General features: G+C 43.1%; 40 protein-coding genes and 1 pseudogene (1 of these 41 cut by a window edge). 39 read left to right on the top strand and 2 right to left on the bottom strand.

Annotated features, from left to right (window positions below; all coding sequences use genetic code 11):
* The 12 genes from KE626_RS14495 to KE626_RS14550 all read left to right on the top strand — a co-directional run.
* Positions 1-434: the 3' portion of an NUDIX hydrolase gene (locus KE626_RS14495; RefSeq protein ID WP_211973630.1), read on the top strand. It extends 286 nt beyond the left edge of the window; 434 of the gene's 720 nt are visible here — the last part of the coding sequence; its start codon lies beyond the left edge, outside the window; it ends in the stop codon at positions 432-434.
* 712 nt (positions 435-1,146) lie between these two features.
* A complete protein-coding gene (locus KE626_RS14500) occupies positions 1,147-4,548 on the top strand; it encodes a methylmalonyl-CoA mutase family protein (protein WP_211973631.1) in 3,402 nt (1,133 codons plus the stop codon).
* Positions 4,549-4,902: 354 nt separating this feature from the next.
* On the top strand, positions 4,903-7,332 hold the full coding sequence (locus KE626_RS14505) for a bifunctional YncE family protein/alkaline phosphatase family protein (RefSeq protein ID WP_211973632.1): 2,430 nt from the start codon (positions 4,903-4,905) through the stop codon (positions 7,330-7,332).
* Positions 7,333-7,396: 64 nt separating this feature from the next.
* The gene (locus KE626_RS14510; RefSeq protein WP_211973633.1) at positions 7,397-8,827 is read left to right on the top strand and encodes a glycoside hydrolase family 125 protein; all 1,431 of its coding nucleotides are present in this window, start codon (positions 7,397-7,399) and stop codon (positions 8,825-8,827) included.
* A gap of 51 nt (positions 8,828-8,878) precedes the next feature.
* On the top strand, positions 8,879-10,741 hold the full coding sequence (locus KE626_RS35060; protein WP_211973634.1) for a MutS-related protein: 1,863 nt from the start codon (positions 8,879-8,881) through the stop codon (positions 10,739-10,741).
* 115 nt (positions 10,742-10,856) lie between these two features.
* Entirely contained in the window at positions 10,857-12,704 is a 1,848-nt protein-coding gene (locus tag KE626_RS14520; protein WP_211973635.1) for a glycosyl hydrolase family 28-related protein, read from the top strand.
* 42 nt (positions 12,705-12,746) lie between these two features.
* A complete protein-coding gene (locus tag KE626_RS14525; RefSeq protein ID WP_211973636.1) occupies positions 12,747-13,829 on the top strand; it encodes a PA0069 family radical SAM protein in 1,083 nt (360 codons plus the stop codon).
* Positions 13,830-14,408: 579 nt separating this feature from the next.
* Complete coding sequence (locus KE626_RS14530) at positions 14,409-14,975, top strand: DinB family protein (RefSeq protein ID WP_211973637.1); 567 nt, start codon at positions 14,409-14,411, stop codon at positions 14,973-14,975.
* Between the two features lie 957 nt (positions 14,976-15,932).
* Complete coding sequence (locus tag KE626_RS14535; RefSeq protein ID WP_211973638.1) at positions 15,933-16,997, top strand: AAA family ATPase; 1,065 nt, start codon at positions 15,933-15,935, stop codon at positions 16,995-16,997.
* A gap of 124 nt (positions 16,998-17,121) precedes the next feature.
* Entirely contained in the window at positions 17,122-17,868 is a 747-nt protein-coding gene (locus KE626_RS14540) for a hypothetical protein (RefSeq protein ID WP_211973639.1), read from the top strand.
* Positions 17,869-17,874: 6 nt separating this feature from the next.
* Complete coding sequence (locus KE626_RS14545; RefSeq protein ID WP_211973640.1) at positions 17,875-19,287, top strand: RtcB family protein; 1,413 nt, start codon at positions 17,875-17,877, stop codon at positions 19,285-19,287.
* A 223-nt stretch (positions 19,288-19,510) separates the two neighbouring features.
* The gene (locus KE626_RS14550; RefSeq protein WP_346344419.1) at positions 19,511-20,728 is read left to right on the top strand and encodes a sterol desaturase family protein; all 1,218 of its coding nucleotides are present in this window, start codon (positions 19,511-19,513) and stop codon (positions 20,726-20,728) included.
* A gap of 66 nt (positions 20,729-20,794) precedes the next feature.
* Here KE626_RS14550 and KE626_RS14555 read toward each other — a convergent pair whose 3' ends face one another.
* A complete protein-coding gene (locus KE626_RS14555; protein WP_211973641.1) occupies positions 20,795-21,295 on the bottom strand; it encodes an RNA polymerase sigma factor in 501 nt (166 codons plus the stop codon).
* 638 nt (positions 21,296-21,933) lie between these two features.
* Between KE626_RS14555 and KE626_RS14560 the strand changes: the two genes are divergently transcribed.
* The 27 genes and pseudogenes from KE626_RS14560 (at position 21,934) to KE626_RS14690 (ending at position 55,919) form a co-directional block, all read left to right on the top strand.
* Positions 21,934-24,312: an SLBB domain-containing protein gene (locus KE626_RS14560; protein WP_211973642.1), complete on the top strand. Its 2,379-nt coding sequence runs from the start codon at positions 21,934-21,936 to the stop codon at positions 24,310-24,312.
* Positions 24,313-24,343: 31 nt separating this feature from the next.
* Positions 24,344-25,420 carry a lipopolysaccharide biosynthesis protein gene (locus KE626_RS14565; RefSeq protein WP_211973643.1) on the top strand — a complete coding sequence of 359 codons (1,077 nt, stop codon included), beginning with the start codon at positions 24,344-24,346 and terminating at the stop codon, positions 25,418-25,420.
* Positions 25,421-25,441: 21 nt separating this feature from the next.
* A complete protein-coding gene (locus KE626_RS14570; RefSeq protein WP_211973644.1) occupies positions 25,442-26,728 on the top strand; it encodes a nucleotide sugar dehydrogenase in 1,287 nt (428 codons plus the stop codon).
* 8 nt (positions 26,729-26,736) lie between these two features.
* Positions 26,737-27,864 (top strand): DegT/DnrJ/EryC1/StrS family aminotransferase, encoded by a 1,128-nt coding sequence (locus tag KE626_RS14575; RefSeq protein WP_211973645.1) that lies wholly within the window; start codon positions 26,737-26,739, stop codon positions 27,862-27,864.
* Positions 27,865-27,870: 6 nt separating this feature from the next.
* Entirely contained in the window at positions 27,871-28,440 is a 570-nt protein-coding gene (locus tag KE626_RS14580) for an acyltransferase (protein WP_211973646.1), read from the top strand.
* Positions 28,440-29,477: a Gfo/Idh/MocA family protein gene (locus tag KE626_RS14585; RefSeq protein WP_211973647.1), complete on the top strand. Its 1,038-nt coding sequence runs from the start codon at positions 28,440-28,442 to the stop codon at positions 29,475-29,477. Before KE626_RS14580 ends, KE626_RS14585 begins: the two co-directional genes overlap by 1 nt.
* Positions 29,478-29,486: 9 nt before the next feature.
* Positions 29,487-30,140 carry a methyltransferase domain-containing protein gene (locus KE626_RS14590; protein WP_211973648.1) on the top strand — a complete coding sequence of 218 codons (654 nt, stop codon included), beginning with the start codon at positions 29,487-29,489 and terminating at the stop codon, positions 30,138-30,140.
* Between the two features lie 11 nt (positions 30,141-30,151).
* Entirely contained in the window at positions 30,152-31,300 is a 1,149-nt protein-coding gene (wecB, locus tag KE626_RS14595; RefSeq protein WP_211973649.1) for a non-hydrolyzing UDP-N-acetylglucosamine 2-epimerase, read from the top strand.
* Positions 31,281-32,423, top strand: coding sequence for a glycosyltransferase family 4 protein (locus KE626_RS14600; RefSeq protein ID WP_211973650.1), 1,143 nt, complete (start codon positions 31,281-31,283; stop codon positions 32,421-32,423). The genes wecB and KE626_RS14600 overlap by 20 nt, the downstream gene beginning before the upstream one ends.
* Entirely contained in the window at positions 32,424-33,812 is a 1,389-nt protein-coding gene (locus KE626_RS14605) for a lipopolysaccharide biosynthesis protein (protein WP_211973651.1), read from the top strand.
* A gap of 282 nt (positions 33,813-34,094) precedes the next feature.
* A complete protein-coding gene (hisH, locus tag KE626_RS14610; protein WP_211973652.1) occupies positions 34,095-34,712 on the top strand; it encodes an imidazole glycerol phosphate synthase subunit HisH in 618 nt (205 codons plus the stop codon).
* Positions 34,713-34,730: 18 nt separating this feature from the next.
* Positions 34,731-35,495, top strand: coding sequence for an AglZ/HisF2 family acetamidino modification protein (locus KE626_RS14615; RefSeq protein ID WP_211973653.1), 765 nt, complete (start codon positions 34,731-34,733; stop codon positions 35,493-35,495).
* Positions 35,488-36,600, top strand: a complete 1,113-nt coding sequence (locus tag KE626_RS14620; protein WP_283093154.1) for an N-acetyl sugar amidotransferase — start codon at positions 35,488-35,490, stop codon at positions 36,598-36,600. Before KE626_RS14615 ends, KE626_RS14620 begins: the two co-directional genes overlap by 8 nt.
* Before the next feature lie 395 nt (positions 36,601-36,995).
* Positions 36,996-37,154, top strand: a pseudogene (locus KE626_RS35065) (DapH/DapD/GlmU-related protein); the annotation flags it as partial.
* A 15-nt stretch (positions 37,155-37,169) separates the two neighbouring features.
* Positions 37,170-38,369: a glycosyltransferase family 4 protein gene (locus tag KE626_RS14630; RefSeq protein WP_211973656.1), complete on the top strand. Its 1,200-nt coding sequence runs from the start codon at positions 37,170-37,172 to the stop codon at positions 38,367-38,369.
* A gap of 2 nt (positions 38,370-38,371) precedes the next feature.
* A complete protein-coding gene (locus KE626_RS14635) occupies positions 38,372-39,601 on the top strand; it encodes a hypothetical protein (RefSeq protein WP_211973657.1) in 1,230 nt (409 codons plus the stop codon).
* 7 nt (positions 39,602-39,608) lie between these two features.
* Positions 39,609-40,721 (top strand): glycosyltransferase family 4 protein, encoded by a 1,113-nt coding sequence (locus KE626_RS14640; RefSeq protein ID WP_211973658.1) that lies wholly within the window; start codon positions 39,609-39,611, stop codon positions 40,719-40,721.
* A 26-nt stretch (positions 40,722-40,747) separates the two neighbouring features.
* Complete coding sequence (locus KE626_RS14645; RefSeq protein WP_211973659.1) at positions 40,748-41,812, top strand: DUF1972 domain-containing protein; 1,065 nt, start codon at positions 40,748-40,750, stop codon at positions 41,810-41,812.
* Between the two features lie 38 nt (positions 41,813-41,850).
* The gene (gene gmd / locus KE626_RS14650; protein WP_211973660.1) at positions 41,851-42,963 is read left to right on the top strand and encodes a GDP-mannose 4,6-dehydratase; all 1,113 of its coding nucleotides are present in this window, start codon (positions 41,851-41,853) and stop codon (positions 42,961-42,963) included.
* Position 42,964: 1 nt separating this feature from the next.
* Entirely contained in the window at positions 42,965-43,894 is a 930-nt protein-coding gene (fcl, locus tag KE626_RS14655; RefSeq protein ID WP_211973661.1) for a GDP-L-fucose synthase, read from the top strand.
* A 91-nt stretch (positions 43,895-43,985) separates the two neighbouring features.
* Positions 43,986-45,566 (top strand): hypothetical protein, encoded by a 1,581-nt coding sequence (locus KE626_RS14660; RefSeq protein WP_211973662.1) that lies wholly within the window; start codon positions 43,986-43,988, stop codon positions 45,564-45,566.
* 215 nt (positions 45,567-45,781) lie between these two features.
* Positions 45,782-47,686 (top strand): ABC-F family ATP-binding cassette domain-containing protein, encoded by a 1,905-nt coding sequence (locus KE626_RS14665; protein ID WP_211973663.1) that lies wholly within the window; start codon positions 45,782-45,784, stop codon positions 47,684-47,686.
* A 214-nt stretch (positions 47,687-47,900) separates the two neighbouring features.
* Positions 47,901-48,461 (top strand): RNA polymerase sigma factor, encoded by a 561-nt coding sequence (locus tag KE626_RS14670; protein WP_211973664.1) that lies wholly within the window; start codon positions 47,901-47,903, stop codon positions 48,459-48,461.
* A gap of 61 nt (positions 48,462-48,522) precedes the next feature.
* Positions 48,523-49,719 (top strand): FecR family protein, encoded by a 1,197-nt coding sequence (locus KE626_RS14675; protein WP_211973665.1) that lies wholly within the window; start codon positions 48,523-48,525, stop codon positions 49,717-49,719.
* 326 nt (positions 49,720-50,045) lie between these two features.
* The gene (locus KE626_RS14680; RefSeq protein WP_211973666.1) at positions 50,046-53,303 is read left to right on the top strand and encodes a SusC/RagA family TonB-linked outer membrane protein; all 3,258 of its coding nucleotides are present in this window, start codon (positions 50,046-50,048) and stop codon (positions 53,301-53,303) included.
* Between the two features lie 24 nt (positions 53,304-53,327).
* Positions 53,328-54,767 (top strand): RagB/SusD family nutrient uptake outer membrane protein, encoded by a 1,440-nt coding sequence (locus KE626_RS14685; protein WP_211973667.1) that lies wholly within the window; start codon positions 53,328-53,330, stop codon positions 54,765-54,767.
* 33 nt (positions 54,768-54,800) lie between these two features.
* Positions 54,801-55,919 (top strand): TlpA disulfide reductase family protein, encoded by a 1,119-nt coding sequence (locus tag KE626_RS14690; protein WP_211973668.1) that lies wholly within the window; start codon positions 54,801-54,803, stop codon positions 55,917-55,919.
* Positions 55,920-55,993: 74 nt separating this feature from the next.
* Here KE626_RS14690 and KE626_RS14695 read toward each other — a convergent pair whose 3' ends face one another.
* Complete coding sequence (locus tag KE626_RS14695; protein WP_211973669.1) at positions 55,994-57,583, bottom strand: hypothetical protein; 1,590 nt, start codon at positions 57,581-57,583, stop codon at positions 55,994-55,996.
* Positions 57,584-57,671: the final 88 nt, after the last annotated feature.

Consider the following 57,671-nt stretch of genomic DNA (forward strand, 5'->3'; position numbering starts at 1 on the left):
AGCGGCATCCTGCCGGGCGGGTGATCACCGTGGCTTACTATTCGCTGGTAAATATTGAGCACGTAGAACTGAAAACACATAACAACGAACTGCATTGGCATAGCGTGAAAGACTTGCAGGAAATGGCTTTTGATCATAAGCTGATCCTCGACACCTGCCATGAGCGCCTTAAACAGCAAGTATTGGTACAACCGATAGGGTTCAACCTGCTGCCCCGAAAGTTCTCCCTGCGTGAACTGCAGAACCTTTACGAAGCCATTCTGGATATGGAACTGGACCGCCGTAACTTCAGGAAAAAGTTTTTATCCATGGATTTGCTGATGGATTTGAATGAAGAAGAGGAAGATGTACCCCACCGCCCTGCCAAGCTCTACAAATTCAATTTTGATAAATATGACCAGCGCAAGAAGCGATACCTGGGTATCGGCTTCTAGTTACTTTTCTGTGGTACTTTTTTAGCCCGCCAGGCCCTTTTTTGTATTATTTCCGTTAATTTTTATGAGGTCAAATCCTTTTCCAATAAGGATTTGGTAACGCGCGTACCTGCAAAAAATTTGCAGCATTAAATTTCTCCCGAAAGGGGAAAAAAAATTTGTTTTTAACAAAATTTTAAGTAAGATTGTGTAAGATATACACATCCTAGAAAGCAATTTTTTATTGAGCATAAAAACCAAAGTTTAAGTCTGATTCGCTGTTAAATTTTTCGCTGTATTTTATTGTATGTAGAAATTCCACAAAACAAGATTTGATAACTACAAAATCATTCATCATAAATTGATTTTATAGTTCCACGTTATGAAACATAAGACTGTCAAGCATTATTGCCTGGTGTCTCACTTTACACTTTCCCTTGTACAGGCATTGTACAGGGGAAAGTTGTTTTAGGGAAAAACTAACCTATTTCAGGATCAATTAAACAAATTGCAATAAGACACGCCAGCCGTTCAATCAATTCTAATTCTGGGTAAACCCCCGTCATACCGGCAGTTCAGCAGGTTTTTCCGTAACTTGCAAAAAAGAATTACGAATGGAGAATTACGAATTACGAGATTAGTGAGAAGATATTAGCCGATAATCTCTTCACCAATCTCGTAATTCATAATTCGTAATTCTCCATCCTAATTCTCTTCAAACAAAAATCAATCTATGTCTTATACACCACAACATAAGGTTCGCATTGTAACAGCGGCGGCTTTATTCGACGGTCATGATGCGGCCATCAATATTATGCGGCGCATTATGCAGGCAAAAGGCGCCGAGGTAATTCACCTCGGGCACAACCGTTCTGCAGCGGAAATTGTAGACTGTGCCATACAGGAAGATGCGCAGGGAATAGCTGTTACCTCCTACCAGGGTGGTCACGTAGAGTTTTTTAAGTACATGTATGACCTGCTGCAGGAAAAAGGCTGTGGTCATATCCGGATTTTTGGCGGCGGTGGAGGAACCATTTTACCGGTAGAGATAGCTGAACTGCATGCCTATGGCATTACTCGCCTTTATTCACCGGACGATGGCCGGCAGATGGGACTGGAAGGGATGATTGAAGACCTGATCAGCCAGTGCGATATTGCTGTAACGCCGCTGACTGCAGGTGGCAGCGCTGCGGATATTCCACAATTGCAAAAAGAGAAAAACCCGAAAGTGATAGCCAGGTCTATCAGTCTCGCGGAAAACGATATGCCCGTAGCACTGCTCGCCGGGCAGAAAACCAGAACAGCAGTAGCGGTAGACGAAGCGGCCGGCGCTCATATCGTGCATACCCCGGCAGAGCCGGAACGCTCTCCCGTACTCGGTATTACCGGTACCGGCGGTGCAGGAAAGAGCAGTGTAACAGACGAACTGGTACGCCGCTACCTGAATCATACCGGCGATAAAACCGTAGCCGTTATTTCGGTAGATCCGTCTAAAAAGAAAACGGGCGGCGCTTTGCTGGGCGACCGTATCCGCATGAATTCCATTCATCATCCAAGAGCCTATATGCGCTCCCTGGCCACCCGCGAAAGCGATAAAGCCATCAGTGAGCATATCCAGGAGGCCATCGATATCTGTAAACTGGCCGCCTTTGATTTTATTATACTGGAAACTTCCGGCATCGGTCAGAGCGATACCGCCATCACCGACTATTGTGATGTATCCCTTTATGTGATGACACCGGAGTATGGTGCCGCTTCCCAGCTGGAAAAAATTAACATGCTGGATTATGCAGATGTAATCGCCATCAACAAATTTGATAAAGCCGGCGCCCTCGATGCCTTACACGACGTACGCAAACAATATAAACGTAACCATACCCTCTGGAATGCTAAAGATGATGACCTGCCGGTAGTAGGCTCTATTGCCTCCCAGTTCAATGACCCGGGCATCAACCTGCTGTTTGAAAGGGTAATGGAGAAGGTAGCGGAAAAAACAGGCGCCAGCTTTGGCCCTATGGCACATGAAGCCGTGAAGTCCACCTCTACCAAATCGCAGATCATTCCACCCGCCCGCGTTCGTTATCTCGCAGAAATAACAGAAGCTATCGGAGACTACAGCAAATGGGTAGACGAGCAATGTAAGATCGCTACCCAGCTATACCAGGTGGAAGGCGTAACAGCGCTGCAACCTGGTATGGCTGCGGGTCTTGCTGATGTAAAAGCGCATCTTGCAAAATCATTGCATCCTGAATGTAAAAAGCTGGTAGACGAATGGCCCGCCCTGTTAAAAAAATATACAGCTGATTTTTACGAATTCCAGGTACGGGATAAAGTGATCAAATTGCCGCTCTATTCCGAAAGCCTTAGCCATAGCAGGATTCCGAAAGTGAGTCTGCCTAAGTACAAAGACTGGGGAGATATCCTCCGCTGGCAGCTGACCGAAAACCTGCCGGGTGAATTTCCTTACGCTGCTGGTGTATTCCCGCTCAAAAGAGAAGGAGAAGATCCTACCCGTATGTTTGCGGGGGAAGGCGGTCCGGAAAGAACCAATAAACGTTTTCACTACGTATCGCTGGATCAACCGGCAAAGCGCCTGTCTACCGCATTCGACAGTGTTACACTCTATGGAGAGGACCCGGCGGTAAGACCGGATATTTATGGTAAAGTCGGTAATTCCGGTGTGAGTATCGCCACCGTTGATGATGCCAAAAAGTTATACAGCGGTTTTGATCTTTGTGATCCGAAAACCTCTGTATCCATGACTATCAATGGTCCGGCGCCCATACTGCTGGCGTTTTTCATGAATGCTGCCATTGATCAGCAATGTGAAAAATACATCAGGGAAAAGGGGTTAACCGAAAAGGTAGCGGCGCTGATAAAAACAAAGTTCAAAGATCATCCGCTGCCGCATTACAGTGGCGATCTGCCAGCAGGCAATGATGGCCTGGGTTTGCAGCTGTTGGGTATTTCCGGCGAAGAAGTGCTGGACCCGGAGGTGTATAAAAAAATAAAGGCCCACGCATTAAGTACTGTTCGCGGCACCGTACAGGCAGATATCCTGAAAGAAGACCAGGCGCAGAATACCTGTATTTTCTCTACGGAATTTGCGCTGAAACTGATGGGAGACGTGCAGGAATATTTCATCACCGAAAAGGTCCGCAACTTCTATTCCGTCAGCATTTCCGGTTATCATATTGCAGAAGCCGGCGCCAACCCCATTACCCAGCTGGCGTTTACCCTCGCAAACGGTTTCACTTATGTGGAATACTACCTGAGCAGGGGGATGCATATCGATGATTTTGCTCCTAACCTGTCGTTCTTCTTCAGCAACGGTATGGACCCTGAATATGCGGTAATAGGCCGTGTGGCGCGCCGCATATGGGCGAAGGCCATTAAGTATAAATACAAGGGGAATGATCGGTCGCAGAAATTGAAATATCATATTCAAACGTCCGGCCGCAGTTTGCACGCACAAGAGATCGATTTTAACGATATCCGTACCACCCTGCAGGCCTTGTACGCTATTTATGATAACTGCAATTCCCTGCATACCAACGCTTACGATGAAGCCATTACCACCCCTACAGAAGAAAGCGTGAGACGGGCGATGGCGATTCAGCTGATCATTAACCGGGAACTGGGCACCGCTAAGAATGAAAACCCGGTACAGGGTTCCTTCTTCATCGAAGAACTGACAGACCTGGTAGAAGAGGCCGTACTCACAGAATTCAACCGAATTACAGAACGTGGCGGTGTTTTGGGCGCTATGGAACGGATGTATCAGCGTAATAAAATACAGGAAGAAAGCCTGTACTATGAGTCGCTGAAGCATACCGGCGAATTCCCCATCGTAGGCGTAAATACTTTCCTGAATAAAAATGGCTCGCCTACTATTATTCCGGCAGAAGTGATCCGTTCTACCACCGAGGAAAAAGAATTCCAGATACATACACTCGAAGCCTTCCGGGAAAGACACCAGCAGAAGAGCACTGCGGCGCTGAAGCAGTTGCAGCAGGTAGCAGTAAGCAATGGTAATTTGTTTGCAGAACTGATGGAAACCGTGAAGCATTGTTCCCTCGGACAAATCACGCATGCACTCTATGAAGTAGGAGGGCAGTACAGAAGAAATATGTAATGGAGAGCTGAAAGCAAAAAGCAGAAAGCTATTGAAGCAACTTTTGTCTTGCCCAGGATTAGACTGATTTTGATGATTGCAAGATTTTTTTCTTGTGATTATATTTTGATTTAAAAGATTAAGGGAGATAGAAGCGGATATCCGCTTTTATCTCCCTTAATCTTTTAAAATCAAAAACGAAAAAATCTTGCAATCATCAAAATCAGTCTAATCCTGGGCAAGACAAAAGTTGCTTCAATAGCTTTCTGCTTTTTGCTTTAAGCTCTCAGCATTATATTAGTATTACCTTTTCGCGTAGCATCGTCCCTAAAAGATGGCTACCCTATTTTTACAGCTTTACTGATCACAATTGCTATGAAGAAATTAATCCTGGGTTTGGTTGTGCTGGCCGTTTTACGGGTGAATGCACAACAGGCCGATACCATTGGCAAACGCTTGTTGCTACCTAATGGCTGGTCCTTAACACCCGTAGGGCATTCGCTGCCATTGGGCGATTTGCCACTGAATATGGTATTGTCCCCTTCCGGAAAATACCTCGCGGTCACCAACAATGGGCAAAGCCGCCAAACCATACAGCTGATCGATGCCCGGAAGGAACAGCTGCTGGATGAAGTAACCATTCCCAAATCATGGCTGGGCCTGGCTTTTAGTAAAGATGAAAAGAAACTGTATGCTTCCGGCGCCAATGATAACGTGATCTGGCAATATGCAGTTACTGGTAATAAACTGCAGGTAACAGACAGCATTCGCCTGGGCCTGGCCTGGCCCAAAGAAAAGATCTGTCCTACCGGTATGATCCTGGACGATTCACGGAACCGGCTATACGTAGTTACCAAAGAAGATAATAGTTTGTACATCATTGATCTGCAGCAGAATAAGGTAACCGGGCATATCCCGCTGACGGCAGAAGCGTATACGGTGGTGTTGTCTAAAGACCGCAGCAGTCTTTATATTTCCCTCTGGGGTGGCGATGCGGTGGCCGTATTTGATATTGTTTCGCAGAAAATAATTCACACGATAAAAACAGGTAGTCATCCTAACGAAATGATTTTATCTGCCAACGGCAAATACCTGTATGTAGCCAATGCCAACGATAACTCGGTATCTGTGATCCGCACGGCCGATCATAAAGTAACAGAATCGCTGCAAACAGCCTTGTATCCGGATGCACCGGCTGGCTCCACTACCAATGGGCTGGCGTTATCTGCCAACAATAGGCAGCTGTATATTGCGAATGCCGATAATAATTGTCTCGCTGTTTTTGATGTGAGTACTCCCGGTAAAAGCAGGTCTAAAGGTTTTATACCGGTAGGTTGGTATCCCACCTGCGTTAGGGTATTGGGTAAAAAGGTATTGGTAGCTAATGGTAAAGGATTTACTTCGATGGCCAACCCGGATGGTCCTAACCCGATCAGCAAAAAAGATGAGAGCGGATCGCATGAGGCCAATACACGAAAAGACAGGCCTGTGCAATATATCGCCGGTTTATTTAAGGGCAGTCTCTCTGTTTTTAATGAACCGGGTGATGCGTTATTGAGCCGTTGGTCGGCCCTGGTATATGAAAATACGCCGTATACCAAAGCGAAAGAGCACACTGCTGCGGGTGAGGCAGGCAATCCGATTCCTCGCAGCGCCGGAGAAAAATCGCCCATCAGGTATGTTTTTTATATCATAAAGGAAAATCGTACTTACGACCAGGTGCTGGGTGATATGCCAGCTGGTAATGGGGATAGCAGCCTGTGTATTTTCCCGGAAAGGATTACCCCCAATCAACATCGTTTATCGCGCGATTTTGTGTTGCTGGATAATTTTTATGTAGATGCAGAAGTCAGCGCTGATGGGCATAACTGGAGTATGGCCGCCTATGCTACCGATTATGTGGAGAAGACCTGGCCTACCAGTTACGGTGGCCGCGGGGGAACGTATGATTATGAGGGCAGCCGCAAAATTGCCTATCCTAAAAAAGGATTCATATGGGATTATTGCAGCCGTGCCGGTGTGAGCTACAGAACCTATGGCGAGTTTGCCGGTAAGGGAAAGGCTACGCTCAAATCGCTGGAGTCGCATTTCTGCACCAACTATCCATCTTTCGACCTTTCCATCCAGGATGTAGCAAGACAACAGATCTGGCAGCATGATTTTGATTCCTTGCTGGCTATCGACGCGGTGCCCCATTTCAACAGCATTCGGTTAGGGAATGATCATACCAGCGGAATGAGGAAAGGGGCTTACTCACCCTATGCGGCGGTGGCTGATAATGACCTGGCGGTAGGGCAGCTCGTGGATTACATTTCCCATAGTAAGATATGGAAAGAGAGCGCCATCTTTATACTGGAAGACGATGCCCAGAACGGACCTGATCATGTGGATGCGCATCGGTCTACCGCCTATGTGATCAGCCCTTATATAAAGAGAAAATCGGTGAATCATACCATGTATTCTACCGCAGGTATGCTAAGGACGATGGAGCTGATACTGGGATTGCCGGCTATGAGCCAATACGATGCTGCCGCTAACCCCATGTGGGAGCTGTTTACTGCTACGCCTGACCTGAGTCCTTATACAGCACTGCCTGCACAGGTAGATATCCATGAAAGAAACATGGTTTGGAACGAGAGTGCGCGGCGTTCCGCAGGTTTTGATCTTGCACATGAAGACAGGGTGCCCGACCTGGAACTAAATGAAGTGGTATGGAAGGCCGTCCATGGCGAGCAGGCGGTGATGCCGGCGCCACGGAGAAGTGCTTTTGTGAAGCTACAGGAGGCCGAAGATGATGACGATTGATAAATCGATTAAGCAAATCCGGGAAACTTTTTTATTTTAGGGGTTCCTAAATTCAAAAAACGTTATGGTTGCAAGGAGAGATTTTATAAAGAATAGCGCCCTGGTAGCAGGCGTTGTTGGGCTTGGACTGCCCAAAACCGTATTTGGCTGGGCCGGGTATACATCCCAGCGCCCTCCACTGGCAAAACGGAAATTCACCAGTGAAGCGGTGGAAAAGACAATTGTGAAGGTGAAATCTCAGATTGCAGATACCAAACTGGGGTGGCTGTTTGAAAACTGTTTCCCTAACACCCTCGACACAACCGTTAGCTTTAAAAAAGAAAACGGTAAACCGGATACTTTCGTTATTACTGGTGATATTAACGCCATGTGGCTGCGCGATTCCTCCGCGCAGGTATGGCCCTATCTGCCACTGGTAAAGGAGGATGCGAAATTAAAGGAAATGGTGGTAGGGGTGATCAACCGTCAAACCAAATGTATCCTGATCGACCCGTACGCCAACGCCTTTAACGAAGGCCCTACCGGCAGTGAATGGGATAAGGACCTGACGGAAATGAAACCCGAACTGCATGAGCGCAAATGGGAAATTGATTCCCTGTGCTACCCGGTTCGCCTGTCTTATAACTATTGGAAAATCAGCGGCGATAACACGCCATTCGACGACAAATACAAACAGGCTGCCCACCTGATCGTGAAAACATTTAAGGAGCAGCAGCGTAAAGAAGGACACGGGCCTTACAAGTTCCAGCGTATTTCTGCAGTACAGTCAGATACGGTAGCGAATGGCGGCTGGGGTAACCCGATATCGCCGGTAGGACTGATCGTTTCCATTTTCCGTCCTTCTGACGATGCCACGGTGTTTCCTTTCCTGATTCCTTCCAACATGTTTGCCGTAGTATCACTGCGCCAGCTGGCGGAAATCAGCGAAATCATCTACAAGGATGCAGCCTTCGCACATGAGTGCACAGTACTGGCCGATGAAGTGGACCGCGCTATTAAGGCATACGCCATTGTAGAACATCCGAAGCTGGGAATGATGTACGGTTTTGAAGTAGATGGCTTCGGCAATCGTTTATTCCTGGACGATACCAATGTACCCAGCCTGTTATCTATTCCATACCTGGGCTATACCAGTGTTGATGATCCGTTGTACCAGGCTTCCCGCCACTTTGTATGGAGTAATTTCCAGCCCTGGTTTTACAGGGGTAAGTATGGCGATGGCGTAGGCAGTCCGCACACCGGTAATGACTATATCTGGCCAATGAGCGTGATCATAAAGGCATTGACCAGTCATGATAAGGAAGAAATAGCTTCCTGCATAAAAATGTTGCGTAATACGGATGGTGATACTGGCTTTATTCATGAGTCTTACCATAAAGATGATCCGACCAAGTTTACCCGTCCATGGTTTGCGTGGGTAAATACACTGTTCGGTGAGCTGATCCTGAAAGTAAGCCAGGAGTATCCTGATCTGCTGAAGAGACAATACGCATAAATAATCCGGCATACTTTAATCAGGGATTTTGTGATTTATGTTCAATAAATTGTGAACACAAATCACGAAATCCCTGATTTTTTATTGGAGAAGCGTGCCGGAATTTTTAAAACAAAAAACCTGAAGATATTAATGGTAGCAGCAAATATTTACCAGCAAAAGATAGATCAGTTCCAGGAAGCCATGAAAAAAGAGAAACGGTTAACGGCCACTTTATCCTGGGCGCGGTTAATCAGCTTCCTGCTAATTGCCACCAGCGTGGTACAGCTTTTCAGAAACGGCTGGATGGTTGCATGGTTGCTGCTGGCTATTGCCGGAATAGTAGCTTTTGTGGTATTGCTGGTGCTTTATTCGAAGGCGATGCAAAAACTGCAGTTGTTCGAAACCTTGCTGGAGCTCAATAAGAAAGAATTACAGCTGGTGACCACCTGGCAGTCTTCTTTTGAAGACGGGAGTGAATTTGTGGATGACAAGCATGATTTTACCAGTGACCTGGATGTATTTGGTCCATCTTCCATATTTCAGCATACCAACAGAACGGGCACTTTATCCGGCAAAAGAAAGCTGGCGGAGGCTTTACGTAGTCCGCTGAAAGAAGCGGCTACCATCCGGGATACGCAGGAGGCTTTACAGGTACTGACCCCGGAACTGGAGTTCCGGCAGCTGCTCACCGCTAATGCCCTGTTGGCCAAAGAAGAGGAGGGCGACCGTCGGGAAATCTCCGCCTGGCTGGAAATGCCGTTTCATTTTATCAACAGTAAACTGATCAACATTGCTATATGGGCTTCGCCAGCCCTGGTGGTGGCCGCGATTGCCTATGGTATCAGTAGCGGGCATTGGTACCTGCTCACTATTATGATAGTGGTTAACTGGGTATTGCTGGGCGTTAACCAGAAAGAAATCATGTCGCAGTATATACTCATTTCCCATAAGGAACGCATACTGGATAAGTTTTCTATTTTGCTGCACCTGATTAAGGGCGGATCATTTAAACAATCAAAGTTGTTGCTGGAGCAGCAGGATATTGCAAAAGAGGCTGATGTGGCGCTACATGGGCTGGCCAAGGTAAGCGGGGCATTTGATCAGCGTTTGAATTTGCTCGTGGGGCTGGTGCTCAATTCACTGATGGTGTATGATTTCCATTGTATACTCCGGCTGGAGCGCTGGAAGCTGCAGCACAAAACTCATATCAATAAATGGTTTGACGTTATTACGCAGCTGGAAGTATGGAATAGCCTGGCCACCTACGTCTATAATCATCCCACTTTTACCTGGCCGGAACCGCAGCAGGAGGGACGTATACTCGAAGCTGCAGCGCTGGGGCATCCATTGATACCGGAACATGAGTGTGTAAAGAATGATGGTACTGCCGGGCAGAAAGACAGCTTCCTGATTATCACCGGTTCTAATATGTCCGGTAAAAGCACCTTTCTGCGCAGTGTGGGGGCTAACCTGCTCCTGGCGATGTGCGGGGCGCCGGTATGCGCTGACCGCCTGCTTTTCAGCCCTATGCATATCATGACTTCTATGCGGATCAAAGATTCTATCGCCAGCCATACCTCTTATTTCCAGGCAGAGCTGCTGCGTTTACAACATATTATCCGCCAGTTGAAAACCGGGGAGCGGGTATTTATTTTGTTAGATGAAATTCTGAAAGGCACCAATTCGGAAGACAAGCTGTCGGGCTCCCGTAGCCTGATAGAGCATTTCCTGCAGTATAACTGTTTGGGTATGATTGCCACACATGATCTTGAACTGGGGCAGCTGGAGCAGGCCTATCCCGGGCAGATCCGTAACTACTGTTTCGAAAGTACTATCCAGGACAATCATCTTTACTTTGATTATCGCATCCGTGAAGGCGTAGCCCGTAATAAGAATGCCACCTTCCTGATGAAGCAGATGGAAATTATTTAAAAAGCAAGTTTAAGTCGTGTTAAAACTATCTCGGGGTCAAATAGTTAATGCAATTTGCGTTAACTTTAATTGTCATGTTCCAGGATTGAATTATTTCGAACAAAATTTAACCATCATGCTTACAGTACTTCCATTTTTTACGATGGTCTTATTTAGAACCCTTTCACCACAACCTGTTGATGTTCCGATAGAAAAAAATGTTAACACGCACGTGGTCGGCGTAAATAGCAATTACGCTAAAATATTGAATGTGAAACAATTTGGCGCTAAAGGCGATGGTCGGTCGGACGACAGTAAAGCGATCAATAAAGTACTTGACATGGCCGTTGCGGGCCAAACTGTCTATTTCCCATCGGGGAATTACCTGATTGGTGACGCGCTGATAGTGAGAAACAAACAAAACGTTACTGTTTCCGGAGATGGCAATGCAAGCCGCTTATTTGTTGACAATCAGCAGGCAAAAACTGGTAAAACAACTTTTTATACTACGTTGTCTATAGACGAATGCAGTAATGTTATTCTTCAGAAGTTATGTATTGAAAGTAAAGGCGAAAACTGGGGGGATGCTGATGCGGCGGGCAAATTTGCAGAGCCGGACAAGCGGGTGGACTGGATGATTAATAAAGGTGGACACGCTGTTTTGATTACCAGAAGCAAAAACATTTCCATCAATAATGTTACGGCCAGATTTTGTGGTTCCACGGGGGTGTATTACGCGAGTTCCTCTGATTTAGTAACGTTTAATAATTGTTTTGCAAATGCGGCATCATTGGGGTATGCCGGGTTTGCCATAGATAATTTTGCCAATGGCGCCGCCGAGTTTATGCCAGGCAGACGATATATTTTTAATAATTGCAAGGTAAATGCGGAATCTCAGAAGTATGGTAAATATGCCGCCAAGGGTGGTGTGGTGATGGAAGGTGATATGGGTCGGGCATTGAATTGTACTATAACAGGGGGAGAATACCGGGACTGCTATACCGGGGGGAATGCACAAAGTTTGGGTGCGGCCATTTCTGCTGAAAATACGAATCTCGTTGCTACAAATGTGAAGGGGGCTGATAACTATGTGGGTTTACGTCTTGTGCAACGGGGAGAAATAAATAATCCGGTTAATATTACTGTTTCACAAAGCACTTTCGTGAATAATAAGTACTGCGGAATTTATCTTTCCTCTGCTTCCAAGGGAGGAGGAACGATATTAATAGATCAATGTACATTCAGCCAGCTGCCCGTGAGCGTGTGGAATTCTTCTCCCAGTGGCGTTTATAATAAAACTTCGGGTATCATAAATGCAAGCTACATGGTATCTGTAAAACTCAAGGTAACCAACTCCAGTTTTACCGGTGGCAACAGGTATGTTTATGCTGCTGATAAAACTGATATCAATGTAAATAATTCAAGATTTAGTGGTACAAGCGATTCCACTATGAGCTTTTACGGTGGTGGCGATATTGACATTCAAAAAAATACAATTGATGGCTACGCTCCCATTTTTGTGAGGCAATATGACCATACCCGTAAACACTCGGCGCCTGTGTCGTTAAACGTGATGCGAAACAAGGGTAGTATGCCGGCAGACCTGGTTAATACAACTGAAATACCCGCATCGTTTATGAAGGCAAAAAAAATTGACGGAAACATTTTTTCCGCGGTATCTGGAAGAGCCAGTCAGCCGGCAGCCAGTGTTCTAAGCAGCAGTGCTCTTTTTAAGCAGAAAGCATTTTCTGTTAATATATCACAACAGGGGTTACAGGCACAGAATACTTTTTTGGTCGGCAGTGTAGTTGGCCAGCGGCCTGCGGGTACTATCAAGTCTGTCCGCAACAGTAACGGGGAAGTTTTCCAGGTATTGCAACTGGTATGTCCTTTTAACGGCGATGCCCAGAAAGTGAAGATTGTTTTACCGGGCGACATCAGGAAATCGTTAACCCCGGGAAGCACAATAGATTTAGGAAATTGATTTTGTTAAATATTTTAGTATTTTTACTAAAATATTTAGTATATGACTTTGCCGTTCCAGGAAGGGGGATCAGCACCTCAATATTATAAAGGCCGTGGTGCGCAAATAAATCCTAAAAACAAGTACCTGACGGATGAGTATGCGCAGGAGCATGCCGAAGGTATTGACGAGTGGTGGCAGGCCGATGTGCCTACGCAGGTATTTGAAGAGCATGCGAGGAACCTGGTGAATAAAGTGGACAGCCCGGATGTGGGAATGTGGTTTTCTATGAACCCCTACCAGGGCTGCGAGCATGGCTGTATTTATTGTTATGCCCGGAACACCCATCAGTACTGGGGCCTGAGTGCCGGCCTCGATTTCGAGCGGAAGATCATCGTGAAGCATAATGCGCCCGAGTTGCTGCGTAAGTTTCTGGATAACAAGAACTGGGTGCCCAAACCGATTTCGTTGTCCGGAAATACGGACTGTTACCAGCCGGTGGAGCGTAAGATGTGGCTTACGCGGCAGTTGCTGGAAGTTGCGCTGGAGTACAAACAACCTGTGGGCATCATCACCAAAAACTCATTGGTATTGCGGGATCGCTACCTGTTACAGCAGCTGGCACAGGATAACCTGGTATGCGTATACCTGTCTATCACCACGTTGCAGGAAGACCTGCGCCAGAAAATGGAACCCCGAACCGCTACTGCAGCCCAGCGTTTAAAGGTGGTAAAGGAGCTGAGTGATCTTGGGATACCCGTGGGCGTTATGACGGCCCCCCTCATTCCTGGTTTAAACGATCATGAAATTCCCCGTTTGCTGGAGGCGGCAGCGGCCAATGGCGCCAAGTATGCGGGATACACTGTGGTGCGGCTCAACGACGCGGTAAAAATTATTTTTAACGACTGGCTTTATAAGAACTTCCCCGACCGGGCCGATAAAGTATGGCATCATATAGAAAGTATGCACGGGGGAAAGGTGAATGACAGCGAATTTGGACGGCGGATGAGGGGAGATGGGAATATGGCCGACCTCATAAAGCAACAATTTAAAATTCACACAAAAAAGAACGGTATCAACCAGGAACGCTTCGAATTCAATATAGACGCGTTCCGCAGGCCAAATGCCCAGTTGAGTTTATTCTGAAATCAGGTCGAAAATAGTTGCACTTTAAACTAAATGTTAAGTCTAGGAAAAAAGTAGGGTGTTTTTTTGTGTAATAAAAAAAATAAAAATTACCTTTGCTGTAAGAATAAAAAATAACTGTGCAACTTATATCAACATACGAGATTTCAGCGATGGCCTGCAAACAAAAGCAGGTCAAGGCCAGATTGCGGGCATGTTGCACCGATTGTTAACGATAGAAAAAGTTATCAAACGATATAAACAAAAGTCCCGCACTAAAGAAAAGTGTGGGACTTTTTGCTTTTGAAGCAGTAATGAAATGACGACATTGAAAGAATTTCAAAAGATAACTGTAATGCAAAAAACATACACCTCATGGTGTAAACGGGATGGCTTTGCCTTTAAAAAGCCATACGGACCCGGTATGCGTTAGTGTAAGAAACCTCTTTACATGATATGCCCGGTCCGTAAATACGGCCGGGTTTTTTTGTGGCGAAATCCGGCATAAAAATGGCAAACAAAATATTTTTTAAAAGACGTTATGCGCTAACCCATTTCATTAGCAAACAGTAAAGTGCATAATCCCAAAAACGTTAGATGATGAGAAACGTTATTCAAGTTGTAAGAGAGGCCTTACTCACCAATTTCAGGGAGTTGGATCAATGGTTTGAAAAAGACCAGGCATTACTGCACTTCAAACCAGACCGTGATCAGTGGAACATCAGGGAAATATTGGAGCATATTACGCTCACCAATTACTTCCTGTTGCTGATCATCAATAAAAGTACCCGTCGTGCGCTGGAACGTAAAAAGACTGGCCATACAGTCATCCTGCCGGCAGATTACCAGGATAAATTAAACCAGATAGATGTTATCGGCAGCAAATCCTTCGGTTGGGTAAGACCCGAACATATGGAGCCTACCGGTTTTAAAAATATTCAGGAGGTGAAAACACTCCTGAAACAGCAATATGCCCAGTGCATGTATAACCTGTCTCTCCTGAAAAACGGCGAAGGTGTGCTTGTATTCACTAATATGTCTGTAAACCAGCTTGGTAAACTCGATATATACCAATACATCTATTTCCTCACCAAACACATCGAACGGCATATCCGTCAGATGCAGCGACTCGAGAAAGAGTTCGAAGAGAGTGCGGTATTAATATAACTATGGTCGACCACCAACATCTGTTTTTGTTAATCCTGATTGGTTATTAAGTACTGGGGCCGGGGCATACATGTTCCGGCCTTTTCGATACCGGCATACAGCAGGGAAATAGTTTGGAGTGCTATGTATAGGTGATCATTATCGTATATACGTTAATGATAGTTCGGCATCACGATCGGAACAAGAAAATTTCGTAGTGAAGAAGGCAACCCTGACAGGCAGCATCACCGTGTATTTGAACCGTTTTTGGCAGAAGAGAAAATTGAAACGGTAAAGAGCAATGTAAAAATATTTTTGAAAATATATTGTTAAAAATTTGCAATATCAAAATATATCCTGTTATCTTTGCATCGTTAAAATTGATAATAAAAGAAACTTATAAACATGAAACGCTTTAATCTACATATGGGCAGCTCAATCCCTTGCACAGCGCAAGAGGATCGCGGGTTCCGGGCGTTTTATGGTTACAGGTAGACTAAAAATATTTGTAAGTATAACAGCAGCCCGGGTCCTTGGATCCGGGCTTCTTTGTTATTGTTTTATAGTGATAATGAATTTACCAGCAATAACAGAATGGGATAAAACCCGCAGCAGTAAATGGTTTAAGGATGGCATTCCGTCAATGGGTGCTAAACGGACAAGGTATGTCTTAACGTAGTATATGCGTTAACGTTAGTAACCCGGTCCGTGAAAACAGGCCGGGTTTTTTTGTGCTGCAGAACAAAAGATTATTTGAGGAGGTACACATAAACAGGCAGGCGGAGTAATCCTGCTCCGCTTTCACTCCTTTTTAAGATATTTTTTTTCGTCTCTGTTTGCAATTTAACCCCCAACAATCAGGTTATCATAAGGATAACTTGTAATTTCCCCCATGATAAGTATGATTTACCCAGGGCCGGAGCGCCCTGGTAAATCTTTATCAGCAGGGAGGCATTCACATTAAAGCGATAGCGTAACATGAAGTATACAGTTAATAATAACATCGATATTACTGATGGAGAGCATTTTGATCCGAAGGGAGTTTATACCGTTAATTTTAATGCGATTCCTGATATCAATAATATTTATGAGGTAGATGGCGACAAAGCTGCCGCCGCTTTTGCAAAAGCATATGAAAGTATCATCACACATACACATCGTTATACAGATTATGATAACAAAAAGAAAAAGTATAAACATAATCAAACGTTGATGGTGCTGAGTAATAATTGTGTAGTAGCATTCTGGCAATCATGGTGTGAAATACTGCACAACGGACAGGTTCCCGCCTTTGTAACGGAGGTAACGGAGATGGTTACACGATATAAGGAAAAACAGCGCAGGGAACCGCATGAAATAAACCTGATCACCAGCGGACGCAAAGGACTGGAACTGAAAAGCCTGGAGATAAAACGTACCCGCCTGGATATAGGTATGTTTTATGAAGAAGAATTTAAAGAGATAGATAAGGTAATACAGCAAAGGCTGAAGAAGGATAAAGATAAAGGTATCGTGTTGCTGCATGGCTTACCTGGCACAGGTAAAACAACCTACTTACGTTACCTTATAGGGAGGATAAAAAAACGGGTATTATTTGTGTCGCCGGATCTGGCCAACAATATTATGAACCCGGAGTTCATGGAACTGCTGATCGATAATCCGAATTGCGTAGTGATCATAGAAGATGCAGAAAATGTAATTATGGATCGCAAATTTTCCGGGAACTCATCCGTATCAAATCTCCTGAACCTCTCGGATGGTTTGCTGGCAGACTGTTTAAATATACAGCTGGTATGTTCTTTTAACAGTGACCTATCTGCTATCGACAGCGCGTTGCTGCGTAAAGGCAGACTGATAGCCAAATATGAATTTAAGCGCCTGCAGGTAGATAAAGCGCAGCGATTGTCAAAACATATGGGCTTTGATACTATTATCAACAAGCCAATGACGATCGCGGAAATAGCTAACCAGCATGAGCCTTCTTTCGAAAGAAAACAACATGTGATAGGGTTCAGAAGGGAAGCGCTGGAAGAGGCAGGATAAATAATATTTATTGACCTTACAAATCAATCATCATGAAAAAAAATCAATTGTCCATATACAACAGCTTGAGCAATCGCTTCCACCACAATGTGGAGGTTATTAAGTGGGAAGTTAACCATTGGTTATGGACAATCAAATACAAACGGAAATTGAAAATTATATTATCGCATCACGGATAAGAACAAACAGACGAAGATTACGTGATGCGCGTACACAATTTGAAAAGCAGCTCTTACTACTTTACAGGGAAGACAGAAAATTGAGAGAGGCGTGGAGAAGCCGCGGATATGTTCCCCTGGAACCGCCGGTAATGATAGGTTACAAGCGTTTCTTTATTTTGAGGGACGATGTGGCCAGAGGCCGGCAGGCAGATTTTTACCAGCAGCTGCTGACTAAAATAAACACCTGTGATTATAGCCATCGTAAGGATTTTAAAGTAAAGAAAAGGTCGCATGGCAGGAAGAAACTGGTACTAAGAGAACAGCATTTATTACAGCCCAGCCTGGACCAGTTTATGAAATTGAAGTTGACTGATAAGGAAGCTGCCTGTTTTGAAGAGCGTTTATTCTTTCGTAAACAAAGCCTCGTGCCTGAAAAGCGGATGGTTATTAAGGAACCCTGGAGATTTGTATTGCGTGTAAGACCTAATATGATTACCCAAAGGAGGATGGTGGCACCGGAACTGGAATCGCAGATGCAGCAGCTGAACAACTATGTGAAGCGCCACTATCTGGATCACAAGATCTGGAAATTAAGAAATGGCGGCGTTTACAGGTGGAGCGGCTGGAGTACGAAAGAAAAAAAGAAATATCAGTTTAAATATTATACCCTGCAGCAATTATTGCAGGATGAATGGTACGATAAAATTTAACCCAGTATGACAAATTTCAAAGTTGGGGGTAAAACCTTGCTGGAAATAGGTTACCCTAAAAGCCCGGTCTTTCGGACGGCTATTAAAGTGATGGATGAACACTTCAGTCATTTAACCCGTGATGAAGTAATTGCCGTATTAAAGAATGTATTGGCCGATCCGGCCGCTTATACCGATGACCCGTTATTGGGTCAGATAGCAGCGCAGTTGATGATGCCGGTGGCGCCAGCTGAAATTGCTTTGCGTGAAATACCGGTGCCTTATGCGGTTTTTGGAAAAGAACACATCGCTGACGGCGCCATCCAACAGTTGCAAAATGCAGTTCGTTTACCTGTAGCCGTAGCGGGATCGTTAATGCCGGATGGTCACCAGGGATATGGACTGCCAATCGGAGGCGTGCTGGCGGCAGATAATGCTGTGATTCCATACGGTGTGGGAGTGGACATCGGATGTCGTATGTGTTTGAGTATACTGGACCTGCCGGTACAATCGCTGTTGGCAAATGACGATGTATATAAGCAACAGTTGATGAACTTCACCAAATTCGGGGCAGGTGTGGAATGGAAGAAGAGAGAAGCGGATCCGGTATTGGAAAGAAAGGAATTTAAGGAAATAAAGTTTATAAAGAACCTGTTCGATAAAGCAGCCGGACAACTGGGAACCTCCGGTTCCGGTAACCATTTTGTGGAATGGGGAATTGCTACTATTTCGGACGCACAAAATGAATGGGGATTAGTGCCTGGCGATTATGTGGCTTTGCTGTCGCATTCCGGTTCAAGAGGCCTTGGAGCGCAGATAGCAGGCCATTATACCCAGGTGGCGAAAGACCTGTGTCCGTTGCCGGAAAAGGTAAGACACCTGGCTTACCTCGACTTGAATTCGGAGGCTGGTCAGGAATATTGGCTGGCTATGAACCTGGCAGGGGACTATGCATCGGCCTGTCACCATCTAATCCATAAGCGATTGATACAGGCCATGGGGGCCACTTTACTTGCAAGGGTAGAAAATCACCACAACTTTGCATGGAAGGAAATGTATGAAGGTAAAGAGGTCATTGTACATCGTAAAGGAGCAACACCTGCAGGTAAAGGAGTATTGGGTGTTATTCCCGGGTCTATGACCGCGCCCGGATTTATTGTGAGAGGAAAAGGAGAGGTGACTAGTTTGCAATCAGCGTCGCATGGCGCAGGGCGACTGATGTCGCGTACTATGGCGCAGAAGTCAATTACAGATCAGCAGTTGAAGCAGGTGTTACAGGACAACGGCGTAACATTGATTGGCGGCGGGTTGGATGAAGCGCCGGGTGCTTACAAGGATATCAATACTGTGATGGCCGCTCAAACAGGGCTGGTGGAGGTGATCGGAAGTTTTGTTCCGAAAGTGGTGAGAATGGCGGATGGTGGGCCGCCGGAAGATTAACAAAGAAATGATGCAATGAAGCGAGGGCGAAAGATGACGAAAGTCGTTTTCGCCCTTCGTTTTTATTAGTCTATCAAAATAGTAGGATATTTGATTTTTATTGCTTAGTATTGTGATAATTTACCACCACCAGATATTTATTTATATTACCAATACATGGGCTGGCACCGTGTATAAACCTGTGTCTTACGGTTAAGGATTTCCGGATTTAAAATTTAACAAAGTGCATTTAAACTACCTGGCATTGGCAGTTCCTTTTTTCCTGACTTTCATTGGGTTAGAATACCTGGTGTCCCGAAAAAAGGGTAAGACGTATTTTAAGTTCAATGATTCTATTACTAACCTGAGCGTTGGTATTGCAGAACGTTTACTTGATACGTTTACAGTGGGGCTTTTTTATTTCGTGTATGACTATCTGTATCGTCATTATGCCATCTTTGATATTAAGGCGAGTGTATTGTTGTGGGTAGCACTGTTAATCTGTACCGACTTTGTCTGGTATTGGTATCACCGGTTGGCGCATGAAGTAACGGTATTCTGGTGCGCGCATGTAGTGCATCACCAGAGTGAGGAGTTTAATTATACAGTATCGGCCCGTATCACGGTGTTCCAGGCGTTTGTGCGTACCGGTTTCTGGGCAATACTGCCTGTTATAGGTTTCCCGCCGGCAATGATTACCAGTATGCTATTGGTGCATGGGTTGTATCCATTTTTTATCCATACCCGTACTATTGGCAAATTGGGGATCCTGGAATATATCCTGGTAACGCCTTCACATCACCGGGTGCATCATGCCAGCAATCCGCAATATCTTGATAAAAATTATGGTGATGTATTTATCATCTGGGATAAGTTGTTTGGCACGTTTGTAAAGGAAGAAGAGGAACCGGTGTATGGCTTAACAAAACCGTTGGAAAGCAACAGTTTCCTTTGGCAGCATTTTCACTTTATCCTGGAGATGTTGTATTCTGCCCGGCAGGCACGCGGTTGGAAAAATAAATTGCGTGTTGTTTTCGGGAAGCCGGATCATGTGGATCCCGGGGCAAGACAAGTATTGGAAGAGAAATTTTTGTTACGTAATCCGCATATAACGGAAACGCCTAGGCTATTTAACTATGTTTTGTGGCAGATTGTAGCCACGCTTGTTTTGTTATTCTCCTTCCTGTTGCTGGAGCATTATGTGCCGGTATTTATACAGGCTTGTGTAACGCTGTTGATCCTGCTTACGCTGATCAATTGCGGAGCTATTATGGAACAAAAGAAATGGGTATTTTACCTGGAGTATGCCCGTTACCTCGTGTTGTGCCTGGCGGGTTATTACGTTTGGCCACATCCGGGTTTTCTTTGTGCCGCGGCGCTGATTATGGTTACGGCTTTTTACTTCCAGTCGCACCTGAAGGAGCATTATCTGCGGCTGGTGTATGGCTATTACCGGTCATAGCCTGGTTTATCCGGTCTGAGGGTTATTTTGGGCCGGATGATGAGTTGAATGATGAAATGTTATCGTTTATTGTCTTGGGACCTGGGATTTCAGAATTTTCCTGGCAAAATGAATCCGGCTTTTTATCGTTCCCAAAGGTTCTTGTAATATATTTGCAATTTCAAAATATTTATACCCCTCATAATAAAGCATAAATGGCTTTTTGAAGATATTGGGCAGGTGGTATACTGCCACATGGATATCTTTCATTTGTAAGTTAGAGGCCGCTTTGTTACTTACTGTGTTTTGTTGGTAATTAATAAAGAAATCGCTGGCACTGGGTTCTGCCACCATGCGATGCTTTAATTTTTTCCGGTAGTGATTTATAAAAATGTTTCGCATAATGGTGAAGAGCCAGGCGCGGATGTTGGTGCCTTCCAGGTATTTCTCCTGGTTGGAAAGGGCTCTGAAAAGGGTTTCCTGGTAAAGATCTTTTGCCTGTTCGGCGTCTTTAGTGAGGGTAAAAGCGAAGGGTTTCAGGAAGTCAGCGTTCCCAATAAGCAAGGTGTTAAATTCAACAGACGACATAATGTTTAAGTTTTGCCTTAACTAATTTAAACAAAAAACCGGGGTAAAAGGTGTATTCAAAGGATGCCAAGGGGCGGTTAAAACATGACTTTTTAGTTAAATCGAACTGATTCTCAAGCAATTCATCTCAGGCCAATACTTAGATCAATAAAAACGGTGGTAGTTTAAGTAGTAATACAGATTTTTCTAAACAGGTAAATAGTTGACGCTATAAGTAGATAAACGTAAAAGAGTAGAAAAAGGATTTTAATAAGAGGGAATTATTGTATTATAAATTATCATATATTATAATTATCTTAAAATTAGGTAGTAGGTAATATTTGGATACATATTTGCAATAGGGGGGCCATATCACCCAATCGCATGTTTAAACACCCAACTGATAGTTCATAATGATTTCATCTCAAAAGTGTTAGGAATTCTGATGGAACTAACATTTATATGGTATTTTTAATAGATTTGCACCTTATTTGGCAGGAGCCGGATAAGAATTGTTTCCAAAAAAGGTATTCGAGAAAGTTTAGATCCTATTATACATGTTAAGAAAATTATTGTTGGTCCAACTGTTCCTGTTTATTGGCTTTTGTGTACACGTTAATGCGCAGGTATCTACGTTTTCCAAAAATCAAATGGAAAACATGAAGGTTGATGACCTGAGTGATGATCAGATAAGGCAATTGGTATCTGAAATGAAGAAGAATAAGATGGGGATGGCCGATATCGATGCCTATGCCCAGCAGAAAGGTATTCCTGATTCAGAAGCATTAAAGTTAAAATTAAGGATTCAGCAACTTGGACTTGATAAAGAACTTGATCAACGCTTAAATAAAGCTAGTGGTGCTGAAGAAGATCAGTATGGCGAACGTAAAGTGGATGACACTTCCGACAACCCAGATATTGACGACAAAATAAAAGGAAAATCAGGAAATCCGCGTAAACGCATTTTTGGATCAGAATTGTTTTCAAACAAGAACCTAACTTTCGAGCCCAACCTTAGAATACCCACTCCTCCGAATTACCGGCTTGCCACGGACGATGAATTATTAATTGATGTGTATGGTTATTCCGAGGTACAACATAAACTTAAAGTTACACCAGACGGATATATTCGAATCCCGAACCTTGGACCGGTTTATGTAAGCGGACTTACCATTGAAGAGGCGAAGAACCGTATTACGAAACAGCTGAGTACAATTTACGGAGGAATTAAGTCAGGTAATACGTTTGTACAGATATCCCTGGGTAATATCCGTAGTATACGGGTATTGATCATTGGAGAAGTAACAAAGCCAGGATCTTATACAATTCCTTCCCTGGCGTCTATTGCAAATGCATTGTATGTTTCCGGTGGCCCAAATGAAAATGGTTCGTTTCGCAGTATTCAATTAATCAGGAATGGCCAAACGATCGTAACTTTTGACCTATATGATTTCCTTGCAAACGGGGATCTCACAAACAATGCTATACTTCAGGATCAGGATATTGTTAAAGTAAATCCTTATAAGACCAGGGTTGAATTATCCGGAGAAGTGAAGCGCCCGGCAATTTTTGAAGCCAAAGAGAATGAAACGCTGCAGCAGATTATCGGTTATGCAGGAGGGTATACAGATGCTTCTTTCACAAACATTATTCGTGCAATCCGGATTAATAATAAAGAGCGCGAAGTAGTGAATATTCCTGCCAGCGAGATATCAACGTTTAAATTAAAATCCGGTGACCAGTTTTTTGTGGATTCCATTTTGAACAGATTCAGCAACCGTGTAACCATTGCAGGAGCTGTGTTTCATCCGGGAGATTATGCATTGGAAAATGATATGACAGTATCTGACCTGATAAAAAAGGCAGATGGTGTAAAGGAAATAGCTGCTTTGTCGAGAGGGTTAATCAGAAGGTTGCAGGCTGATTTTACACCTGCTTATATCAATTTTAATGTTCAGGACGCGCTCTCAGGTAAGGCATCCATTAAGTTGTTTAAGGAAGACAGTGTGATGATATATTCTAAACTTGAACTAAGGGAGGCTTATCAGGTAAGAATTGATGGACAGGTAAATAACCCGGGATATTTTGATTATGGCGATAGCATGCACCTGGAAGACCTTATTCTTTTTGCTAAAGGGTTTAAAGACGCTGCATCGAGCAAACGTATCGAAGTATCCAGGAGGATCAGGAGCGGCGTTTATAATCCTAAGGACAGCGTAAAGGCTATTGTTCAACAGTTTGATGTAAATGCTGATCTTAGCAATAACCCGGCAGCAAAAGAATTTGTGTTAGAGCCATTTGATGAAGTTATTGTACGCCGCTCAGCTGTGTACTCTACACAATCTAATGTGCAGGTAACCGGAGAAGTGGTATACCCGGGCAACTATACTATCAATAGTCGGTCAGAGAGAATTTCTGATTTAATAAAAAGAACCGGTGGATTGCGTCCGGAGGCGTATGCTGAAGGCGCCGTTATGTTGCGCAAAACATTCGTAAATGAGGGTGATAGCATATTGATGTCAAATAAACTGACCCTGTTTTATAATAAGCTGCAGGATAGTTCAGATATCGCCCGGATGAAAAGCGCGGTGGACCAGCATGAACAATTGTTAGGTATTAATCTCGACATGATTCTTAAACATCCTGGTTCAAGATACGATTTGCTATTGATTGAAGGAGATGAAATTAAGGTGCCGATGAGGTTGCAAACAGTTCAACTGTTTGGTGAGGTATATTTCCCTAAGAAAATACGGTTTGATAAACATTATAAATTCAGAGACTTTATACGCGGTTCGGGAGGTTTTACATCACAGGCATTGAAGAGGAGGAGTTATATAGTTTATGCCAACGGTGAAGTGAAAAATACCAGAAAAGTATTTTTCTTTAATGCGTACCCTAAAGTAAAACCGGGTGCAGAAATTTATGTTCCAACCAGGAAAGAGCGGAAAGGCCTTACCACAGGGGAAGCTGTTGGGCTGAGTAGCGGCCTGGCGTCCATCGCGCTGATCGTTGTAACAATATTGAACACTGTGAAGTAATTATTTAATTTATTCTACGAAAGGATTATACATGGAATCCCAACAAAATCTTCAAGCATCAAGGCAAGATGATGAAATGTCGCTGAAAGATCTAATCCTCAAGCTTAAAGGGTGGTGGAAATTTCTTTTAAGTAAATGGTTGATTATAGGTTTGTTTGGTTTGCTGGGAGCTGGTGGTGGTCTCCTTTGTGCTTTCTTGAGTAAACCTGATTATGTTGCCAGGCTGACTTTTGTAGTAGAGGAAAGCAGCAGTAATCCTTTAGGTTCATATGCGGGACTGGCGAGCCAGTTTGGACTCGATCTGAGCGGAGGAGGAAGTGACATTTTTTCCGGGGAGAATATACTTGAGTTTCTGAAAACGAGGTTGATGATTGAAAAAACCCTGTTATCACCTATACAGCGAGATGGAAAAACTACCAGTCTGGCCGACCTGTATTTTGACATATATGATATCAGAACCAGCATAGATAAAAAGCCGGAGCTAAAAGGAGTTCGTTTACCCTCAGATGTGAAAAGAAGCAGCTTTACAGTGGTTCAGGATAGTCTATTAAACACCATCTATGAAGCGATTTCGAAGACTGCACTAAAAGTCGAGAAGCCGGACAAAAAGCTTTCTTTTGTGGAAGTAAAAGTCGCTACACGGGACGAGCAATTCTCCAAGGTGTTTACAGAGCGATTGGTAAGGGAAGCGATTAATTTCTACGTATCTACCAAAACACAGCGCTCCAAAGGCAATGTTGATAAATTGCAGGACCGCGCGGATTCTCTTGAAGTTTTATTAAACAAGAAAACATATTCTGCTGCTGTTACACAGGATTTTAATATTAACCCCAGTAGAAGAGTGGCAACAGTTAGTTCCGAATTGGTTAACCGGGATAAAATGGTACTGCAAACTATGTACGCTGAGGTCGTGAAAAACCTGGAACTGAGCAGAATTACCATGACTCAGGAAACCCCGGTTATACAAATAGTAGATGTGCCTATTTTGCCTCTGAAGAAGGAAAAACTGGGCAAAGCCAAAGGGCTTGTTGCAGGTGGTGTAATAGGAGGGTTTTTCATAGTTGTCTTTCTCACCCTTGGAAGACTTTATAAAGAGATAATGAATTGATTTATTTAAAAAACATTTTAAATGACTTCTGAATATAAAATAGCTATTATAGGATTAGGTTATGTTGGGTTGCCGTTGGCACTGGAGTTTAGCAAGCATTATCATGTGATGGGTTTTGATATCAATGAAAAAAGGATTGAAGAACTCAATAAAGGTGAAGATCATACAAAAGAAGCGGATGTAGAAGTGTTGCATAAAGCACTCAATAATAAAGATGGGAAAAATGGTTTGACCTTTTCCTATGACCCGGATAGCCTTAAAACCTGTAACGTTTATATTGTAACAGTACCCACCCCTATTGATCAGTTTAAAGCCCCGGATCTGCAGCCTTTAATTAAGGCATCTGCAATGTTAGGTAAAGTGCTGAAGAAGAATGATCTCGTTATTTATGAATCCACCGTGTATCCTGGTTGTACTGAGGATGATTGTGTGCCGGTTTTGGAAAAGTATTCAGGTTTGAAATTCAATGTTGATTTTTTCTGCGGATATTCTCCGGAAAGAATCAATCCCGGAGATAAAGTAAATACGCTCACTAAGATAAAGAAAGTAACCTCCGGTTCCACTAGCGAAATCGCCGAAGCTGTTGCATCAATTTATGGGACAATCATTGAGGCCGGTATCCATAAGGCACCTAGCATTAAAGTGGCGGAAGCATCCAAAGCTATTGAGAATGCTCAGCGCGATATTAACATCAGTTTCGTTAACGAATTGGCTTTGATATTTGATAGAATTGGTATTGATACCAATGATGTAATAGAAGCGGCCGGCACCAAATGGAATTTTCTGAAATATAAACCAGGTTTGGTGGGCGGACATTGTATTGGTGTTGATCCGTATTATCTTGCCCATAAAGCCGAATCTTTGGGATATTATCCACAGGTAATATTATCAGGCAGAAGGGTAAATGATAATATGGGGATGTTTGTTGCCAACAAGGTAATTAAGCTGATGATAAAAGGTGGGATTAAAATTAATAGTTCAAAGGCGCTGATTTTAGGTGTTACTTTCAAAGAAAACTGTCCGGATATCAGGAACTCACGGGTAGTGGATATTTATAAAGAGCTGAGTTTGTTTGGGGTATCAATTAGTGTATATGATCCTCATGCCAATCGTGAAGAAGTGAAACATGAATATGGAATTAGTTTGTTAGAGGATATTTCTGCAGATAAGTACGATGCAATTATAATTGCTGTAGCGCATGATGAATTCAGGCACCTCGACTATGGGAAGCTAAAAAATGATAACAGCGCTGTCATCTTTGATACAAAATCATTCCTGGACAGAACATTGGTAGATGCTCGTTTATAATTACTAATATGGGAAATATTCAGATGGTTGACCTCAAGGGTCAGTATTTAAAGATTAAGTCAGAAATTGATGAGGCAATCGCGGCATGCATAAATGCCACCTCATTTATCAACGGCCCTGAAGTAAAGCGCTTTTCGGAAGCGTTGCAGCACTACCTTGGTGTTGAGAAAGTTATACCCTGCGCAAATGGTACGGATGCCTTACAAATAGCTATGATGGCGTTGGATCTGAAACCAGGAGATGAAGTGATAGTTCCGGCATTTACCTATGTTGCTACTGCAGAAGTAATCGGCCTTTTAGGCCTGGTACCTGTAATGGTGGATGTGGATCCGGAAACATTTAATATTACTGCCGACAGAATTGAACAGGCAATTACCTCCAGAACCAAGGCGATAGTGCCTGTTCATCTCTTTGGTCAATGCGCAGATATGGAGCCGATTATGAAATTGGCTGAGAAACATGGACTGCATGTTATAGAAGACACTGCCCAGGCAATAGGAGCAAGGTATACAGCAGGTGATGGCAGTAAGGTGATGGCTGGAGCTATTGGGCATATTGGATGTACATCTTTTTTTCCTTCCAAAAATCTGGGTTGTTATGGTGATGGCGGTGCGGTTTATACCAACAATAAAGAGTTGGGAGAGCGTATGCAGATGATTGCCAATCATGGGCAGGTTAAAAAATATGTTCATAAGTATATAGGAATAAATTCACGCCTGGATTCATTGCAGGCAGCTATTCTGAATATAAAACTTGCCCACCTGGACGAATATGCAGCGGCGAGGGAATGGGCGGCTACTTATTATGATAAACAGCTGGGTGATTTACCGGGAATAACTGTTCCGTTGCGGGTAACTAACTCTACGCACGTTTTTCATCAGTATACATTACGCATCGGAGAGGGAAAGAGAGATCAGTTAAAGGCATTTTTGGAGGAAAAAGGTATTCCGGCAATGATATATTATCCGGTTCCTCTGAATGAACAGGAAGCATATAAAAGCATTGGGAAAGTGTCGGGAAATTTGGGTAACACAGCAGCTTTATGCCGGGAGGTACTTTCCTTACCTATTCATACGGAAATGACCGAAGAACAACTGGATTTTATTATAGACAACATTAAGGAATTTATTAATTAAATCGGTATGAGCTATTATGCGCATCCTACAGCTGTAATTGATGAAGGTTGTACGATTGGAGAGGGTACCAAAATCTGGCATTTCTCGCATGTAATGAGTGGTTGTACATTAGGGAACAATTGTAATCTCGGGCAGAATGTCGTTATATCTCCGGGAGTCATATTGGGGAGTAATGTAAAAATTCAAAATAATGTGTCAGTATATACTGGTGTTATCTGTGAAGATGATGTTTTTCTCGGGCCGTCATGTGTTTTTACTAACGTGATTAATCCAAGAAGTGCTGTTAATCGCAGGGAACATTACCTGGAAACTAAGGTAGGCAGAGGGGCATCAATTGGAGCCAATGCTACCATTGTTTGTGGACACAATATAGGTGCGTACGCGCTAATTGGCGCCGGCGCAGTTGTAACCAAGCACATACCTTCATATGCTCTAGTGGTGGGTAATCCGGCCAAGCAGATAGGTTGGGTAAGTGAATTTGGCCACCGGTTGGAATTTCATGATAACGTAGCGGTTTGTCCGGAAAGTGAGCAGGAGTATATGCTGGAAAATCAAATTGTTAAAAGGACAAAATAATGGTAGCAAAAGATCAGAAAGTAAAATTTGCCGTTGTTGGTTGTGGGCATATAGGCAAGCGCCATGCTGAAATGGTTCAACGTAACCCGGAAGCGGAGTTGGTAGCTTTAATTGACGTTAAAGAAGAAAGCGGGTTAAATCTTGAGAAATTTAACGCTCCTTTTTTCAACTCCCTGGAGGATTTTTTGTCATCAGGAATAGATGTTGATGTTGTAAATATTGCTACACCCAATGGCTATCATTCTGAGCAGGCATTAAAGGTGCTGGATGCCCGTAAACACGTGGTGATTGAAAAACCGATGGGTTTAAATAAGCAGGAAGCAGAAAAGGTTATATACCGGTCTTTGCAGGTACATAAACATGTATTTGCTGTAATGCAGAACCGCTACTCACCACCGTCTGTATGGATAAAAGAACTGGTGGAATCCGGCAAGCTTGGGAAGATTTATATGATGCAGCTCAATTGCTATTGGAATAGGGACGACAGATACTATAAACCCGACAGTTGGCATGGCAAAAAGAAACTGGATGGAGGGACGTTGTTTACGCAGTTTTCCCATTTTATTGATATCATGTATTGGCTGTTCGGTGACATTGAAAATATACATTCAAATCTTGCAGATCACAACCATAAAGAGCTGACAGATTTTGAAGACAGCGGGTTTGTAACATTTAATTTTATCAATGGCGGACTAGGTGCTATCAATTTTTCTACTTCTGTATGGGATAAAAACCTTGAAAGCTCTTTAACAGTCATTGCTGAAAATGGAAGTATTAAGATAGGAGGTCAATACATGAATGAAGTGGAATATTGTCATGTAAAAGATTATATACTTCCTGAATTGGCCCCTACTAATCCTGGTAACGACTATGGAGCTTATAAGGGATCCGCTCAAAATCACCATTATGTAATAGATAATGTAATAGATGTACTGAAAGGGAGAGCGCATATAACAACAAATGCGCTGGAAGGTTTGAAAGTGGTTGAGATAATAGAGAGAATTTACGACGCTTGTATCATTTTATCTTCAAAATAAAAATCTAGTATGTTAAGATTATTTTCTTTCGCAAGGACTTTATTTCAAAAGCCTAAACCGTTTATTAATACTCAGAATTTTTGGGAAAGTCGGTACGCTTCTGGTGGGAATTCCGGAGATGGTTCCTATGGCAGGCTTGCCGCTTTTAAAGCAGATGTTTTAAATAAATTTTTAGAAGAAAATAATATTAATACAGCGATTGAATTTGGATGTGGGGATGGACATCAATTGGGCCTTATAAACTATAAGAATTATTTAGGGCTGGACATCTCCGAATCAGTGGTGAATGCATGTAGAAAGAAGTATGCAAACGATAGTTCTAAATCCTTTCTTGTTAACAATGAAGAAAGTATTAAGTCTTTAAGTTCAAGAAATAAGGCAGAGTTGGGTGTTTCCATGGATGTGCTCTATCACCTTATAGAAAATGATTTGTTTGAAACATACATGAATTTGTTATTCGGTCAGGCTGAAAAATTTGTAATAATCTATTCTACGAACATTAATCAGCGGGATACTGATCATGTGCTTCATAGGAAATTTACCGATTGGATTGCAGCCAATAAAGCTGAATGGACATTAATAAAAGAAATTGAGAATCCTTACCCGGGAGTAGGCACACAAAAGTCCTTTGCGAATTTCTTTATCTACAAAAAAATAGTGTAAATCTATCGTTAATGAGTAAAGTGTTAATTGTATTTGGGACAAGGCCTGAGGCTATTAAAATGGCTCCCCTGGTTCTTGGGTTGAAGAATGATGAGTTCTTTGATGTAAAGGTTTGTGTAACTGCCCAGCACAGAGAAATGTTAGATCAGGTACTTGACTTTTTTCAAATACAGCCCGACTACGATTTGAATATTATGCAAACCGGGCAAACGTTGCATGGATTAACAGCTAAGCTGTTGGAAGCAACAAAACCTATATTTGATGAGTTTAGGCCAGACTTTGTTTTTGTCCATGGTGATACAACTACTACAATGGCGACAAGTCTTGCGGCTTTTTATTCCGGTGTGAAGATATGTCATGTTGAAGCAGGGTTACGCACTTACAATATTTACTCGCCTTTCCCGGAGGAGATTAACAGGCGATTTACAGGACTCTTAACAAATTATCATTTTGCACCAACTTTAACCGCGAGGAAACATTTGCTCGCGGAAGGTGTGAAACCTGAAACAATATGTGTTACCGGTAATACAGTGATCGATGCACTGTTTGAAAGCGTAGAAAAAGTTGAGAGTGGATTTTCAAGTGAAGAAATAACATTCCTAAAAAGTATTTTGCACGCTGATAAAGATCTTGTTCTGGTGACCGGCCATAGAAGAGAAAATCATGGTCAGGGATTCGAAAATATTTGTGAAGCTTTATCAGAGATAAGCAAGCTTGACAATGTTCAAATTATTTATCCGGTTCATTTGAATCCAAATGTAAAGGATGTGGTATACGAAAAATTGTCTGGTTATGATAATATTAAACTTATAAGTCCACTCTCATATCCAAGTTTCATTTGGTTGATGAACCGCTCCAAACTAATTTTAACAGATAGTGGTGGTGTGCAGGAGGAAGCTCCCAGTCTTGGTAAGCCTGTGTTAGTGATGCGTGATACAACTGAGCGGCCGGAAGCAGTTGAGGCGGGTACTGTTATTCTGGTTGGGACAGACAAGGAAAAGATATATACAAATTGCAAAAAATTGTTGGAAGACAAGGAGCACTATAAGACAATGAGCATGCTGCAAAATCCTTATGGTGATGGGAAAGCGACTGAGCGCATTTTGGAATTCATGAAACAACAAGTTAATATTTTTAGTGATGTTGAAAAAGAGGCCTAAACTGGTTATTTTAAGCAGCAATTATCCGAGTTACGAAAATCATTATGGAGATGGCTTTGTGCACTCAAGGCTAAAGTATTACACCATTGATTTTGATATTGTGGTAATTGGTTACAGGCCTTTTGAGGCATCCAGGAATTATGTTTATGAGGGGATTACCGTTCATAATCATTCCAGGAAGTCAGATTTTGTGGCAGATATTGATGCGGAGAAGCCCGATGTAATGGGTATTCATTTTGTTGGAGGGTGGTTTTATGATGCGTTTCTAAAGAAACTCACCATTCCGGTTTTTATTTGGGTACATGGAGAAGAGGCTTTAGGTTGGTACAGGCGCATGTACTACATGAATTGGAAGAAAATCCGGGAATTTCTCACTTACGTGGCTAAAAATGTTTTTCAGCTATTCCACCTGCGTCGGATTATTCGTCATTCCAATAAGAACAGCAATATTAAATTTATCTTTGTTTCGGAATGGATGAAAAAAATTGCTGAGACAGACACTTTCTGTAAGATTAAGCACTTTAATATTATTCCCAACCCAATTGATACGAGCCTTTTTCAATATAAGGAGAAAACATTAGAAAAGTCCAGGAAGATACTTCTCATCAGATCTTTTGAAACGAGAAAATATGCTAACGACATAGCAGTAGCTGCCATAAATTTATTGAGAGCGAAAGAAATATTCCCTACCCTGCAATTTGATATTTATGGGAAAGGGAAATTCTATGATAAAATAACGGCTTCCGTTGCTGACTTAGAGAATGTAAATTTACATAATCACTTGATCCCTAATCACGAGATACCTGCCGTTCATAGTGAGTTTGGGATTTTTTTATGCCCCACCAGGCAAGATGCTCAGGGTGTTTCTATGTGTGAAGCCATGTCTAGCGGTTTAGTACCTGTTACAACTGATAATACTGCTATACCAGAGTTTGTAGAAAATGGAAAAACAGGATACCTGACAAGTAATGCGGAAGAACTAGCTTTGGCTATTGAGAAATTGGTGAATGACTATCCGCAATTCTCTTACATTTCAAAGAATGCTTCGGAAGCAATAAAGCTGAAGTCAGGTCATGAAACTGTTATTGCTGCTGAGCTTAAATTATTGAATGAGGGAGTATAAATGAATTTCTTAAAAACACTTGCGAAATTTTCTGTTGGAACCTGGATACAGGCTGCACTTGGCCTGATCACAACTCCAATTATAGCCTGGTTCATCACGCCGGAAGAGTTTGGGAAGGCATCCATGTTTACGCTGGCTTTTAGTCTAAGCCTCAATATTGCATTGTTAGCCATAGATCAGGGGTATGCCCGTTTTTATAATGAATCCTCAGATAAGGGAAGTATCTTACGGGCTTCTTTGCTACCAATCGTATTTACTTGCTCGTTAAGCCTTGCATTGATAGAGCTTGGAAAGCATATCATTAGCCCTTTTCTTTTTGACACGCCGGATGGAAAGGATGTACATCTGTTATCAATCGCATTAATTATAGGTGTGTTGTTGCGGATATCTACCATGACATTAAGGATGCAGGGGAGTGCTTCCCGGTTTTCTTTTATACAGGTAATCCAGGCAATTTTCAATTTCTGTTTTGTCGTACTATATGCCAAATTTGTTGCACCCAATTTTAAAGCAATACTTGTTGGCCTGATATTATCACAGTTCGTAGGTTTGGTATTTGGGCTTGCGTTCAACTATAAATTGTGGCTAACCCTTTTTAAAAGGGCGCCAATTAATAAAAAACTTATCGGACAGATATTACTTTATAGCCTGCCTTTTGTTCCTACATTTTTGCTCGACTGGTTATTCCAGGGAGTAGATAGAACATTTCTGCGCAGCTATAGCGACTTTACGCAAATTGGTTTATATGCCACGGCGTCAAAAATAGCCTTTAGCCTGAATGTTATACAAACGGGATTTACGTCATTTTGGTTCCCCTACTCATTGGAACGATATAAGAATCATCCCGATGATACAAGTGTATATAAAACCATCTTTAACGCGTTGGTATTTACATTTGGTACACTTATTTTACTCATCATCCTTTTCCAGGATGTTGTGTTGATGATATTGCCCAAGTCTTACTTTGGAGTTTTACCCATTTTTCCAATATTGCTTTTTATCCCGATGCTATATACACTGTCTGAGGTGACAGTGGTTGGTATCAATTATAAGCGTAAAACATTTCAACACCTGTACATTATTTCCTCTTCCTTGGTTTCAAATGGAATAATTGCTTTTTTCCTTGTTAAGCCTTATGGTGCTCTAGGTGCTGCTATTTCAATGCTGGGGGGCTACATAGTATTTTTCTGCTGTCGATCATATTTCGGCAGGAAAAATTACCATATAGACCTCGACATTAAGAAGCTGGTTATATCCCTTGGAGTTATTGCGCTGGCGGTTCTGTTGGCGGTTATATCTTCGCCTTTTTTCTATGTAGTCGGCATTCTGGGAATTGCTTTGCTTGTTTTCATGTACAAAAAAGACCTTTTAGGTATTAAAAAAATATAAATATGTATCCGGTTGGACTGATTGAATCAGTATTAACCTGCTTTAAAATTGGATTAACCCAATATGGATAGCAACTTGCTATGCCCCTGTAAATCTCCCGTTGAAATAGTTTTTTCTTTATTTAACCCAATATTATGAGTCCTATACTAGAGGGAGGAGAGATCTTATGCGTAACCATTATGTAGTAATCATTTATTGCCCATCTTACCGTGTAGGCCATGATGTGCCAGACTTCGTTAGTGTTGAGTTTTAACTTATTGAGAAAAATAAAGGAATGATATTATGATATCAATAGTAGATTATGGGTTTGGAAACCTGGGGTCGATAAAGAACATGTTGGATTACCTTGGACATGAAAACGAAATAGTGGAAGAGCCTGAGCAAATACTGCACAGCAGTAAAATTATATTGCCGGGGGTGGGGTCCTTCGACCAGGGTATGAAGGCGTTAAATGAAAAGGGATGGGTTTCGGTTCTTAATCAGAAAGTGCTGGAAGAGCGGATCCCCGTTCTGGGTATTTGTTTGGGAATGCAATTAATGACCCAAGACAGTGAAGAAGGAACAGAGAAAGGACTTGGGTGGATAAGTGCACAAACAAAGAAATTTGTATTCCCCGCGGACACTGGTTTAAAAATTCCGCATATGGGCTGGAACAAGGTAAATGTTATGGGAGAAAGCCCACTTCACCGGCAATTAACCGAGCTCGAAGAGATTCGTTATTACTTTGTACACTCTTACTTTGTTCAGCCTTTGGAAACAGATAATGTGATTTTTTCCTGCAACTACGGAGGCGGTTTTTGTGCCGCTTTCCAATACGACAACATTTTTGGAACACAATTTCATCCGGAAAAGAGCCATCAGTTCGGATTGAAGCTTTTACACAATTTTTCGTTGCTATAGCTAATAGTTATTTAATCCATGCTTAAAGTTAGAGTTATACCCAGTTTGTTACTGGCAGACGGTGGACTGGTGAAAACGGAAAAATTCCGGAATGCCAAATATCTGGGAGATCCGATCAATACGGTAAAGATTTTTAACGAAAAGGAAGTTGACGAGCTCATTTTTATCGATATCCAATGCTCACAACAAAAAAAGAAGCCATCTCTGGAGGTCATTAAAGATCTCGCCTCGGAATGCTTTATGCCACTTTCATACGGCGGTGGAATCGACTCGCTAGTACAAATTGAACAGATTTTGAAGATTGGGGTTGAAAAAGTGGTAATTAATCATCATGCACTTTACCATCCCGCGTTTCTTTCATCAGCTTCCCAAAATTTTGCACAATCCACTATCGTGGGCGCCATGGATATAAAAAAGAATCTATGGGGTAACTATATGGTGTACGACCATGTAAAAAAGAAGACGCTCGATATATCTCCTGTTGAGTATGCCAAACGACTGGAGTCATTGGGTTGTGGTGAGCTCTTTATAAATAATGTTGACAGGGAAGGGACTTATCTCGGTTTTGATCTGAAAATAATTGAAATGATAACTGCTGCCGTTGGCATTCCCGTAACGGTTTGCGGAGGTGCCTCAAAGCTAACGGATATTACCTTGGCTGCCGAAGCAGGGGCTTCTGCAGTGGCTATTGGAAGCCTTTTCGTATACCAGGGTCCTCACCGTGCCGTCTTGATATCTTATCCAAGTTTTAATAAATTAAAAGAATTATTATCTCATGCCTAGTAACATCCAAGTATGTACCCGTTGTGTTATGGATACAACTGATCCGGAAATTTTATTTGATAATAATGGCGTATGCAATTATTGTCAGTATCTTGAAAAAATTTTACCTAATTACTATTTTACGCAGGAACAGGAAGAGAAGAGTCTGCTTGACATCCGGCAACAAATAAAAAAAGACCAGCGTGGCGTATATGATTCAATAATTGGGGTTAGTGGAGGGGTGGACAGTTCCTATACCGTTTATCTAGCCCATAAAATGGGATTAAATCCTTTGTGTGTGCATTTTGATAACGGCTGGAATTCATCCATAGCTGTATCCAACATTAAGAAAATGGTGGAAAAATATGGATTTGACCTGGAAACTTATGTTATTAATTGGGCAGAATTCAGAGATTTGCAGCGTTCTTTCTTTAAGGCAGGTGTAATAGATATAGAAATGCTGACGGACCATGCTATTATGGCAACTATGTTTGATATTAGAAAAAAACATGGTATAAGATATGTTTTGTCTGGCGTCAATATCAGAACTGAAAATGGAATGCCGAATTCGTGGTTATGGAGAAAGCAGGACCTTGTAAACATTAGAGATATTCAGAAGAAATTTGGTACAATGCCTATAAAAGCATTTCCTACCATGAGTTCTATCAGATTAAAATTATCAAAACTGTTTAAACTGGGTGGAGTTTATGTAGAGATACTTAATAAAATCAACTACAGTAAACATGATGCAATAAGGACCCTGCAAGCGGAATTTGGGTGGGAAGACTATGGTGGCAAACACTATGAATCTACCTTTACCAAGTTCTATCAGGCCTATATTTTATTAAAAAAGTTTAATGTTGATAAAAGAAAGGTACATTTATCAGCTTTAATCAGGAATAGTGAAATATCCCGTGAGGAAGCACTGAGGGAACTTGAACAGGAACCGTATGCCCCAGCTGATTTTAAAAAGGATAAAGCTTATGTTTTGAAGAAGCTTGGCTTTACTGAAACTGAGTTTGATCAGATAATGAATGAAAAGCCGAAAGCACACCTGGACTACAGGAGTGATGAATGGCTTATTCTTCTCTGGCTGAAAATGAAAGGGAAGAAGAAGATGAGTTGACCGAAAAAATATTATAAACCATAAAAAATATGATGCTTGTTTTTCGTAGGGCCAGTGTTTTATTGGGGTTCGTAGGCTACAGAATTGTAAAGAATATGCCTGATATTCCCGTATTTGGATTCAATTTGTTTGGGAAATGCCGGATATTTTTTACCCGTTTGCTTATCGATAAATGTGGCGACTTTGTGGTTGTCGAAAAAGGAGCATCTTTTGGAAGAAGAATTACCCTGGGTAACTATTCAGCAATTGGCGTAAATGCGTGGATTAAAGGTAAGGTTACCATTGGTAACTATGTTTTAATGGGGCCAAATGTTACTATTTTAACCCAAAACCACATTTTTTCAAGAACAGACACACCTATATACTATCAGGGAGCTACGCCGGAAATGCCGGTAATTATTGAGGATGATGTTTGGATCGGGCAAAATGTTATTATTTTGCCGGGTCTTCGCATTTGCCAGGGAGCAATTGTGGCAGCAGGGGCGGTCGTGACAAAAGACGTCCCTCCTTACATGATTGTTGGAGGAAACCCGGCGCGAATAATTAAAAAAAGAGAATAGCTCCTGAACATGAATATAAACATTATAATTTTTTCGGACCTTGACCCAAGTAATGGAGGTGTTGAAACATGGCTCCGGCTTTTCCTAAACGAAATAAACACAAAAGGTCACCAACAATCCTTTGATACCATCAATATCTTTTATAAGGAGGACCCCCAAAAGCAGGTATCATTAGTTAGAAGCAGTATAGAAGGATTAATTAATTATAGGCCGATATTGCTTTCTGAGAAAAAAGGGTTGTTTTTTAACTTCCTAAAACTCTTCAAATTTCACCATGAGGCGATCAGGCAAATAAAAAAAGACAAAGGTGATATTGTTATTTCAATAGGGAGTTACCCTACCGGTATTTTTAACTGGATATCCCTGTATCTTTTAGGATATCGGAAAAAAGTAAAACACCTGGTGTGGTTAAGAACTACACTGAGCAAACATATCCGGAACCATCAATCCCGCATTTTTTCTAAACCTATTTTTTCCCTGGAAAGTAAATCATTGAAAGACGCCAATATGGTGATTGCTAACGGATGGGATACCCGGGAAAATTATATTAATGAGTATAAAATAGATTCAGAAGTTATCCCCAATGCCATTGATATCAGGAGATATGTGAATGTATCTTCTCTTAAAAATCTGGATAGCAAGCCAGTAAAAATTGCATTTATTGGCAGATTTTACGAAGCAAAAGGTGCTGGCAACTTTATTGATGCAATCAACATCTTTAACCAGAAGTATCCTGCTTTGAAGGAAGCGATCTCATTTGTATTTGTAGGGTGGGGGGAGAAGAAGGTGGAGGAGTTTGCAACTAATACGTCCAATTGCGAACTGATTGGGAGAATATCCAATGACCGGATGCACGAATTGTTGGGGAGTGTTCATGGTGGTGTAGCTTTAACCAAGGCCAACAACACAGAAGCGGGAGGAAGCGGTGTTTCAAACAATTTGTTGGAGCTCATGGTGACTGGCCGACTCATTATTGCTTACGATAACGCCATCTTCAATCAATTCCCACGAAAGGATTTCATGTTGTTTGTAAAGGAAAACGACAACGAGGAGCTTGCTGCCTGTTTTGCCAGGATTGCCGAAAACCCCCATCAATACTTCTATTTAGGTGAAAATGCAAAAGAATATGCTGCTTCTTTTTCTATAGAAAATCATGTACAATTGCTAACTGATGCAGTTAGAACAGTTTACATTAATAGAATTGATTAATTATGGGAGGGCATGCACTTAATCGTTTTTTCTTATTCATATTAGTGATAATGGTTCCGATTTTCGATAGTTTGACGGGACTATTGGTAAGAGGAGACACGTTATCAAGCGGTGGGATAGGTACGCCGTCCCAATTGATTCGTTTTGCCCTGATAGGGCTTTCTATTGTCATTATCCAATCGCGGCAACGTTACACCATACTCCTTATAGCCTCATTGTATCTTATATCAATGGAAACGGCTGCCTTCGTTGCACATCAGAGTATTAAGGGGCTGTTGATAGGTCTGGTTTTTTCCTATAAATTCGTATATGCGGCCTTTATATTTTTTGCATTAGATAAAATCTTTACCAAAGAAGATTATACAGAGCAAGACATATTACTGCTTATTTATAAGTTTACATGGTTTTTATGTGTAGTTTTCTTAATAGGCAACTTGTTGGCTATTAAAACGGGTATCTCTGGCTCGTTCTTCAGATCACAAGGCTTATTTTCCTCCGGTAATGGATTAGGAGTATTGATTGGTGTATTATCCCTGCTATTAAGATACGGTTTTCAAAAAGGATTTCTAACGGAAACCATCCATAAGATGGTTTACTGGTTATCCTTGATTTGTCTGGTACTGATAGCTACCAAGGCTTCCGTTATTTTCTTGATGGTAAACCTTATTTTTGCCGTCGGGAAGCTTCCTGCTATTTTTAGATATATTTTTTTAATAATATTTATATCGGTCGTGTGGATCTATTGGACACCGATAAGCAATGCCTTACAAATAGCTTTTGAACTTATTATTTTCAGGTTTGAACATAAATCATCCTGGTTAGGGTTTATATTAAGTGGTCGTGAGGATTATCTGGACAAAGCATTCAGTTCTTTCAACAGATCATCTTTTTTATTATTAAGAACTGTTTTTGGAGCTGGTTCATTCCTGTCTTATGAGCTGCCTGGGGAGCTGTCGTTAAATTATAAGATGCTCGAGATGGATAGCTTCGATACATTTTTCTTTTACGGCTTGTTGGGATTGGTGCTGTATTTTGCCTTAATTTTTTATTGTACAAGAATGGCATTTCGACAAAGCAGGATATTGGGCTGGTGTAGTGTTACGCTGTTTGCCCATTCCGTTTTTGCGGGGCATACACTATATAATGGATTATCCGCTACGGGTATAGTATTTATTTTATTGATAATAAAGCATAGTAAAAAACGCAGGCAGTATGAGTTAGCACTGCAATAGTATTAATATGAGAGTATTATTTCAATCTCGGAAAACATTATTTGACGCTCCCGGAGGAGATACAATTCAACTGTTAAAAACTAAGAAATATTTAGAAGCATATGGTATAACTATCGACGTTTCAACTGATCTTAGTCCGGATTTATCATCATACGACCTTGTGCATGTGTTTAACCTGATGAGAGCGCAGGAGTCATTGATGCAGGTAATGAATGCAAAGAAATATGGTAAACCTGTGGCGTTGTCCACCATTTACGGTTTATATACGGATTTTGACCGCTATGGCAGGATGGGATTGGGAAGTCGCTTGTTTAGAATGTTAAATCCCTTTCAGATAGAATATGTAAAAATAGCGGCCCGCGCACTCATAGGCGGGGAGTTCCACAAAGGAAGCATACAGTTGCTGCTGAGAGGATATTATAAAACGCTCAAAAAAATTGTAGAGAACACAGATATATTTCTGCCAAATTCACAATCAGAAATGAATCGTGTTATTCATGATTTTAACCTGAAGCATCCGGCATATGAAGTTATTCCTAACGCAGTAGATTTATCCTTATTTGATCCTGATAAGGTGGAAATTGAAAAAGAATATCTGCCCTACAAAGATTGTATCCTCTCTGTTGCCAGGATAGAAGGACGGAAATGTCAATCGGATCTTGTAAAAGCAGTAGCAGGTACTTCCTACAAGCTGGTTATACTCGGAAAGCCCGGGAAAAACCATATTCAGTATTATGAGAACCTCAAAAAAGAGGCAGGTGATAACGTAACATTTATCAATCACCTGGAACACGAAAAGTTACCGCAATTCTACAAACTTGCAAAGGTACACGCCCTGGTAAGCTGGATGGAAACACCTGGCCTTTCCTCCCTGGAAGCCGGTGCAATGAAAACAAATATCGTAGTAACACCAAACGGAGATACAAGGGATTACTTTAAAGAAATGGCTTTTTATTGTGAGCCAGGAAATGTTGCTTCAATAAAAAATGCGATTGATGCTGCTTTTAATGCAGGTGTTCCTGAAAGCTTAAGGCAACATATAGAAGAAAACTTTACCTGGCAGAAGACCGCGGAACATACCTATGCGGCCTACAAAAGGATTTTGGAGAAACATACATAATCAGCAAAGTCGAATTGAAATCGTAAATGAAAAAGGTAGCAATAATAGGCACGGTAGGAATACCCGCTGGTTATGGAGGTTTTGAAACATTAGTTCATCATCTTGTCCAGCATCTGGATAATGAATTTGATTTTACTGTTTACTGCAGCGCACCAGCCTATAAAGATAAACCAGCTCGTTTTGGACGAACCAAGCTGGAATACATCAGGTTAAATGCAAATGGAGCGCAAAGTATTCCCTATGATATTGTTTCTATGACATCTGCCGTATTTTCAGGGCATGATATTCTGCTTGTTTTAGGCGTTTCCGGTGCTTTGTTTTTGCCCTTTATCAGGTTATTCACCAACAAAAAACTGATTGTTCATATAGATGGGCTCGAATGGAGACGGAATAAATGGAATACTTTTGCAAAGAAGTTTTTAAAGTTCTCTGAATATATCGGTGTAAAATTCGGGCATAAAATTATCGCTGATAATAGTGAGATCCGTACTTACATTGAACAGGAATATCAAAAAGACAGCTGTCTCATTGAGTATGGCGCGGACCACATCATACAGAACCTGTATCCGCAAAAAGGATCATATGCTTTTTCAGTTTGCAGAATTGAACCCGAGAATAATATTCATGTTATACTGGAAGCCTTTTCACAGAGTGGCCAGCCAATAAAGTTTGTTGGTAATTGGGAGAAGTCAGCCTATGGAAAGGCATTGCGTGAGAAATACAGCGCCTTTGATAACATTGAATTATTAGCTCCCATCTACGATCAGGAGAAACTGGATTTGCTCCGGTCGAACTGTAAGGTATATATTCACGGCCATTCGGCCGGGGGAACAAATCCTTCTCTGGTAGAAGCAATGTACCTGGGGTTGCCTATTTTTGCATTTGATGTACCTTACAACCGTGCTACTACTGAAGACAAATGTTTGTACTTTGAAGATGCAGCTGCATTGACCAAATTACTAAAGGAGAAAAGCGAAGGAGGTTCGCAGGTGCTGAATGCCATTGGATGCGATATGAAGGAGATTGCCAAAAGAAGATATGAATGGAGCATTATAAGTGAAAGTTACAGAAGTGTGCTGGAAGCAGTATAAATTGGTTACATTCTATAATACTAATATTTTTTAAGGATATGAAAAAGGCCCTTATAACAGGTATTACTGGCCAGGATGGTGCTTATCTTGCGCAGTTACTGCTCAAGAAAGGATATGAAGTGCATGGAATTAAAAGGAGAAGTTCTCTCTTTAACACAGACAGGATAGACCACTTATACCAGGATCCGCATGAAGCCGATGTCCGCTTCAAACTTCATTACGGCGATCTGACTGATAGTACTAATCTTATCCGTATTATCCAGGAAGTACAGCCTGATGAAATATATAACCTTGGCGCAATGAGCCATGTACAGGTAAGTTTTGAAGCACCAGAGTATACGGCTGATGTTGATGGTATAGGAACGCTTCGCATCCTGGAAGCCGTCCGTTTGCTTAACCTGACCAAGAAAACAAGAATATACCAGGCATCTACATCGGAATTATATGGTTTGGTACAGGAAGTACCACAGTCGGAGAAAACTCCCTTTTATCCGCGTTCGCCCTATGCGGTGGCCAAAATGTATGCTTTCTGGATTACCGTAAATTATCGCGAGGCCTATAATATGTATGCCTGCAATGGTATCCTGTTTAATCACGAGAGTCCGCTGCGTGGGGAAACCTTTGTAACAAGGAAAATTACCCGTGCAGTGGCAAAGCTATCGTTGGGTATGCAGGATAAACTTTATATGGGAAACCTGGACGCAAAACGCGATTGGGGACATGCAAAGGATTATGTGGAGGCCATGTGGCTTATTTTGCAACAGGAAACCGCCGAAGATTTTGTAATTGCTACAGGTATTACCACTACCGTACGTGATTTTATCAGGATGGCATTTGCGGAGGTGGGCGTTGAAATTGAATTCAGAGGAGAGGGACAGCATGAAAAAGGATATGTAAAAAGTAACACTCATCCGGAAGCTCCGTTAACTGTGGGACAGGAGGTTGTTGCAGTTGATCCCAGGTACTTCAGACCAACTGAGGTTGAACTACTCATTGGGGATCCCACAAAATCCAAAACAAAGCTGGGGTGGGTACCTAAATATGATTTGGCAGCATTGGTAAAGGAAATGGTGGCAGCTGATGTAGAACTCTTCCAACGCGAAAAGCTGCTGAAAGATGCTGGCTATAAAGTTTTAAATCAATTTGAATAAAATGAACCCCCAGGACAAAATATATGTAGCCGGTCACAGAGGTATGGTGGGCTCTGCAATTGTAAGGCGCTTGCAACAGGAGGGCTTTGACAACATTATTACCCGTACCTCAAAAGAATTGGATTTAAGAGACCAGCAGGCAGTGGCGGCATTTTTCCAGGAAACAAAACCTGATTATATTTTTTTGGCAGCCGCCAAGGTTGGTGGGATAATGGCGAATAACACCTATCGCGGACAATTCATTTACGAAAACCTGATGATACAGAACAATGTTATTCATCATGCGCACGTTAATGACGCTAAAAAGCTCATGTTCCTCGGCTCATCCTGCATTTATCCTAAAATGGCCCCGCAACCTATGAAGGAGGAATATTTGCTGACAGGTCCGCTGGAACCGACCAATGAGCCATATGCTGTTGCAAAAATTGCCGGCATAGAAATGTGTGATGCTTATCGTGCGCAATACAACCGGAATTTCATTTCTGTAATGCCCACAAACCTATATGGCCCTAATGATAATTATGACCTGAATAACTCACATGTATTACCCGCAATGTTGCGTAAAATGCATGAGGCAAAAGTCAATAATCAACCCGAAGTAGTTATCTGGGGAACAGGAACGCCTAAACGTGAGTTTTTGCATGCAGATGATATGGCCGATGCCTGCTTTTTCCTGATGCAGCATTATAACGAGCCAGGCCTTGTTAATATTGGAATAGGAGAGGATATTAGTATTAATGACCTTGCAATTCTTATAAAAAAGATAGTTGGATATACCGGCCAGTTAACATTTGATAAATCAAAGCCGGATGGTACACCCAGGAAGTTAATGGATGTAACAAAACTCAACAGTTACGGATGGAAAGCAGGTATATCTCTCGAAGAGGGTATACGAAAAGTATATGAGCAGGTGAAAGGGCAATTTCAGTAGTGTGCCCTGGTCTAATGGAAATCTAATTACTTGATAAACGTCATTGATTTGGAAACCATTATCTTTGCCCCTGGCAAGCAATACATTTTATATGCATAAACAAGGCTACGTACTAGCGCTGTTAACCATCTGTTCTCTGGCTATAACCTCAAATGCAAACGCTCAAAGCGCCGGACGACAGTTTTCACTTGGCTTCTACAAGCCCGTCGGAGATACTAACTGGCGCAGTTATCACTCATCTCAGCGGGATTATTCCATACAGCCCGTCTTCGATCTTCCCCAGGAAAGAGATACAACGAAGAAGCGGAGCTGGTTTCACCGGAAGCTGTTTAATGAACACCTGTTGGAATATCACCAGGAAGATTATGATTTCTATGCAAGTTTCTTACCCGATTTTATGCTGGGACATAGCTCCGATAATGGGACTACGTGGTTGAATACACGTGGAGCGATTGCCGGAGGCCGACTCGGGAAAAATTTTACCTTCCGGGCTGAATTTTATGAGAATCAGGGCAAATTCCCTCAATATATTGACAGCTACGGGCGGAGTACTAAAATAGTTCCCGGTCAGGGCGAATGGAAAGATTATAATAAGGGTAAAGCATTTGATTTCGCATACTCCTCTGCCCTGCTTGATTATAAAGCGGGCAAATTCCTCGACTTTCAGTTGGGATATGACAAGAATTTTATCGGGGATGGATATAGGTCCATGCTGCTATCAGATAATTCTTTTAACTACCCTTTTCTGAAAGTGATAGCCAATGTAGGAAGGATCCAGTATACCACCATGTGGGCGCAGTTTATCGATATGCAATACCCCAAAGCCTCTTACGATAACGGTTATCGCAAAAAATGGGGAGTATTCAATTATCTCGATTGGAATGTGTCCAAAAAAGTATCCATAGGGTTCTTTGAAGCAGTAATATGGCAGGATTCCGACTCCTCCGGCAAGAGAGGCTTCGACATGAGTTACCTTAATCCGATTGTATTTCTCCGCCCGGTAGAGTTTTCTGTAGGGTCACCCGATAATGCATTAATGGGGCTGAACGTTAAATATGCGGCTTCTGCGAACAGTACTATTTATGGCCAGTTTGTACTCGACGAATTTAAATTTAAGGAAATAACCAGTGGAGATGGCTGGTGGGCAAATAAATTTGGCGGGCAGATAGGTTTCCGTTCCAACAACATATTCAAGGTGCCCAAACTGAATGTGCTAACGGAAGTAAATGCCGCCAGACCCTACACCTATTCTCAGCGGTCTACCCTGAATAACTACGGACACTACAATCAGCCATTAGCACACCCTATGGGCGCCAATTTCGTAGAATGGGTAAACATCGCCGACTATCAATACAGAAGATGGTTTTTTAAGGGAGAGCTGATGGTGGCGAAGTACGGTCTTGATACTGCGGGGATCAATTATGGTAAGGATATCTATAAGTCTTACTTTACCCGGCATGAGGATTTCGGCAATCGCATAGGTCAGGGACTTAAAACTAACCTGATGTATGTTCAGGGTACCGTTGCTTTCTTACTTAATCCTAAATATAATTTACGCCTGGAAATGTCAGTAACTGGTCGCAGGGAGAAAAATGCCCTTTATGATAATAAAGAGCTGATTTTCCAGTTTGGCCTTCGCAGCAGCTTCCGGCAGCTTTATTACGACTTCTGATAAATGTTGTAAAACACGCAAGCCCTTCCGCTTCCCAGCGCAAGGGCTTTTTATTTTAAAAACGCAAAGAGGGGCAGGATAATAATGGACAAAGGGCCGAAATGCTGTGTTTTATTAAAAAGCTATCAGGTACAGGAAATCCCAGTTATCCTATAATGAATATACGGAAAAATTATCATAATCCCAGTGTTGCCGATAATTTATAACTTCGCATTATGCATTATGTTACAGTAGAAGGGCTTACCAAATCTTTTGGGACCAAACCATTATTCAAAGACATTTCTTTTCATATTGAAGAAGGAGATAAAATAGCGCTGGTGGCGCTCAACGGTACAGGAAAATCCACCCTGCTGCGGATTTTATGCGGAAAGGATGTGCCCGACAGCGGTAAAGTTTGGATCCATAAGGATGTAACCGTAGTCATGCTGGAACAACAATCAGCCTTTGACCTCTCTAAAACCGTGATAGAGAACATCTTCAATCACGATAATCCCGTTCTGAACGCCATTAAGGAGTATGAACTGCTGACAGAAGAAGGGCATGAAGACCCCGACCTGGATAAGCTGACAGACGCCATCGCCAAAATGGACGAGCTTAATGCCTGGCATTTCGACTCCAAAGTAAAACAGATATTAGGTAAATTAAATATACATAACCTTGATCAGCCTGTTGGTTCTCTGTCTGGTGGCCAACAAAAAAGAGTTGCCCTGGCAAAAGTGCTGATCGAAATCGGCTTCGAGCATAAACATGTGCTACTGATCATGGATGAGCCAACCAACCATTTGGATGTATCCATGATTGAGTGGCTGGAAAATTATCTAGATCAGGAAAAAGTAACCTTGCTGCTGGTAACCCACGATCGTTATTTCCTGGACAGTGTATGTAATGAAATCATGGAACTGGACCAGGAACAGCTGTTCATCTATAAAGGGGATTACGAAAACTACCTCGAAAAAAAGGCTGCCAGGGAAGAAATGGACAAATCCAGTGTGGATAAAGCCCGGAATCTCTATCGAAAAGAGCTGGAGTGGATGCGGAAGCAGCCCAAGGCCCGTACCACCAAGTCAAAATCCCGGCAGGATGCTTTTTACGAAGTAAAGGAGAAAGCCGCTACTAAAGTAGCTGATCAACAACTGGAACTGAATGTAAAAATGACCCGCCTGGGCGGTAAGATACTCGAACTCAAAAAAGTATATAAATCCTTCGGCGACCTCAAAATCCTGAAAGGAATGGATTATACTTTCAAAAAAGGAGAACGGGTTGGCATTGTCGGCAAAAACGGGGTAGGGAAATCCACCTTTCTGAACATGTTGCTGGGAAGCGAACAACCCGACTCTGGTAAAATCAATATCGGGGAAACCATCGTGTTTGGTAATTATTCCCAAACAGGTCTGGTAGTGAAGGAAGATATGCGGGTAATTGAGTTTGTAAAAAATATAGCAGAAAATTTCCCGCTGGCAGATGGCACTAAAGTGAGCGCTGCCCAGTTCCTGGAACTATTCCTCTTTCCTGCCGAAAAGCAATACACTTATATTTCCAAGTTAAGTGGTGGTGAAAAGAGAAGACTGCACCTGCTGTCTATCCTCTTCCGCAACCCTAACTTCCTGGTACTGGATGAGCCTACCAATGACCTGGATTTACCTACACTCAGCATCCTGGAAAGCTTTTTACAGGATTTCCAGGGCTGCGTAATCATCGTAAGCCATGATCGCTATTTCATGGATAAACTCGTGGAACACCTGTTTGTTTTTGAAGGAGACGCCAACATCCGGGACTACCCCGGGAACTATACCCAGTATCGCGAATGGCAGAAGGAAGAAGATAAGAAAAAGACCGCTGCGCCTAAGAAAGAGACAACCCCTGAACCGGTAGCAGTGGCCGCCCCTGCGGCCGAAAATAAAGGACGTAAGTTGTCCTTCAAGGAAAAGAGAGAACTGGAGCTGCTGGAGAAAGAAATAGAACAACTCGAAACAGAAAAGAAAACCATTGAAGCTACTTTAGCTAGTGGTGAACTGGCTTTTGATAAAATGGAACCCATGACACATCGCATCGGAGAGATCATTCAACTGCTGGATGATAAAGGAATGCGCTGGCTGGAGCTCAGCGAAATAAACGGATAATGAAAATATTGTCATCTATAAAACACAGCAGCCGCCTGACACACATCAGGCGGCTGCTGTGTTTTACGCCATACGCGCCTGGAGAAAAGTCCGCTTCTTTATCTGTTTGCATTTAACGCACCCCCTCCGCGATCTCATTATTTTATTTTATGTTTACAGCTACATTGACAAAATTTTGTTGGATAGTAGTGATTTGTATAACGAGCCAAAATTATTGCTACAAATAGCAGCAGGGAAAGAAGCTTCTTTCAGTATCCTGGTAGACCGCTATTGGCCCAGGGTATATGGTCATGCGCTGGCTTATGCCAAATCTCAGCATGTAGCGGAAGAAGTAACCCAGGATGTATTTATGGACCTGTGGCATAACAGGGAAAAACTTACTGCCGTTGAGCATTTCGATAACTATCTTTTTATTGTAGCCCGAAACCGGATATTTAAAGCGATCCGTAAGAAGCTGGAGGAAACGGAAGCCCTGGAAGACGTGCATGTGGCGGAAGATATCTGGCTGCCGGATCAACATGCGGAGTTCCGTGAAATAAAGACGCTGTTGCTGAACGGCATCGACGAACTCCCCCCGGTTCGCCGCCAGGTGTTTACTATGAGCCGCATAGAAGGAAAATCTTACGAAGAAATCTGCCAGGAACTTGGCATCTCCCGTAATACCGTAAAAGAACATATCGTTAAGGCACTCAACTTTCTCAGGAACTATATGGCTGTTCGAGGGCGCCCTATGTTTTCTATGGCAGTTTTTATAGCCACTACTTTGTTGCACTAAAATTTTTTTTCGTAACAACCACCCTTCTCCTGAGAAAATGGGTCTTTATAAATAAGCAGGTATGATGACATCCGAAATATTACAGCAGTTATTGGACGAATATGCAATGGGTACCATTTCGCCGGAAGACAGGCAACGTTTGTTGGCTGCCTTGCGCGATCCGGTATGGGCTGGTACTGTGGGCGATTTCCTGCTGGAAGATCTTCATGCCGGCCGGTATGACGTGGTCGCGGAGGAGTTTCCTGAAGTAGGGAAGCGGCTCCAGCAGCACCTGGCAACGCAATTACACGCCGCTAAGCAGGTTCCTGTAGCCTCTCACCGTAACATTTTCCGGATGGGGTGGCGTAAGGTAGCTGCTGCTGTGTTGTTGATCGGTGGTGTAGCTGCTGCGGTTATTTATCTCTCAAATCCGCGGAAGGTATCAACAAAAAATACCGCGGGAATGGCCGCGAATATAGGTCCCGGCGGGCACAAAGCTATGCTTACGCTTTCTGATGGGAGTACTATTTTGTTAGACGATGCTTCCAAAGGGGCCATTGCGCAACAGGGAAACACACAGATTCTGAAGCAGGGCAACGGGCAACTGGCTTATCAACCGCAGTCCGGGACCAATACAGCTACATTATGGAATACGGTCAGCACCCCGCAGGGCGGCGATTACCAGGTTGCATTGCCTGATGGCACTAAAGCCTGGCTAAACGCGGCATCCGCTATTACATTTCCAGCGGCTTTTACCGGGAAGGAGCGCCAGGTAACTGTTAAGGGAGAAGTATACCTGGAAGTGGTGCAATCAGCCGCGCATCCATTTACAGTTATAGCCAACGGTGTTGCCATAAAAGTGCTGGGTACCAGCTTCAATATCAATGCTTATAACGATGAAGACTATACGAAAATTACCCTGGTAACAGGCAGTATAAAAATCAATTCAGGTAACCGCGACTGGCTGCTGAAGCCAGGCCAGCAGGCTGCTGCCAACAACCGGGATGCTACTGTTAAGGTAAGTGCCAATGCAGATCTGGAGCAGGTATTGGCGTGGAAGAACGGATTGTTCAATTTCAATGGAGCAGATATCCGTGCGGTAATGCCGCAGCTCGAAAGATGGTATGGTATAAAGGTGGTTTATGAAGGAGCTGTACCTGATATAGTTTTTAAAGGAGAGATGTATAAAAATGTAAATCTGTCGGATGTATTGGAAATGCTTAAAGCAATGGGCGTAAAATGTCGTATGGATGGCAAAACATTAATAGTAAGCGGCTAACTAAAAGAACAATGAGTATTTAAAAATCAACCATCATTAAACAATTAATCCGGACGGCTTCAGAATAAAGACCGGCGGGGTTGCAGCAGCAGCCTGCCATAGCATTGCTATGCCTTCCACAAACACAAAGAATATCAGAAGTAGTAAAATCTTCCAACAAAAAACCGGAAGCGTTAGCGCACTTCCGGTGAAGGTCTGGCTGATTGAAAATTAAGGTCACTGTAAAGACTGCTTATTTACCAACCAAACAAAACGAAATTATGCAAAATTCTGCGAATCGCACGCGGAGGGCCAGGAGGCGCCCTGACATCGCCAAAATCTTTTTAATGATGAAATTAACCATGATGCTATTGACCATCGGCTTTTTGCATGTTTATGCGAAAGGGGTCTCTCAGAACATCAGTTTCTCCGGTAAAAATGTGCCGCTGGAAACGGTTTTTACGGTTGTTAAACAACAAACCGGCTGCGTTTTTATGTGTACCGAATCACTACTTCGTATATCCCATCCCGTTACTGCGGATGAAAAAGATGTGCCGCTGGAAAAATTCCTGGCAGATATCTTCCGGGCACAACCGCTGCAGTACAGTATAAAAGGGAAAAGCATTTTCGTTTATGCCAGGCCGGTACCGCCGCCGGCGCCGGATGCGATGCCAGCCATATCCCAGCCGGTTACGGGGCGTGTTACCGGTCCAGATGGACAACCTCTTCCCGGTGCTACCATCACAGTAAAAGGCGGTAAACAGGCGGGGGTTACCAACGCAGAGGGTATTTTTACACTTTCCCTGAATGCGGGAGAAGTACTTATTGTCACTTTTATAGGATATGAAAAGAAGGAATATACAGTGACCGCCGCCATGATCAGAGGTGGCAATATGACTATTACCCTGGCGCGTTCAACCAGCGTATTAGATGATGTGCAGATTATTGCCTATGGTGCTACCACCAGGCGTTTAAGCACCGGCAGCATTGCAAAATTAAAAGGAGAGGACATCCGCAAACAGCCTGTAGAAAGCCCGCTGCTGGCACTGAGTGGCAGATTACCCGGTGTGCAGATATCGCAGACAAGCGGCCTGGCCGGGGCTCCGGTGAGTGTAACTATTAGGGGCAAAAATACTTTGGGAGCAGGATCAGATCCGTTATATGTGATCGATGGTGTTCCCTTTGCGCATTCTCTTGGAAGCGTAACCTTTGCCAGTGGCATTTCTGCACAAACGATGGGAGGACTCATGGGAGCCAATTCAGGTGGGAGCCCATTCGTTACTATAAACCCGGCAGATATAGAAAGTATTGAAGTATTGAAAGATGCCGATGCTACCGCCATCTATGGCTCACGTGGCGCCAATGGCGTAGTGCTGATTACCACCCGCAAAGCCAAAGCGGGCAAAACATCCGTAGATGCCAGCTACTATACCGGGTGGGCCAGGCCCACCCGCATGGCCGAAATGTTAAACACGCAACAATATATAGCCATGCGCAGGGAGGCATTTCAAAACGATGGTATCACGCCAACGGCTTCAAATGCCACTGACCTGATGGTGTGGGACACTACACGATATACCAACTGGGGAAAATTGTTGTTGGGCAAACAGGGCCGCAGCAACGATGCACAGGTACGTATATCGGGTGGCAGCCAACAGACCCAGGTTTCGCTGACTGCGGGCTTCCACAGGGAAACGCCCATTTACTATGGTAGTATGCCTGATAACAGGGCCAGCGTACGCGCTAACCTGACGCACCGGTCGTCGGACAATAAGTTTTCGATCTCCTTTAGCGGCGGCTTCAGCTCTGATAAGAACGAGGTCACTACCACTGACCTGATGCAGTTTCTTACCGCAGTGCCCAACGCCCCCTACCCGCTGGACTCAAGCGGCAACCTGGTGTGGCGTGATAAAGGCATCAATTTTTCCAACCCGCTCGCGTATACCTTCAAACAGTTTATTGCTAATACAGAAAATATGCTCGGTAGCATGAACCTGCGCTACCAGGTAATAGAAGGGCTTCAGTTGAAACTGGATGCCGGATACAATTCCCTGCGACTGGACCAAACAGCCACCAATCCCATCAAATCCCAGAGTCCTTATAGTGCTACACTTAACAGCACCGCAGATTTTTTCACCAAAAATGCCCGTAACTGGATCATAGAACCACAGGCAGAATATTCCCGGCATCTGGGAAAAGCTGGTTTACAGGTATTGGTAGGGGGCAGTTTTCAGGAGCAACTGAATCAGCAAACTAAAATCAGCGCCAGCGGGTATGCCAGCGATGATTTGCTTTTAACCCCTGGTCCCGCTTCAGTAAAAAGCGTAACAAGCGGTTACAGCAAATATCACTATGCAGCATTATTTGGAAGAGTAAATCTTAACTGGGATGGTAAATACCTGCTGAATGTGTCGGCCCGTCATGATGGATCCAGCAGATTTGGCCCTGGTAAACAGTTTGGAACGTTCGGAGCTGTGGGTGCAGGCTGGATATTTTCTGAAGAAAACTTTATGAAAAACTGGTCCTTCCTGAGCTTCGGTAAATTAAGGGGTAGCATGGGTGTTACCGGAAATGACCGCATCGGGGATTACCAGTATCTATCCCAATGGGCGCCCACTAATGCGGCCTTACCTTACCAGGGTGCAAGCGGGCTTTATCCGGCTAATCTTGACAACCCCAATTATGCCTGGGAACGTAACCGAAAATGGGAGGCAGCACTGGAGCTTTCTTTCCTCAAGGAACGGGTTTACGTTAGTGCAGATTACTACCTGAATAAAACAGATAACCAATTAACAGGACTCACCCTTCCTTCGCAGGTTGGTTTCTCCTACGTGAATGCAAACCGCGATGCCATACTTCAGAACTCGGGATGGGAGCTGATGCTGAATACAACTAACGTAGAGAAAAAGCATTTTAGCTGGAAAACGGCTTTTAATATCACCATCCCCCGAAATAAACTGATCGCCTATCCCGGTCTGGAAGATACTTATTATGCCAGCGTTTGGTCTATCGGGCAACCCGTTACCATTTCCAAATGGATCGCATACGAAGGCGTAGACCCTCAGACAGGCGTACATAAACTTGGCGGTATGTCTGTTCCCAAAGACCAGACAGCAGTATATGATCTTGCACAACGGTTATACGGTGGTCTGCAAAATACCTTTACCTACCGGAACTGGACACTGGATTTCTTTTTCCACTTTGTAAAGCAACGGGGAAAAACAAGTATCCAGTTCCAGGCTCCCGGCGCCAGAACCAATCAGCCTGTGGCAGTACTTGACCGCTGGCAGCATCCCGGTGATATCACCGATGTACAGCGCTTTACTACAACCGGTACAGCGGTAACTACTTATAGTTACTATGCCAACTATTCAGAAGCCCGCATCACTGATGCTTCGTTCGTGCGTTTGAAAAATGTTGCGTTGTCATATCAATTCGAACAAAATATAGTAAAACGGATAAAAGCGGATAATGTCCGGTTGTATTTACAGGCGCAAAACCTGCTCACATTTACGCACTATAAAACCGGTGATCCTGAAACCATGACATTCAGCTCTATGCCTCCGATGAGAATGCTGACCATAGGCGCACAGATATCTTTTTAATTATTTCATTCTAAAGCAGTAATCATGAAAAATATACAAATCGGCATACCTTCTGTTTTTCTGAAAACCCGTTGGTGGTGGATGGCGAATTGCCTTGTGCTGATAATCGTGTTTTCTTCCTGCCGGAAATTTGTGACAGTAGAAAATCCGCCCGATATCCTGACAAGCGATAAAATATTTACGAGCGACAAATCAGCAACGGCTGCCATGCTCTCTATTTATATAAGCATGATGAATGACCAGTATGGCAACAACGGTTCATTTGCCTGTTTCTCTATGTCTTCATTGGCAGGTATGTCGGCCAATGAAATGACCTGGACCCAGAATAATACTTCTGCTCCGTATTTCCAGCAATTTTCTGATCATGCACTCACACCGGATAACAGTTACATAGGTACTTTCTGGTCCGACGGCTACGGATATATTTACCGGACTAATGCCATTATCGAAGGGTTAAGCAAAGCAAGTGGCGTAACGGATAGTGTAAAAACACAATTGGGAGGAGAAGCCCGGTTTATGAGGGCATTTTGCTATTTCTATCTTGTTAATCTTTTTGGTGATGTGCCATTGGTACTTACTACCGCGTACAAGGAAAATATGAGCCTGCCAAGAACGCCGGCAGCTACCGTATGGCAACAGATTATCACCGACCTGAAAGATGCTAAGGCATTACTGTCTGATAGATACCCTACCGCCGAAAAGTTGCGTCCTAACCGTTATACCGCCAGCGCGCTGCTGGCAAGGGCATACCTGTATAACAAGCGTTGGTTGGAAGCAGAGAATGAAGCCAGTGCTATCATCAACTCCGGTAAGTATGGCGCCGCACTCCCTATGCCGGCCGAGGTCTTTAAAAAAGAAAGTACAGAGGCGATCTGGCAGTTACAGCCGGTAATAGCCAATGCCAACACACCGGAAGGAGGAATATTTCTCACCGCCGCTAATACCCGGCCCAATTACGAATTAACGCAGCAGCTTTTGAATGCTTTTGAACCCGGCGATAATCGCAAAACAACCTGGATTGGATTCAGCAGCGTTGCTAATCCCTCCTGGGCATATCCAGCCAAATACAAGGCAGGCGCCGGTGCGCTGACAGAGTACTACATCGTTTTCCGGCTTGCTGAACAATACCTGATAAGAGCGGAGGCAAGAGCACAGCAGGGTGGTAAAATACAACTGGCACAAAATGACTTGGATGTTGTTCGTAGCCGCGCAGGCCTGGCGCCAACAACTGCTGCCGATCAACCCTCACTGTTGCTGGCCATAGAAAAGGAACGGCAAACAGAATTTTTCGCCGAGTGGGGACATCGCTGGCTGGATCTGAAAAGAACCAATCGTGCAGCAGCATTGCTGCAACCACTCTCGCCGCCCGGTACCTGGAAGCCAGGATCTGTGCTGTATCCTATTCCAGATCTGGAACTTAAGGCGAACCCGGCGCTCACGCAGAACGATGCTTACAATAACTAACAAATATTTATCATCCACTATAAAGTTCAGCAAATGAAAAAAATATTATTGTCATCATTACTGCTATGGCCCGTTGTTATGATGGCCCAGGACACTACTTTTACTATAAAAGGCAGCATCGGAAAACTCGATATACCCGCAAAAGCCTACTTGTCTTATCGCAATGCAGATGGAAATGTATTGGACTCTGTAATGATCAGGAAAGGACAATTTATATTCAAAGGAGCCGTCACAGCCCCGGTAATGGCTACCCTGTCGATAGACCATAAAGGAGAAGGTCGGCGAAAGGAGATGGATGCACTCGTTTGTTATATTGACCATGGCAGCTTTCAACTGCTGGCCAAAGACTCTGTGAAGCATGCCGTTATTAAAAATTCTCTGATAAATGACGCATATCATGCATACCAGCAACATTTTGCAGCTGTGGAACCTGTGCTGAAAAGCCTGGATGCCAGGTGGGCGCGTGCTACGGATGCGGAGAAAAAAGGAACTGCCCTGCGCGACAGTATGATGGGCGTAGCCACTCCACTGTTCGAAGAGAAAAAAAGGCTGCAGCGTGTTTATGTACAGGAACATCCGGAGAGTTATTTCAGTCTGCTGGCGTTGAAAGAATTTGCCGGTAGCAGTATTGACTATGGCACGGTTGCTCCACTGTTTAATAATTTGTCTGTCGCAAACAGGAATAGTAAAACAGGGGTTGAATTTGCCAAACGGCTGGATATTGCAAAGCTTACTGCCATAGGCGCTATGGCGCCGGGTTTTACGCAAAATGATGTTTCCGGCCATCCGGTAAACCTGTCAGACTTTAACGGCCGGTATGTACTCATCGACTTCTGGGCATCCTGGTGTGGGCCCTGCCGCGGCGAAAATCCCAATGTGGTGAAGGCCTATCAGCAATTTAAAGACAAAGGATTTACTATCCTTGGTATATCACTGGACCAGGACAAAGAAGCGTGGGTAAAAGCAATTGAAGCCGATAAACTTGCCTGGACACAGGTGTCAGATTTAAAATTCTGGAAGAATGCAGTAGCGCTGCAATATGGTATCAGAAGTATTCCGGCAAATTTGCTCCTCGACAAAAATGGAAAAATTATTGCCAGGGATCTCAGGGGAGAAGCATTGGAAAAGAAGCTGGCTGAATTGATGAACTAAGAACTCATATATGGTAGGGGCTGCCCAAAAGCCAAAAATGGTTTTGGGTCAGCCCCTTCAGTATGTTGCGGTTGTTAATTTTTTCTTTTTTCCTGCTGTGCTTTCCACTCTTCCAATGCTGCTATCTTTTTATTTTGCTCAATAAGATACAGCGTTAACTCTTCTACTTTTTCCAGTAGTTTTTTATTCATTTCTCCCACATCAATTCCGTCTTTTGCCACTTCAGCAGCAGAGGGAATGCCTTCCAGGTGCTGATGTGTAGTCAGATATTTTTCAACAGTTGTTAATGGTGTAAGCGGATAGTCTTTGCTGAAAACATAGTCAGCCCAGCCGGTTTGAGTTACTTTTACCCGTTGCGCGGTGACAGTGCCTTTGACCGAAAACTCCGATTGGGGAGTAGTGGTGCCAATCCCCACTTTGCCGTTATTGGTAATATTGATGACGCCCAAGGCAGGGGGAGTACCTCCGCCGGTTGCACCGATTTTTAGTACGTTGTCACCTTCATTGATCCAGAACCGGCTATCTCCGCCAGATTGCATAGTAATAGATGCCTTGTTATTAGCAGGATCATAGATACTGCATTTGCCGAAGAAGGTACTGGAACCAATGCCCATACCTATTTCATTGATGGTAACAGATGTTTGGTTGCTGTTGGTAGTGCCTCCGGTAAGGCTTAACGGAACATATACTGCCGGCGCCACAGACCTGTTACATCCGATAATTGTAGCGATTCCGTTTACCACCCCAATTTCTGCAGCAATTCCAGTGGCGGAGCTTCCGGTAAGCCAGCTTTTAAATCGACCCTGACCTTCCCATTGGTTGTTACCAACGCCGTCTATTCTTGCAACAACAGTGGTACCGCCATAGAATTTAAAACCTTGTGCATTTGACGGTGCCGCTACACCAAACCACATATGACCGTTTTCCATTCCTATATCCCAACCAGATACTGAAGCACTCAATGGTGCATCCCATAAAGTAATTTTACTGCCGGCACTCCTTGTGGTGAAAGTGGGTCCCCCCAAGCCTATATCATTGAAGCTGATATTATTGGAGGTACCATTATTTAACTTCAAGCTATACCCCATCGTTACAAGTCCGTTCGCATCAATCCGCATCCTTTCAGGCTGCGAAGTACCGCCACCGCCTACACCGGTATGAAAGCTCATTTCCCCGGGTGTTGTGTTATAGGTACCGCCTCTGAGCCCTATTTCAGCACCACGGTAGCTGTCTACTGCGCTGGCGCCGCCATATATACTGATAGCACCGGCTGAATTATTGGAATTGATCAGTGGGGTGGATAGGCCTTTTAGTGCATTTACAAAGCCATTGCTCCTGGTAACACTTAAAGTTGTTCCAATAAAAGTTCCTGCATCATCATAGTTCCAGAGTGCGAAATCAGCGCCACTATTAGGCGTAGCATTGGCAGCATTGGTAAGCCCAAAAGCCCAGCGCCGTTTGCCGATTACGAGGGAGTCGTTATAAAGGACCATTTGTCCCTGACCAATAGCAGAATAGGCAGCTGCTGAACGCATACTGCCAATGCCGGAAATCCAGAATTTTGCCGCTTGTGCACTGGCCGCCTGGTCCTGGATATAGGTCTGTCCTTTTACTGTTTGGGAAAGGCATAGGAGGGTTACCAGGTGAAAGATAATTTTCTTCATAAAATTAAAATGTTAGGGATATGAAATGGTAATTGGGAAATAGGTTTTGAGCAATCTTATTTAGCTATAGGAGACTTTATCTACATCA

The organism is Chitinophaga hostae, assembly GCF_018224885.1.
Classification (GTDB): domain Bacteria; phylum Bacteroidota; class Bacteroidia; order Chitinophagales; family Chitinophagaceae; genus Chitinophaga; species Chitinophaga hostae.

Excerpts from the sequence above, each read along its gene's own strand:
- KE626_RS14645 (WP_211973659.1), top strand. The coding sequence starts at position 40,748 with ATGAAAAAGGTAGCAATAATAGGCACGGTAGGAATACCCGCTGGTTAT.
- KE626_RS14570 (WP_211973644.1), top strand. The coding sequence starts at position 25,442 with ATGACTTCTGAATATAAAATAGCTATTATAGGATTAGGTTATGTTGGG.
- KE626_RS14615 (WP_211973653.1), top strand. The coding sequence starts at position 34,731 with ATGCTTAAAGTTAGAGTTATACCCAGTTTGTTACTGGCAGACGGTGGA.
- KE626_RS14565 (WP_211973643.1), top strand. The coding sequence starts at position 24,344 with ATGGAATCCCAACAAAATCTTCAAGCATCAAGGCAAGATGATGAAATG.
- KE626_RS14525 (WP_211973636.1), top strand. The coding sequence starts at position 12,747 with ATGACTTTGCCGTTCCAGGAAGGGGGATCAGCACCTCAATATTATAAA.
- KE626_RS14690 (WP_211973668.1), top strand. The coding sequence starts at position 54,801 with ATGAAAAAAATATTATTGTCATCATTACTGCTATGGCCCGTTGTTATG.
- KE626_RS14665 (WP_211973663.1), top strand. The coding sequence starts at position 45,782 with ATGCATTATGTTACAGTAGAAGGGCTTACCAAATCTTTTGGGACCAAA.
- KE626_RS14685 (WP_211973667.1), top strand. The coding sequence starts at position 53,328 with ATGAAAAATATACAAATCGGCATACCTTCTGTTTTTCTGAAAACCCGT.
- KE626_RS14545 (WP_211973640.1), top strand. The coding sequence starts at position 17,875 with ATGACAAATTTCAAAGTTGGGGGTAAAACCTTGCTGGAAATAGGTTAC.
- gmd (WP_211973660.1), top strand. The coding sequence starts at position 41,851 with ATGAAAAAGGCCCTTATAACAGGTATTACTGGCCAGGATGGTGCTTAT.
- KE626_RS14505 (WP_211973632.1), top strand. The coding sequence starts at position 4,903 with ATGAAGAAATTAATCCTGGGTTTGGTTGTGCTGGCCGTTTTACGGGTG.
- KE626_RS14580 (WP_211973646.1), top strand. The coding sequence starts at position 27,871 with ATGAGCTATTATGCGCATCCTACAGCTGTAATTGATGAAGGTTGTACG.
- KE626_RS14620 (WP_283093154.1), top strand. The coding sequence starts at position 35,488 with ATGCCTAGTAACATCCAAGTATGTACCCGTTGTGTTATGGATACAACT.
- KE626_RS14630 (WP_211973656.1), top strand. The coding sequence starts at position 37,170 with ATGAATATAAACATTATAATTTTTTCGGACCTTGACCCAAGTAATGGA.
- KE626_RS14600 (WP_211973650.1), top strand. The coding sequence starts at position 31,281 with ATGTTGAAAAAGAGGCCTAAACTGGTTATTTTAAGCAGCAATTATCCG.
- KE626_RS14680 (WP_211973666.1), top strand. The coding sequence starts at position 50,046 with ATGATGAAATTAACCATGATGCTATTGACCATCGGCTTTTTGCATGTT.
- KE626_RS14695 (WP_211973669.1), bottom strand. The coding sequence starts at position 57,583 with ATGAAGAAAATTATCTTTCACCTGGTAACCCTCCTATGCCTTTCCCAA.
- KE626_RS14590 (WP_211973648.1), top strand. The coding sequence starts at position 29,487 with ATGTTAAGATTATTTTCTTTCGCAAGGACTTTATTTCAAAAGCCTAAA.
- KE626_RS14530 (WP_211973637.1), top strand. The coding sequence starts at position 14,409 with ATGAGAAACGTTATTCAAGTTGTAAGAGAGGCCTTACTCACCAATTTC.
- wecB (WP_211973649.1), top strand. The coding sequence starts at position 30,152 with ATGAGTAAAGTGTTAATTGTATTTGGGACAAGGCCTGAGGCTATTAAA.
- KE626_RS14675 (WP_211973665.1), top strand. The coding sequence starts at position 48,523 with ATGATGACATCCGAAATATTACAGCAGTTATTGGACGAATATGCAATG.
- KE626_RS14520 (WP_211973635.1), top strand. The coding sequence starts at position 10,857 with ATGCTTACAGTACTTCCATTTTTTACGATGGTCTTATTTAGAACCCTT.
- KE626_RS14555 (WP_211973641.1), bottom strand. The coding sequence starts at position 21,295 with ATGTCGTCTGTTGAATTTAACACCTTGCTTATTGGGAACGCTGACTTC.
- hisH (WP_211973652.1), top strand. The coding sequence starts at position 34,095 with ATGATATCAATAGTAGATTATGGGTTTGGAAACCTGGGGTCGATAAAG.
- KE626_RS14640 (WP_211973658.1), top strand. The coding sequence starts at position 39,609 with ATGAGAGTATTATTTCAATCTCGGAAAACATTATTTGACGCTCCCGGA.
- KE626_RS14540 (WP_211973639.1), top strand. The coding sequence starts at position 17,122 with ATGGACAATCAAATACAAACGGAAATTGAAAATTATATTATCGCATCA.
- KE626_RS14510 (WP_211973633.1), top strand. The coding sequence starts at position 7,397 with ATGGTTGCAAGGAGAGATTTTATAAAGAATAGCGCCCTGGTAGCAGGC.
- KE626_RS14605 (WP_211973651.1), top strand. The coding sequence starts at position 32,424 with ATGAATTTCTTAAAAACACTTGCGAAATTTTCTGTTGGAACCTGGATA.
- KE626_RS14635 (WP_211973657.1), top strand. The coding sequence starts at position 38,372 with ATGGGAGGGCATGCACTTAATCGTTTTTTCTTATTCATATTAGTGATA.
- KE626_RS14560 (WP_211973642.1), top strand. The coding sequence starts at position 21,934 with ATGAAGGTTGATGACCTGAGTGATGATCAGATAAGGCAATTGGTATCT.
- KE626_RS14535 (WP_211973638.1), top strand. The coding sequence starts at position 15,933 with ATGAAGTATACAGTTAATAATAACATCGATATTACTGATGGAGAGCAT.
- KE626_RS14585 (WP_211973647.1), top strand. The coding sequence starts at position 28,440 with ATGGTAGCAAAAGATCAGAAAGTAAAATTTGCCGTTGTTGGTTGTGGG.
- KE626_RS14660 (WP_211973662.1), top strand. The coding sequence starts at position 43,986 with ATGCATAAACAAGGCTACGTACTAGCGCTGTTAACCATCTGTTCTCTG.
- KE626_RS14500 (WP_211973631.1), top strand. The coding sequence starts at position 1,147 with ATGTCTTATACACCACAACATAAGGTTCGCATTGTAACAGCGGCGGCT.
- fcl (WP_211973661.1), top strand. The coding sequence starts at position 42,965 with ATGAACCCCCAGGACAAAATATATGTAGCCGGTCACAGAGGTATGGTG.
- KE626_RS14575 (WP_211973645.1), top strand. The coding sequence starts at position 26,737 with ATGGGAAATATTCAGATGGTTGACCTCAAGGGTCAGTATTTAAAGATT.